55 protein-coding genes (1 of these 55 running past the window's edge) are annotated in these 57,671 nt (G+C 41.1%); 5 read left to right on the top strand and 50 right to left on the bottom strand.

The genetic code is table 11. The features are described 5' to 3' along the window. Positions 1–437: 437 nt before the first annotated feature. On the bottom strand, positions 438–3,098 hold the full coding sequence (locus M3210_RS05365; RefSeq protein WP_251512257.1) for a DEAD/DEAH box helicase family protein: 2,661 nt from the start codon (positions 3,096–3,098) through the stop codon (positions 438–440). Between the two features lie 208 nt (positions 3,099–3,306). Between M3210_RS05365 and M3210_RS05370 the strand changes: the two genes are divergently transcribed. Next, complete coding sequence (locus M3210_RS05370) at positions 3,307–3,762, top strand: SRPBCC family protein (RefSeq protein WP_251512258.1); 456 nt, start codon at positions 3,307–3,309, stop codon at positions 3,760–3,762. 117 nt (positions 3,763–3,879) lie between these two features. Here the strand turns inward: M3210_RS05370 and glpK are convergent, their stop codons facing one another. The 3 genes from glpK to fdhA all read right to left on the bottom strand — a co-directional run bounded on the left by glpK (position 3,880) and on the right by fdhA (position 7,692). Continuing rightward, positions 3,880–5,379: a glycerol kinase GlpK gene (glpK, locus tag M3210_RS05375; protein WP_251512259.1), complete on the bottom strand. Its 1,500-nt coding sequence runs from the start codon at positions 5,377–5,379 to the stop codon at positions 3,880–3,882. A gap of 50 nt (positions 5,380–5,429) precedes the next feature. After that, positions 5,430–6,257: an MIP/aquaporin family protein gene (locus M3210_RS05380; RefSeq protein WP_251512260.1), complete on the bottom strand. Its 828-nt coding sequence runs from the start codon at positions 6,255–6,257 to the stop codon at positions 5,430–5,432. A 178-nt stretch (positions 6,258–6,435) separates the two neighbouring features. Next, complete coding sequence (gene fdhA / locus M3210_RS05385; protein ID WP_251512261.1) at positions 6,436–7,692, bottom strand: formaldehyde dehydrogenase, glutathione-independent; 1,257 nt, start codon at positions 7,690–7,692, stop codon at positions 6,436–6,438. Positions 7,693–7,944: 252 nt separating this feature from the next. On the opposite strand from fdhA, the gene M3210_RS05390 reads away from it, so the two are divergent. Beyond that, entirely contained in the window at positions 7,945–8,571 is a 627-nt protein-coding gene (locus M3210_RS05390) for a GyrI-like domain-containing protein (RefSeq protein WP_251512262.1), read from the top strand. A 53-nt stretch (positions 8,572–8,624) separates the two neighbouring features. Here the strand turns inward: M3210_RS05390 and rraA are convergent, their stop codons facing one another. The 27 genes from rraA to M3210_RS05525 form a co-directional block, all read right to left on the bottom strand. Then, positions 8,625–9,107 (bottom strand): ribonuclease E activity regulator RraA, encoded by a 483-nt coding sequence (rraA, locus tag M3210_RS05395; RefSeq protein WP_251512263.1) that lies wholly within the window; start codon positions 9,105–9,107, stop codon positions 8,625–8,627. Between the two features lie 108 nt (positions 9,108–9,215). After that, on the bottom strand, positions 9,216–10,970 hold the full coding sequence (gene ade, locus M3210_RS05400) for an adenine deaminase (protein ID WP_251512264.1): 1,755 nt from the start codon (positions 10,968–10,970) through the stop codon (positions 9,216–9,218). Positions 10,971–11,161: 191 nt separating this feature from the next. After that, positions 11,162–12,535 carry an NCS2 family permease gene (locus M3210_RS05405; protein WP_251512265.1) on the bottom strand — a complete coding sequence of 458 codons (1,374 nt, stop codon included), beginning with the start codon at positions 12,533–12,535 and terminating at the stop codon, positions 11,162–11,164. A gap of 391 nt (positions 12,536–12,926) precedes the next feature. Continuing rightward, positions 12,927–13,241 carry an XdhC family protein gene (locus M3210_RS05410; protein ID WP_251512266.1) on the bottom strand — a complete coding sequence of 105 codons (315 nt, stop codon included), beginning with the start codon at positions 13,239–13,241 and terminating at the stop codon, positions 12,927–12,929. Further along, the gene (locus tag M3210_RS05415) at positions 13,238–14,068 is read right to left on the bottom strand and encodes an XdhC family protein (RefSeq protein ID WP_251512267.1); all 831 of its coding nucleotides are present in this window, start codon (positions 14,066–14,068) and stop codon (positions 13,238–13,240) included. Before M3210_RS05415 ends, M3210_RS05410 begins: the two co-directional genes overlap by 4 nt. 9 nt (positions 14,069–14,077) lie before the next feature. Then, positions 14,078–16,411 (bottom strand): xanthine dehydrogenase family protein molybdopterin-binding subunit, encoded by a 2,334-nt coding sequence (locus tag M3210_RS05420; protein WP_251512268.1) that lies wholly within the window; start codon positions 16,409–16,411, stop codon positions 14,078–14,080. After that, positions 16,408–17,286, bottom strand: coding sequence for an FAD binding domain-containing protein (locus M3210_RS05425; protein ID WP_251512269.1), 879 nt, complete (start codon positions 17,284–17,286; stop codon positions 16,408–16,410). Before M3210_RS05425 ends, M3210_RS05420 begins: the two co-directional genes overlap by 4 nt. Before the next feature lie 44 nt (positions 17,287–17,330). Next, entirely contained in the window at positions 17,331–17,942 is a 612-nt protein-coding gene (locus M3210_RS05430; RefSeq protein ID WP_251512270.1) for a nucleotidyltransferase family protein, read from the bottom strand. After that, positions 17,939–18,427, bottom strand: coding sequence for a (2Fe-2S)-binding protein (locus M3210_RS05435; protein ID WP_251512271.1), 489 nt, complete (start codon positions 18,425–18,427; stop codon positions 17,939–17,941). The genes M3210_RS05430 and M3210_RS05435 overlap by 4 nt, the downstream gene beginning before the upstream one ends. A gap of 72 nt (positions 18,428–18,499) precedes the next feature. Beyond that, complete coding sequence (locus M3210_RS05440; protein ID WP_251512272.1) at positions 18,500–19,840, bottom strand: 5'-deoxyadenosine deaminase; 1,341 nt, start codon at positions 19,838–19,840, stop codon at positions 18,500–18,502. 25 nt (positions 19,841–19,865) lie between these two features. Further along, the gene (locus M3210_RS05445) at positions 19,866–21,008 is read right to left on the bottom strand and encodes a M20 family metallopeptidase (protein WP_251512273.1); all 1,143 of its coding nucleotides are present in this window, start codon (positions 21,006–21,008) and stop codon (positions 19,866–19,868) included. Then, positions 21,009–21,626 (bottom strand): DUF1989 domain-containing protein, encoded by a 618-nt coding sequence (locus M3210_RS05450; protein WP_251512274.1) that lies wholly within the window; start codon positions 21,624–21,626, stop codon positions 21,009–21,011. Positions 21,627–21,638: 12 nt separating this feature from the next. Further along, entirely contained in the window at positions 21,639–22,322 is a 684-nt protein-coding gene (locus tag M3210_RS05455; protein ID WP_251512275.1) for a cyclase family protein, read from the bottom strand. A 10-nt stretch (positions 22,323–22,332) separates the two neighbouring features. Then, positions 22,333–24,144 (bottom strand): adenine deaminase, encoded by a 1,812-nt coding sequence (gene ade / locus M3210_RS05460; protein WP_251512276.1) that lies wholly within the window; start codon positions 24,142–24,144, stop codon positions 22,333–22,335. Positions 24,145–24,165: 21 nt separating this feature from the next. Then, on the bottom strand, positions 24,166–24,429 hold the full coding sequence (locus M3210_RS05465; RefSeq protein WP_251512277.1) for a EutN/CcmL family microcompartment protein: 264 nt from the start codon (positions 24,427–24,429) through the stop codon (positions 24,166–24,168). Positions 24,430–24,433: 4 nt separating this feature from the next. Continuing rightward, entirely contained in the window at positions 24,434–25,186 is a 753-nt protein-coding gene (locus M3210_RS05470; RefSeq protein WP_251512278.1) for a hypothetical protein, read from the bottom strand. Between the two features lie 2 nt (positions 25,187–25,188). Further along, the gene (locus M3210_RS05475; RefSeq protein ID WP_251512279.1) at positions 25,189–25,467 is read right to left on the bottom strand and encodes a BMC domain-containing protein; all 279 of its coding nucleotides are present in this window, start codon (positions 25,465–25,467) and stop codon (positions 25,189–25,191) included. 33 nt (positions 25,468–25,500) lie between these two features. After that, positions 25,501–25,917 (bottom strand): BMC domain-containing protein, encoded by a 417-nt coding sequence (locus M3210_RS20370; RefSeq protein ID WP_285853597.1) that lies wholly within the window; start codon positions 25,915–25,917, stop codon positions 25,501–25,503. An 8-nt stretch (positions 25,918–25,925) separates the two neighbouring features. After that, the gene (locus tag M3210_RS05485) at positions 25,926–26,870 is read right to left on the bottom strand and encodes a hypothetical protein (protein WP_251512280.1); all 945 of its coding nucleotides are present in this window, start codon (positions 26,868–26,870) and stop codon (positions 25,926–25,928) included. A 55-nt stretch (positions 26,871–26,925) separates the two neighbouring features. Continuing rightward, complete coding sequence (locus M3210_RS05490) at positions 26,926–27,189, bottom strand: BMC domain-containing protein (protein ID WP_251512281.1); 264 nt, start codon at positions 27,187–27,189, stop codon at positions 26,926–26,928. A gap of 30 nt (positions 27,190–27,219) precedes the next feature. After that, positions 27,220–28,566 carry a UbiD family decarboxylase gene (locus M3210_RS05495; RefSeq protein WP_251512282.1) on the bottom strand — a complete coding sequence of 449 codons (1,347 nt, stop codon included), beginning with the start codon at positions 28,564–28,566 and terminating at the stop codon, positions 27,220–27,222. Continuing rightward, the gene (locus M3210_RS05500; protein ID WP_251512283.1) at positions 28,563–29,132 is read right to left on the bottom strand and encodes a UbiX family flavin prenyltransferase; all 570 of its coding nucleotides are present in this window, start codon (positions 29,130–29,132) and stop codon (positions 28,563–28,565) included. The genes M3210_RS05495 and M3210_RS05500 overlap by 4 nt, the downstream gene beginning before the upstream one ends. A gap of 9 nt (positions 29,133–29,141) precedes the next feature. After that, entirely contained in the window at positions 29,142–29,735 is a 594-nt protein-coding gene (locus M3210_RS05505; protein WP_251512284.1) for a cysteine hydrolase family protein, read from the bottom strand. Between the two features lie 16 nt (positions 29,736–29,751). Beyond that, positions 29,752–31,233, bottom strand: a complete 1,482-nt coding sequence (allB, locus tag M3210_RS05510) for an allantoinase AllB (RefSeq protein ID WP_251512285.1) — start codon at positions 31,231–31,233, stop codon at positions 29,752–29,754. A 378-nt stretch (positions 31,234–31,611) separates the two neighbouring features. After that, on the bottom strand, positions 31,612–33,138 hold the full coding sequence (locus M3210_RS05515) for an NCS2 family permease (RefSeq protein WP_251512286.1): 1,527 nt from the start codon (positions 33,136–33,138) through the stop codon (positions 31,612–31,614). Positions 33,139–33,568: 430 nt separating this feature from the next. Further along, positions 33,569–33,943 carry a Na-translocating system protein MpsC family protein gene (locus M3210_RS05520; protein WP_251512287.1) on the bottom strand — a complete coding sequence of 125 codons (375 nt, stop codon included), beginning with the start codon at positions 33,941–33,943 and terminating at the stop codon, positions 33,569–33,571. A 434-nt stretch (positions 33,944–34,377) separates the two neighbouring features. Then, a complete protein-coding gene (locus tag M3210_RS05525) occupies positions 34,378–35,553 on the bottom strand; it encodes a M20 metallopeptidase family protein (RefSeq protein ID WP_251512288.1) in 1,176 nt (391 codons plus the stop codon). A 184-nt stretch (positions 35,554–35,737) separates the two neighbouring features. Here M3210_RS05525 and M3210_RS05530 point away from each other — a divergent pair, with 184 nt between their 5' ends. Next, positions 35,738–37,153: a YfcC family protein gene (locus tag M3210_RS05530; protein WP_251512289.1), complete on the top strand. Its 1,416-nt coding sequence runs from the start codon at positions 35,738–35,740 to the stop codon at positions 37,151–37,153. 70 nt (positions 37,154–37,223) lie between these two features. On the opposite strand, the gene M3210_RS05535 is transcribed toward M3210_RS05530, so the two are convergent. Further along, positions 37,224–37,457 (bottom strand): NINE protein, encoded by a 234-nt coding sequence (locus tag M3210_RS05535; RefSeq protein WP_251512290.1) that lies wholly within the window; start codon positions 37,455–37,457, stop codon positions 37,224–37,226. Between the two features lie 190 nt (positions 37,458–37,647). On the opposite strand from M3210_RS05535, the gene M3210_RS05540 reads away from it, so the two are divergent. Then, entirely contained in the window at positions 37,648–38,526 is an 879-nt protein-coding gene (locus tag M3210_RS05540; RefSeq protein ID WP_251512291.1) for a PucR family transcriptional regulator, read from the top strand. 46 nt (positions 38,527–38,572) lie between these two features. Here the strand turns inward: M3210_RS05540 and M3210_RS05545 are convergent, their stop codons facing one another. From M3210_RS05545 to M3210_RS05585, 9 genes are all read right to left on the bottom strand, one after another. Next, positions 38,573–39,541, bottom strand: coding sequence for a sugar phosphate isomerase/epimerase family protein (locus M3210_RS05545; RefSeq protein ID WP_251512292.1), 969 nt, complete (start codon positions 39,539–39,541; stop codon positions 38,573–38,575). Between the two features lie 39 nt (positions 39,542–39,580). Further along, complete coding sequence (locus M3210_RS05550; RefSeq protein ID WP_251512293.1) at positions 39,581–40,621, bottom strand: Gfo/Idh/MocA family protein; 1,041 nt, start codon at positions 40,619–40,621, stop codon at positions 39,581–39,583. A 55-nt stretch (positions 40,622–40,676) separates the two neighbouring features. After that, positions 40,677–41,699, bottom strand: coding sequence for a Gfo/Idh/MocA family protein (locus M3210_RS05555; protein WP_251512294.1), 1,023 nt, complete (start codon positions 41,697–41,699; stop codon positions 40,677–40,679). Positions 41,700–41,749: 50 nt separating this feature from the next. After that, positions 41,750–42,466, bottom strand: coding sequence for a ThuA domain-containing protein (locus M3210_RS05560; protein WP_251512295.1), 717 nt, complete (start codon positions 42,464–42,466; stop codon positions 41,750–41,752). Positions 42,467–42,488: 22 nt separating this feature from the next. Beyond that, on the bottom strand, positions 42,489–43,310 hold the full coding sequence (locus M3210_RS05565) for a carbohydrate ABC transporter permease (protein WP_251512296.1): 822 nt from the start codon (positions 43,308–43,310) through the stop codon (positions 42,489–42,491). Positions 43,311–43,322: 12 nt separating this feature from the next. After that, the gene (locus M3210_RS05570; protein ID WP_251512297.1) at positions 43,323–44,642 is read right to left on the bottom strand and encodes a carbohydrate ABC transporter permease; all 1,320 of its coding nucleotides are present in this window, start codon (positions 44,640–44,642) and stop codon (positions 43,323–43,325) included. Positions 44,643–44,734: 92 nt separating this feature from the next. After that, a complete protein-coding gene (locus M3210_RS05575) occupies positions 44,735–46,090 on the bottom strand; it encodes an ABC transporter substrate-binding protein (protein WP_251512298.1) in 1,356 nt (451 codons plus the stop codon). A 169-nt stretch (positions 46,091–46,259) separates the two neighbouring features. After that, positions 46,260–47,015 carry an SDR family oxidoreductase gene (locus tag M3210_RS05580; protein WP_251512299.1) on the bottom strand — a complete coding sequence of 252 codons (756 nt, stop codon included), beginning with the start codon at positions 47,013–47,015 and terminating at the stop codon, positions 46,260–46,262. 19 nt (positions 47,016–47,034) lie between these two features. Continuing rightward, positions 47,035–48,018, bottom strand: a complete 984-nt coding sequence (locus tag M3210_RS05585) for a LacI family DNA-binding transcriptional regulator (RefSeq protein WP_251512300.1) — start codon at positions 48,016–48,018, stop codon at positions 47,035–47,037. Between the two features lie 356 nt (positions 48,019–48,374). Between M3210_RS05585 and M3210_RS05590 the strand changes: the two genes are divergently transcribed. After that, positions 48,375–49,472: an ABC transporter ATP-binding protein gene (locus M3210_RS05590; protein WP_251512301.1), complete on the top strand. Its 1,098-nt coding sequence runs from the start codon at positions 48,375–48,377 to the stop codon at positions 49,470–49,472. A gap of 76 nt (positions 49,473–49,548) precedes the next feature. Here M3210_RS05590 and M3210_RS05595 read toward each other — a convergent pair whose 3' ends face one another. The 9 genes from M3210_RS05595 to M3210_RS05635 form a co-directional block, all read right to left on the bottom strand. Beyond that, positions 49,549–50,841, bottom strand: a complete 1,293-nt coding sequence (locus M3210_RS05595) for a YhfT family protein (protein WP_251512302.1) — start codon at positions 50,839–50,841, stop codon at positions 49,549–49,551. An 11-nt stretch (positions 50,842–50,852) separates the two neighbouring features. After that, positions 50,853–51,212, bottom strand: a complete 360-nt coding sequence (locus tag M3210_RS05600; protein WP_251512303.1) for a DUF2620 domain-containing protein — start codon at positions 51,210–51,212, stop codon at positions 50,853–50,855. A 12-nt stretch (positions 51,213–51,224) separates the two neighbouring features. Beyond that, complete coding sequence (locus M3210_RS05605; protein ID WP_251512304.1) at positions 51,225–51,590, bottom strand: PRD domain-containing protein; 366 nt, start codon at positions 51,588–51,590, stop codon at positions 51,225–51,227. Positions 51,591–51,683: 93 nt separating this feature from the next. Continuing rightward, positions 51,684–52,835: a YhfX family PLP-dependent enzyme gene (locus tag M3210_RS05610; protein ID WP_251512305.1), complete on the bottom strand. Its 1,152-nt coding sequence runs from the start codon at positions 52,833–52,835 to the stop codon at positions 51,684–51,686. Positions 52,836–52,846: 11 nt separating this feature from the next. Beyond that, complete coding sequence (locus M3210_RS05615) at positions 52,847–54,061, bottom strand: phosphopentomutase (RefSeq protein WP_251512306.1); 1,215 nt, start codon at positions 54,059–54,061, stop codon at positions 52,847–52,849. A 30-nt stretch (positions 54,062–54,091) separates the two neighbouring features. Continuing rightward, a complete protein-coding gene (locus M3210_RS05620) occupies positions 54,092–55,204 on the bottom strand; it encodes an aminotransferase class V-fold PLP-dependent enzyme (RefSeq protein ID WP_251512307.1) in 1,113 nt (370 codons plus the stop codon). A 9-nt stretch (positions 55,205–55,213) separates the two neighbouring features. After that, positions 55,214–56,089, bottom strand: a complete 876-nt coding sequence (locus M3210_RS05625; RefSeq protein ID WP_251512308.1) for a phosphotriesterase family protein — start codon at positions 56,087–56,089, stop codon at positions 55,214–55,216. A gap of 117 nt (positions 56,090–56,206) precedes the next feature. Beyond that, positions 56,207–57,133, bottom strand: a complete 927-nt coding sequence (gene yhfZ / locus M3210_RS05630; protein ID WP_251512309.1) for a GntR family transcriptional regulator YhfZ — start codon at positions 57,131–57,133, stop codon at positions 56,207–56,209. Positions 57,134–57,443: 310 nt separating this feature from the next. Beyond that, positions 57,444–57,671, bottom strand: partial view of a threonine/serine dehydratase family protein gene (locus M3210_RS05635; RefSeq protein WP_251512310.1) — the end only. The gene runs 699 nt beyond the window's last position; 228 of the gene's 927 nt are visible here — the last part of the coding sequence; the start codon falls outside the window, past its right edge; its stop codon occupies positions 57,444–57,446.

Here is a 57,671-nt window from a genome sequence, read left to right on the forward strand (position 1 = left end):
TTCTACGGTCTCTGGTTGGTAGTTTTCTAGAATCTGTTTCGCTAGTTCAGCTGATTTCTGATCTCGCTTTGACTTAGTCAATAGAATAACCTCCCAATCTTATATGTTTATTCTAACAATAAAAAAATAAACTGCGAAGCAAGAGCCGTACGCTCTCTCACTTACACAGTTTATTTTACACTCCCCCATTCGGGCTCTTAGAAACTCTATAAAGACACGAAGGAATGATTCCACACTCCATTCGGGCTCTTAGAAACTCTATAATGACTCGAAAGAATGATTCCACACTCCATTCGAGCTCTTAGAACACTTATAAAGACCCGAATGAGATATTCTATACTCCATCCAGGTTCTTAGAACCTCTATAATGTCACAAACGAATGAAATCCTATCAGTTCAATCTCCAATAAATAAAAGGACAGGAAAATTCCTGTCCTCTATTTCCATACACTTAACCGCTCCGAACGTTTGACAAATTTAGCGGACATGGCACGCATTCTGGCCTTTAATAATAGTTTTCGTCCTTCAGGTGTTCTTGTATAAATAAGTTCTGCTTTACCAATCTTCTTCTGCCATTGAGCTAGGAACGTTTCCGCGTAGTCTTTCCTTCTCCCAATTTCTTCTGGTAAAGCATGATAATCATGTTTGACCCAAAGAGTTTTACCAGACTGTCGATGCAGTATGTATCTAGGGTTTTCAATTGGATCTAGTAATTCTTGTAAAGCTTGTAAAAATAACTTTTGTTCGTATTTTGTCCCTCTTTCCAGATGACAATAGACTTCACCTAATGGAGCTTGTTCCGTATATATTCGATTTTCAGAAGGCGGCGTTTGAAGCAATCCAATTTCATAAAGTGTGTGATAGATTGCTTCTCCAACCGACTTCATCCTTTTCTCTATCGAAGAATTAAACAGAAATATCCGCAATGCTTTCCACCAAAACGGCGAAGATGCGAGCACACCGAAAATGAGTCCCATACTTAGATAGACTACTCCTTCATTCGATTCAACCGTGGAAAAACGAATTTTTTCAGCAAGGGCATTAAAGGTATAAGCGATTGTTATAATAGACGTCAATACAAGCGATTTCAATGTATTACGGAGAATAAACGGTCTCGGAATAAAGACTTTATCAACTTGAAGTTCCTCGCGTTTCTGTGAACCTTCCGAAACTGCCCTTTTCCAGCGTGTAAACAACCTACTTCGATCAATAGCACGCCTAGTCATTTCTTGATTGATTTCCTCAATCGTCGCTTTAGTATAATCGTTTTGCGGAATACGCAACCTATCTATTCCGGAGACAATTAATGGCAATTCTTCATCCACCCCTGTTAATGAACGAAAGCGTCGTCTCAAGGATTTCAAGTCATATCCTCCATCCTCAAGAGCAGAATCGACACAGACTAGGTGCCATATATTTGCTGCCTTTTCCGGATTGCCCTTTTCAATTCGGATAGCGCGACCACGCATCTGGTTTGTCAGCATGAATGTACCGACATATGAAGCTAGGATCAGCGTATTGACGCTCGGTGCATCCCATCCTTCTCCAAGCAATGCGGTTGTTCCGACTAATACATCAATTTCACCCGCAGCAAAGATTTCTGTGATGACTTGGACCATCCGCTGCCGGGAAGCTCTCTGCCAAGAGATTTTCACATACCGTTCATCGTGAACCAATACTTCTGCTTCAAACTTTAACTGACTTTTCTCTAATAGAGGAAGTGAACTTTTTGGTATGATGACGATGGAACCTGTCAATACACCTAGTTTGCACTGTTCACCTAGCTCTCTTCTTGCACTTTCAAAAACCGGTATAACACCAAGCCGAACGAGAGGGCTAATGTCTTCCTTACTTTTTGGTAAATCATCACCATAAATGTAATCTGCTAATATAACCAACCTTAAAGAATCACCGAGGGATTTCTTTTCCAATAAAATTATTTTATTGATGCTGTCGAGCTTCGAAGTACTATGTAGTAGTGTCCGCTCCATCGCTTTTGTAGCAATTAATTGTACCCTTCTTCGTTCGATGGCGCCAATTGCTGATAGCTTTTTGCGAATACTTTTTATCGGTTCTTCTTTCGGATCCACCCATTTATCTTTATAAAGCAAACTGGTTAACAATTCCTGCGTCCATTCCAAATCAAATTCCGGTAAATGTTCCGCTTTTTCATCGACAAGCTGGAACGGTTTCTCCCAAGCATTACTTCCTATTTCCTTCAAGTACAATATCATACTGATAAAGTAAGCATGGTTCGCCAACTTCTCTTCCACAAATTCTTCCGATTGAATCCACGGATGAGATTGGATCAATTGTTGGAAATCTTCATTATGTAATAAATCATTTTTGAACTGCTCTACTTCTCTATGATAAAACTCAATTGGACCTTGCTCCTGTTTAGTAGGCTTAGACATCCAAATATAGTCCTGATGCGGACAAAGGTCACCTTCCTTCACGAGGGCGGCAACTTCAATCTCTTCATCTATCGGTCCGCACAACTCTATATACCTGTCCCATTCGGACTTGTCCACATCGTAAGGGGGTGTTGCGGTCAATGCTACTGTACTTAGATTTGTCAGCTTTTTACGTACATCCGTCAACGTCCTCCACCAGCTTGTCCGCAAATGATGGGCTTCATCAAGAATCAGCGTTTGAAAGTTGCATTCAAAAAATTTATCACGAGCGACTTCCTTTTCACTAACCTCTACTTCTTCCGCTTCCTCATCATCAATCTGCTCGGTGTCATCATGCCCATTCTCATCAAACAGCGCATGTAATCCTTGATACGTGGTTACTGTCAAAAATGTTGGATTTCTCAAGTCCATCGAAATCCAATCAGGTACTTCATTCACTTGTAAAAACAATGACACAAACCGATCGACCCATTGATTGCGGATAGCCAATGTAGGAGCAACGATTAACGTCGGCTTATTTAAACGCAACATGACCTCCAATCCAAGGACTGTTTTCCCCGATCCAGGAGGGGCAATTAAATGAAGATGATTATTTTCCAAATGCTCATCTAAGTTTTTCAATACCTCAGCTTGATAACTGCGCCAAGGATAACAAAATTCAACACTTTTTGGGAAAGCTTCCATAAAATCACCTAATGTAGTTTAGTTGTATGACTAAGCATATCTTGGATGAAATATCCGTTTAACGATTATAGTATCATAGTTTGATAGGGGATATATTAGTTCATTTTACTCAAAATATATTCATCATATGTTTTGACGCAGACAATTGCTTCAAATATACTGAAGCCAACACGAATCGATCGATACCGAATCTAGAAAGGAAATCAAAATGAAACTCTACACTTTAACATCAAAACAGCATCTACCTGTTTCCCGTGAAGAAGCCTGGAATTTCCTTTCGAACCCGGCTCAATTAGAAAATATCACCGCTGATAATATGTCGCTCACACCACTCGAGCCACTGCCGCAAGCGATGTATGAAGGTATGATTATCCATTATCAAATCAGACCATTCCTTGGCATCAAATTGAATTGGGTTACGGAAATCACTCATATTGATGAAGGGCAAATGTTCGTTGACGAGCAACGTTTTGGTCCTTTCCGCTTCTGGCATCACGAGCACCGACTCGTTGAAAAAGGAAATGGCACGGAAATGCAAGATATCGTGCATTATGCAATGCCGTTTTCTCTACTCGGTTGTATTGCACACGTTGTATTCGTACGGAGCATGTTGGAAAATATGTTTAAATACCGTAAATCCGTGATGAAAGATATATTTAGTTAGTGAATTAGTCCTTGTATTTCTCCAATAGACATGGTAATTAGAAAAAGCTAGAACTGTAAAGTCCTAGCTTTTATCTATGATAATAGAAGTCATTTCCTATGAATCTATCCCTCTACCTCAGACCTTAAAGGCTCTCGTAGCTTCCACTGCTTTTTGCCATCCTGTATATAACCCTTCTCTTTGCTGTTCATCCATTTCAGGCTCGAAGGTTTTTTCTACCACCCACTGTTTGGCGATCTCTTCTTTGTCTTTCCAATACCCGACAGCCAAGCCAGCAAGATATGCCGCTCCAAGGGCTGTCGTTTCTTGGACGACTGGACGCTCTACTGGGACATTAAGGATATCACTTTGGAATTGCATGAGAAAATCGTTTTTAACCGCACCACCATCAACCCGTAATGCTTTTAGTTCTATATTTGAGTCTTGAATCATCGCATCGAGCACATCCCGCGTCTGATAAGCGAGGGATTCCAACGTTGCGCGAATAAAATGTTCCTTCGACGTTCCACGTGTAAGACCGAATAGTGCTCCGCGAGCATCACTATCCCAATACGGCGTCCCTAAACCAACAAAAGCTGGAACCATATAGACTCCATCCGTCGATTCTACTTTTGTTGCAAAACTTTCACTTTCCGGTGAAGTTTCGATGATCTTTAGACCATCCCTGAGCCATTGAACGGCAGAGCCTGCAACGAACACACTTCCTTCAAGGGCATATTCCACTTTGCCATCAATTCCCCAGGCGAGCGTTGTGAGCAACCCGTGTTTGGAACTTACTCCTTTTTCTCCCGTGTTCATCAGCATGAAGCAACCAGTTCCATACGTATTTTTCCCCATACCTTCTTCAAAACAGGTTTGACCGAATAAAGCTGCCTGTTGGTCACCCGCAATTCCAGCTATCGGAACTTCATGTCCGAAAAAGTGATAATCAACCGTGTTTGCATAAACTTCAGAAGAAGAACGAACTTCTGGCAGCATCGTTTTTGGAACGCCGAGAATGTCCAGCAACTCATCATCCCACTTGAGGTCATATATGTTGAACATCAATGTCCGGGAAGCATTGGAGTAGTCCGTCACATGTGTTTTCTGGCCCGATAATTTATAGACAAGCCAGGTATCGATGGTGCCGAATAATAAATCGCCGTTTTCCGCTTTTTCCCTTGCACCGTCCACATTATCCAGAATCCATTTCACCTTCGTTCCGGAAAAATACGGATCAAGCAACAGACCGGTTTTGTCACGGAAAAGGTCATTGTAACCTTGTTCACGAAGTTCATTACAAATTTCTTGTGTTTGCCGCGACTGCCAGACGATGGCATTGTAAATCGGCTTACCTGTATTATTGTCCCAAACAACCGCCGTTTCCCGCTGATTTGTTATCCCGATTCCAGCGACTTGATCCGGTTCAATGTCTGCTTTCCGGAGCACATTCGCAATACAAGAAAGAATCGATGTCCATATTTCATTCGCATCATGTTCAACCCAGCCAGGTTTCGGATAAAATTGCTCGAACTCCTTTTGAGCAACCTCCACAATTTCTCCATTATGATTAAATAATATGGCACGGGAACTTGTTGTACCTTGATCGAGAGCGAGTATATATTTTTCTTTTTCCATAAGATGCATTCCTCCGATTTAGCATATTTATTTCTTATCCAAATTTCATACTATACAGCCTTTGATTTTATCTCTTCCTTCTGCAGATCTTTTCTCATTTCCATATTCACTGCGCCAACAATGATAATCAGGACAAGTACACTCATAATCCAGAAGAGTGTAGAGAACTCTCCCAAAAATAATGCTTGATAAAAAACTGTGCCATATACTCCGCCAAATAATGGACCAGCGATTGGTATCCATGCATATCCCCAATCAGAGCTGCCTTTACCTGGTATCGGCAAGAGTGCATGGGCAATTCTTGGTCCCAAGTCACGCGCCGGATTGATTGCATACCCGGTTGCACCACCTAGGGAGACACCAATCGCAACAATCAATAGTCCAACGATTAACGGATTCAATCCTTCTGTAAATTGATTGGCTCCGATAAACATAAGTCCAAGAAGCAATACAAACGTGCCAATCATCTCACTTAGAAAATTTGAAAATGGACTTCTGACAGCTGGTGAAGTCGAAAATACTGCAAGCTTTGCACCAGCATCCTCTGTTTTACTCCAGTGTGGCAAGTAATTCAGATAAGCAATCGTTGCACCAAGAATCGCACCGATCATTTGCGCAGTAATATAAAGCGGAACCTTTTCCCATGGAAATTCCCCGACTGCAGCGAAACCGAGTGTTACAGCTGGGTTGATATGGGCACCTGAAATATTACCAACTGCATAAACGCCCATCGCCACCGCCAATCCCCAACCGACTGTGATGACAATCCATCCGGAATTTTCTGCTTTGGTGTTTTTCAACACCACTCCACCAACGACTCCTGCACCAAGTGTAATAAGAATCATCGTACCAATCAGTTCACCTAAAAATTCGGACATGGTTACACTCCTTTCCATAAACCATTGCTTATTTGTAGGGACGGACATTTGTAAGCGCTTCAAATTCATTGAAGTATATTACAAAAATGCCCACACTCTAAATATATTACTTAGAAAGTAAGTTAGAATGTGGGCTTGTATAATTAGTTGCTATATTTATTTTTCAATAGGTAGTTTTTTAACCGATAGCATCAGCCGTATCCAGTTTCAGATGTTTACGGACCGTGCCATGAGGATCGATGACAAACTTTCTTGCTGCTCCTCCATCGAACTTCTGATACCCTTCAGGAGCATCATCAATGGAAATAACAGTAGCATTAACCACTTTCGAGATTTGTGCACGGTCACTGAAGATTGCTTTCATGAGGTCACGGTTATATCTCATAACAGGAGTTTGTCCAGTTACGAAATGATGTGCCTTCGCGAATCCTAGACCGAAACGGATTTTCAACGTTCCTTCTTTCGCATCAGTGTCTACCGCACCTGGGTCTCCTGTTACGTACAATCCAGGAATACCTAGACGGCCGCCAGCTCTCGTAATATCCATGATGGAGTTCAGTACTGTTGCAGGAGCTTCACCAGCATCACGGCCATGTCCGCTAGCTTCAAAGCCAACCGCGTCGATTGCACAGTCTACTTCTGGAACTCCAAGAATCTGTTCAATTTGTTCGCCGAGATCATCATGTTCTCTCAAGTTGACCGTTTCGCATCCAAAGCTTCTAGCTTGTGCGAGACGCTCTTCGTTCAAATCTCCAACAATTACAACCGACGCACCAAGCAATTGTGCAGAATGTGCCGCCGCAAGTCCAACTGGACCAGCACCAGCTACATAAACGGTGGACCCCATTTTAACTCCTGCACTGACCGCTCCATGGTATCCTGTCGGGAAAATATCAGAAAGCATGGTTAAATCAAGAATTTTATCCATCGCTTGATCTTTATCAGGGAATTTCAATAGCTGGAAATCAGCATATGGGACAAGTACATACTCGGATTGTCCGCCGACCCATCCTCCCATATCCACATATCCGTATGCAGAACCAGGACGATCTGGGTTAACATTCAAGCAAATATGTGTATCTTGCTGACGACAATTGTCACAACGTCCACAAGCAATATTGAACGGAACCGATACAATATCACCTTTTTTGATGAATTCTACGTCACTACCAACTTCGACTACTTCACCAGTAATCTCATGCCCCAGCACCAAACCACTCGGAGCAGTCGTTCTACCACGGACCATATGCTGGTCACTTCCACAGATGTTAGTAGCAATCACTTTAAGTATAACCCCATGATTTACCTTTCTACCAACATTGAGAGGGTTGACCCCTGGTCCATCACGGAGAACGAGATCCGGATATCCAATATCCTTTAATTCTACTTCTCCTGGCTTTGAATACACTACCGCTTTGTTCGACAATAGACTCACTCCTTAAATTTTTTAATAATAAGGATGACTATCATGTATGCGCTTACCCACGTATAAGTATAGCATATTAAAATAAAAATTCAAATAGTTTAGATAAAAATGAATTTGCATAATATTACTTAAAACGACATAAAAACAAATAATTATCTATGAAAAGGGTCGCTTTGATGATATTTCTCGGATACATCAGAACACAACTACTTAAAAGAGGTATAATAGAAATAGATTTATAAGAGAAAAGAGTTGATGCAAATGAGTAAGTACGAATGGAGAAAGCATGCAAAGGAACTCTATTTACCGAAACAAAAACCTAATCTAATAGCTGTCCCAGAAATGAAATTTTTCACGATAAAAGGAAAGGGCAATCCGAATAGCGAGTCTTTCAAACAGGACATCGAAACCCTTTACGGCTTATCCTATGCCATCCGCATGATGCCGAAGAAAGGGCTGACACCAGAAGGTTATTTTGAATATACCTTTTTCCCTTTGGAAGGTCACTGGGATTTGGATGAGGAAGGCAGGAAGCTCGACTATCTTAATAAAGACCATCTCGTTTACAAATTGATGATCAGACAACCAGACTTTGTAACAGACGAGCTATTCGACTACGCAGTGAATACAGTGAAAAACAAAAAAGCACCTCACAATATAGACGATGTGAAATTTGAATCCATTACAGAAGGGTTATGTGTCCAAGCGATGCATATCGGGAGCTTCGATGATGAGCCGAAAACCTTTGAGGTGATGGAACAGTTTTGTATGGACAATAACTTGGATAGAGCAGAGAAAACCCATAAAGAAATTTACATTTCGGATTTCAGGAGAACTGCAACGGAGAAATTGAAGACCGTGTTGAGGTTTAAAGTCACGAAAAATTAAAAAGAGGAAACCAAACGCTCAGCATCAGCACGGAGCGTTTGGTAATTTTCAATTTATACAAGCTTTTCCAACGCCACAATCACACCGTCTTCATCGGCATAGACATAATCTCCTGGTTTCCAATGGACATTACCAAAGGTAAAACTCACATCCCGCTCCCCAATACCGTTCTTCTTACTTTTCAATGGATTTGTTCCGAGCGCTAAAACCCCAACATCCATTGATGCAATATCAGCTGAATCACGGATACAGCCGTTGATGATCACACCTGCGAGTTTTCGCGATACGGCGATACCTGCAAGACGGTCCCCCATCAGCGCACAGTTTGTTGAGCCGCCGCCATTCACAACAATTACCGAACCTTCTGGAACAGATTCCAACGCTTCTTCAAACAGCACATTATCTTCAAACACCTGTACCGTTTCAATTTTTCCGAAAAATCGCCGCTTTTTCCCATATGAACGTAAATCTAATTGACAAACTTGTACCTCGCTTGCATAGTCATCACAAATATCTGCTGTTTTAAAATTTGTCATATTCGCTCCCCCTCTTTTATTCAGAATAGTTTCTTTTATTATGATAGAAATATTAGAATTTGAAAAGAAAAAACTTGGCATCCACCAGATATATGGTGAATGCCAAGCTTACTTGCTACTATAAATTTTTCCTGCCTCAACGGGAATATGCTTAAATTCTTTTACATCAAATAACCCTTTATCCGTCAGTTTTATTTCTGGAATGACGGGGAGAGCCATGAATGACAGCAATATGAAAGGATTAAAGTCGCCCGAAAATCCAATGTGGGCAAGTGCTTGATTCAATCGCTGCATGTCGCTATATACTTTTTCAAAACTTCGATTGGAAACTAATCCAGCAATAGGTAATGACAATGAAGCAATCAGCTTGCCTTCATGAACAACAACGATCCCTCCATTGATCCCCTTAATACTATTTATCGCTAACATTATATCCTGATCATTCGTACCTGTAGCGATGATATTATGTGAATCATGGGCAATCGTTGTTGCAATTGCCCCGGAAGTCAGGCCTAATCCATGTATGATACCTAGACCAATGTTGCCCGTTTGGTGATGACGTTCAACTACAGCAAGCTTCAGATAGTCTTTTTCAAGCGAAGGCTGAAAAAGACCATTTCTTATATCCACAGCATCGATTTTATGTTCCGTCACAATACTGTTTGGGATGACGGAAATAATATTTGCTTTCTGATTTTCGCCAATCTCCAACCGCAGATCGTCCGTTGAGATTTCATGTATCTGAATGCTATTCATAATTTTTTCAGCTGGAGTGAGCGTATTTTTTATTTTTGGCATAGTTTTTCCATTCATCGCCACCGATTCCCCGTTTACAAAAACCTCATGAATTGTAACGTCTTCCAAGCTATCCAACAACAAGAAATCTGCATCATATCCAGGAGCAATAGCCCCTTTCGTCTTTAAGCCAAAATATTCCGCAGCATTCAATGTCGCCATCTGAAAAGCCGTAATCGGATGAATACCATGCTCAATCGAAATCTTTACATTATGATCGATGCTTCCTTCTTCAATCAAATCATCCAAATGTTTATCATCTGTCACAAACAAGCAGCGTCGGGCATTATTCTCATTCACTGCTTGCAACAGTGTTTTTAGATCACGGGATGCGGACCCTTCACGAAGCATGACATACATGCCTCGACGTAATCTGTCTCTCACCTGTTCCGCTGTTGTACATTCATGATCGCTACGGATACCCGCTGTCATGTAAACATTTATTCCATTTTCATCAACCCCAGCGGCATGACCATCAATTACTCTATTGTTACTTGCTGCATCCAGCAATTTGTCGAGCATCGCATCATTTCCTTGAAAAACTGCGGGGAAGTCCATCACTTCACCTAGGCTGATCACCCGTTCCTCGTTGTAAAAAGGAAGTAAGTCTTCATCTGTCAACACGGCCCCTGCATTCTCGAATGGGGTGGCGGGAACACAGGAAGGGAGACCGATAAATACATTTAATGGAATATTTTCAGATGCATCGAGCATAAACTTAATACCGTCGACACCGCTGACGTTTGCAATTTCATGCGGATCAGCAATGACTGATGTTACACCATGCGGTAATACAACATTCGCAAATTCCGCAGGTGTAACCATCGCGGATTCAATATGAACATGTCCATCAATGAAACCCGGTGTTACAAACTTTCCTTTCGCATCAATGACTTTCTCCCCTGCAAAACTCCCAATTCCAGCAAATACACCATCGACAATAGCGATATCTGCTTCAACAATTTCATGGCTGAAGACATCCAGTATTCTACCGTTTTTAATAACTGTGTCAGCAGGAGTTTTCTTGGCAGCTACTGCGATTCTCTTTTTTAATTTGTTTTTATCCACTATTCACCCTCCTTCCAACACAATCATTTTTTAGTAAGTATTCAAAATGGAGGATGAAAAGGACCGAGCAGTTCGAGGCGGCTTAGCTTTGAGCACCGGAATGTACGTTTGTAGGTACATGAGGAGCGGAAAAGCAAGCCAACGAAGAAATGCGAAGAGTCATTTTCACCGGACATTTTGAACATCCTATTTTAGTGGCCGCCGACCATAAAGTGAATGATGAATGCAATCGTGATAAAATAAACAATCCAGTGTATTTCCTTAAATCTGCCAGTCATCATTTTCAATGCAGTATAGCTGATGAAACCAAATGCCAACCCTGTTGCAATACTATATGTTAAAGGCATCATAATGATTGTTAAAAAGACAGGGATAACATCAGTATAGTCATCAAATTTAATATTCGTGATTTCTGTCAGCATCAATGCACCGACAATGACCAGAATCGGCGCAGTGGCAACACTTGGGATAAAGCCTACGAGTGGTGCGAATAACAGGGCAAATAAGAATAGAACCCCTACCGTAAGTGCGGTTAATCCAGTTCTTCCCCCTTCAGAAATACCAGTCGCATTCTCCACATATGCATTAAGTGCTGTACTTCCGAGTGAAGCACTCGCCATCGTACCAACCGCATCTGCTTGAAGTGCTTTATCTAAATCTTGGATTTTACCATTTTCATCTGTCAGGCCAGCTTTCTTAGTAAGACCGATTAATGTAGCTAGGTTATCAAATAGTTCAACAATCGTAAAGGAGAATATAACAGATAGCACCCCATAGCCAACGGCTGCCATAATATCCATCTGCAAAAATGTTTCAGCTACGCTAGGGAGTTGGAAAGAGATAACATCACTCGCAGCTTTTGGAACCTCAGCAACACCAGCAATCATCGCGATGATGGTTGTGATGATGATCGTCAGCAATAGTCCGCCTTTAATTTTCTTCGCCATAAAGAACCCGGCAATCACGATACCTATCGCAGCAATTAATGGACCTGCTGCTGTAATATCACCCAATCCAATGACTGTCGCCTCATTAGCGACAATTAAACCGGCGTTTTGGAAACCAATAAATGCAATGAATAGACCAATACCAACCCCGATTGCCGACTTCAATGGGGTCGGCACACCCTCCACAATCTTCTGCCGTATTCCCGTAACGGTAAGGATTAAGAAAACGAGACCGGAAATGAATACAGCACCAAGTGCCGTTTGCCAAGTCAGCCCTAAACCAATAACAACGGTATACGCGAAAAATGCATTCAGACCCATACCAGGTGCTATAGCGACGGGATAGTTTACCCAAAACGCAAATAAGAACGTACAGAACACACTCGCGTAAATCGTTGCCGCAAAAGCTGCTTCATGCGGAATTCCTGCATCTGCCAGTATCATCGGATTTACAATAATAATATAACTCATTGCCAAGAAAGATGTTAAGCCTGCGATCAATTCTGTTCTTACATCTGTACCCCGTTCAGACAGTTTAAATAATCTTTCCAGTAAATTATTCTGATTCGGTGGGACATTATTTTTACCTCGGACTACTTCTTCCGCCTGTTTTGACATACTCCACACCCCTTTATTAACTTTATTTGTTACTCACCAATGGCGGGTTCCTGACACCGAAATTTTTTTATTCTCCTTCACCCCCCCTACAAGACATTTTTGCTTCGAACAGGTTTTTCTCGCATTTTTTTATACAGAAAAAGCCACAGTAAACTCCTGAAATTCAAGATGATTACTGCGGCTCATTTCTTTTCCGTAAACAGAACAAGAATGTTGATACCGCTCTCAATATAAGGCATAAAGCGAAATACACTTCATTGCCCAGCAAGCTATACTTTTGGCATTTTTTGTCTTTTTACACAGGATTATTGGATATCCTTTGCTTATATATATTCCATCCAATAATCAATTATTCTACGATTAAAGAAGCTGGCATTGGATTTTTTACTGATTAAATCGGTTCAATAAACACATCCATGATGCCGCCACAAATTCCGCCATCTTCATACATGATGCCTTTTGTTAAATCAACCTGATGCTGGCAAGCCCTGCCTTTCTCTATCACCATAAAAGACTTTTCAATCACTTCTCCTTCTCCGCAGCCACCGCCTATCGTTCCATAGATATCTCCATTGGAAAAGATAAGCATCTTCGCTCCAGTACTCCTAGGCGTGGATCCTTTCGTTCGAATGACCGTAGCAACCGCAGCCTTCTTACCTGCTTTTTGTACAGACATGACTTTATCGAAGAACTCCATGTTGTTCATTTTCTTACTCTCTCCCGGAATTTTAATTGTGAATAGCTAGAGATTTTTTCCTTTAATGAGTTGCCCGTTGCAGTATGTTTTACTTTTAGTATTTCCGCCAAAATGCTGATTGCAATTTCCGCAGGCGTTTGCGCACCAACATCCAATCCTACAGGTGAGTAGATGTTTGTAAAATTATGGTCCGTGAATTCTGTCTTCAACTGTTCAAACACACCAGAAATCCTTCGCCTGCTGCCGATCATTCCGATATACTTAGTTCGCTCCTCGGGTTCCATTTCCTCCTCACGTCTCAACAGTTCCTGCAGACTGACCACATCAAATTGATGTCCCCGTGTCAACAGAAGAATATACGTTTCAGATGTAATCGGTACGTGACGGAAAAAGTCAATATATGGTGCACAAACTACCTTGTCGACATAAGGAAAACGTTCCCTGTTTGCAAACTGCTCTCGATCGTCAATGACCGTCACATAGAAACCAAGCATCTTCCCCATTTCCGCGACAGGTTCAGATACATGACCAGCTCCAGCCACAATCAGATGAGGCGGAGCTTGAAAGACCTCTATGAAGCATTCAACTTTTGTTTCCTTATATTGAATCTCAATTGTTTTTGTTCTGCGAACCTCCAGTAAAGGCAAACTGCACTTAATGATTTCGGATTGTAACTCGGAGGGAAGTTGATATTCATCATATAATGTGCCATCCTTTTCTAAGAGCAACGACGTACCAAGTAATGCTTTATCAGTATGACGAGTAATCGTAATGAGAGCAACATCCTTCTGTTCTTGGATAGCTTCTGAAAATCTTTCGTATAGTTGACGACTCATCAAGGCACATCACCTCGCAGTCAGCGTTTGTTTTTTGGTAGCTTGCATTGCCTGGTAAACCCGCTCTGGTGTTGCCGGTAGTTGATAAATCCTTGCTCCTGTAGCGTCATAAATTGCGGCCATGATCGCCGGGATAATCGGAATCATCACTACTTCAGCAATTCCTTTCGCACCGAAAGGACCACTATTCTCATTAGATTCCACAGGAATGGTTTCAATGACAGGTGTTTCTCTGATCGTCGGGATTACATAATCTGTGAAGCTTTTTGTTTTGTTGTAGCCGTTTTCCATCAATACGTCTTCATACAACGTATAGCCAATTCCCATGACAGCTCCGCCTTCACATTGCCCTTCCAGTCCTTGTGGATTCAAGACTTTTCCACAATCGGGAATCGCAACGACCCGAAGAACCTCGGTTTCACCGGTTAATGTATCAACCTCTACCATAACAACATGCGTCATATAACCGTAAAAATGGTGAGGGGCCCCACCGGAATTTTTCAATTCTTCTTTTTCTCTTGGAAGGTAGAAATGACCCTCCACCACCATTGGTTGGTGTTTTTCATAAAGATGTTCATAAATTGCTTTATAATTTACAGCACGTTTTTCCTCTCCAGCTACATGTAACTTATTTTCCGAAAGCTCGATTTGGTCTGCTGAAACTTGTAGGATTTCTGCCGCAGCTTCAGCCATTAAGCCGATCATTTTCGGAGCTGCAGTAGCAATTGCACGACCACCTGTGTATGTTGAACGCGATGCAGAAATTGTTCCGCTGTCCAGAGCCTCTGTCGTATCTCCCTGTATAACGTCGATATCTTCTATATCACATTTTAAAAGCTCTGCTGCAACTTGTGCGTACACTGTCCCATTTCCTGTTCCGATTTCCTCGATGGCAACCGCAACTTTAAATCGTCCATCTTCCAATAGCTCGATGGTAGCTGCACCATAGTCGGGGGTACCAAGACCCATACCGATGGCATGAAAAGATGTGGCAACAGCAACACCACGTTTCTTCCACGGTTCACTAGCTTGAGCTTTATATACGTCCCTGTTTTTCCATAACTCACTTTGTTCCGCCTTCTCTAACGTTTCCACTGTACCGACACTTGAGGTGACGACATGCCCAAGACTGGATTTTTCTCCTTGACAGTAAGCGTTCTTCTTCCTGATTTCAATCGGATCGAGACCAGTTTTTTCCGCAAGCAGGTCAATATGTGTCTCAATCCCAACACAAACCTGGTTGACCCCAAAACCGCGAAAAGCGCCCGCAATTCCGTTATTCGTAAAAACACAAAAACCTTCCATATCCACATTTGGAATTTTATAAGGGCCAGCACCATGTTCGATTGCAAGGGCGACAACCGCACCACCTAATGAGGCATATGCCCCGGTATCCGCAACAGCCCGCAATTTATGAGCGATTAACGTACCATCTTTTTTCGCTCCGGTTTTCACCGTTACTTTAAAAGGGTGGCGTTTAATCCCAGAGGCAACCGATTCCTCACGTGATAAATGAAGTTTCACCGGTCTGCCTCCCGTGTTCATCGCAAGTAATGCTAAATAAATTTGTACGGTTATTTCATCTTTCCCACCAAAGCCTCCACCATTGGGACTGGAATAAATATGAATTCGCTCTGGATTCAGTGCAAGAGATCGTGCAATTTGCAGCTTATCCCGGTGACCATATTGGGATGGACAATGAATCGACAGGGACCCGTCTTCCTCCAACACGCCCCAGCCACCTTCCGTCTCTAAAAATGCGTGCATTTGCCGAGGGGAATAGAATGTATTCTCAAAAATATAATCCGCCTCTTCAAACCCTTTCTCGATATCACCATTTTGGATCGTAATATGACTATGGATATTTCCATCTGGGTGAAGCTGTGGAGCACCTTGTACCATAGCACTTTCCGGATCTGTCACAGCTTCCAGAGGATCATAGTCTACATGGATTAACTCAAGAATTTCCTTGGCAGCTTCCTCCGTTTCCGCTGCAACCAACGCGACGGCATCACCCAAACATCTCACTACGTCTTCACACAGCACCGGTTGATCAGGTGTTACAATACCAAATCCATTGAAACCTGGTATATCTTTATGTGTTAACACGCAGATTACCTCTGGATGTTCCAGTGCTTTTGCTATATCAATCGACTTGATTTTTGCAAATGGATACTTTGCCCGAAGTACCTTCCCCCAAACCATATTCGGGAATTTTAGATCTGTTTTATATTTCTGCTCTCCGGTCACTTTTTCTGGTCCGTCAATTCTTTTTACTCGTTTCCCTACCCATTTTAATTGTTCTTCCTTCATCGTTTGTACTTCTTTTATTTCGTTACTCATCTTTCATCCCACCTCTGCATCAAACGGTGTAGACCTCTTTCAAGCAACGCACTTGCCATACTCCGCCGGTATTTAGCGCTTCCTCTGACATCTGATATTGGCATCACTTCTTTCCAAGCTGCTCCGGCAATATTTTGGATTGCTGTCTCATCCAATGGACCAAGGGTAAGCATTCTTTCGCATTTTTTAGAGCGAATGATTGTTGGTCCTACAGAGCCAAATGCAATTTTTCCAGAGAGACACTCTCGCGGGTTCTCCCCCATTTTCAAATTGATGGCCACATTAACAATCGAGATGGATTGGGCTTTTCTTGGACCTAACTTTTCAAAAATACCAATTTCATTTTCTCCCTGAGGCTGAATGATGATATTGGTAATCATCTCATCTTGCTTTAAAACCGTTCTCCCTGGTCCCGTAAAAAATTCATGGATAGGAACGACTTTCTTATCATGAAATGAGCTTATTTCTATTTTTGCATCAAGTACATAAAGTGCAGGAATCATGTCACCTGCTGGTGATGCAGTAGCAAGATTTCCCCCGAGCGTCCCCATATTTTGAAGTTGAACCGCCCCCACCTCTCTAGATGCTCCAACGAGTACATCCGCTTTTTCCTGAAGCAACTCTGATTTAACTATATCTGTATGGGTAGTTAACGGGCCGATATGAATCCCATTTTCTGCTTCGGAGATAAAACGCAGCTCATCCAATCGCTTTAGATTAATCCATATTTCCGGACGAAAGTAACCATCCTTCATGCGGACGACCGCATCTGTCCCTCCGGCAAGTAGACGAGAAGATTTCTCTTCTTCATGCAGAAAGTAAAGGCATTCCTCAACCGTCGACGGCGAATACATATCCATCTCTGAAACTCTCATCTCAACCCTCCTTGAAAAAAGTAAATATCATTCGAATTTCTTAACTATGTTTTCCACTGTTGGTCCAGTGAAGTCCCTACAAGATAATCATCAAGGTTGTTCAAATTCAATAAGACATGTGGCTCGTTAACGGGGATATGCTCGATTGCATCATGATATTTTTGGATGACATTCCGTAATCCTTTACTTTCTTCATTCACCTTCATTAAGTCACGCTTTACGCTAACGGAAAACAAAACAGGATGACCACGTTTTTCTTGATAAACGGGAATGAGGACTTTTCTTTTTGTCTGATGGAAAGCACGTATAAGGATTCTCAGTGTCTCACTGGATACAGGTTGATCCACTGCAGATACGAGAATTCCATCTATATCATCAGCTACACATGAAACACCTTTCTGGATAGATGTACTTTTTCCGTTGGGGTAGTTTTCATTTAATACTGTAATTACATCGTAGGCTGAAATCCTTTTCTGTAACTCTTCCGCTCTATAGCCAAGTACAACAATAATTTCAGCTAGGCCAACTTCGAGCAATTGTTCAATCTGGTACTCGATTAACGTCTTTCCTTTCCAAGGAAGCAGGGCTTTTAATTCCCCCATCCGGCTGGAAAACCCAGCTGCAAGCAGAATTGCTGATACTTTCCTTGCCGTCATCCTGGCGCTCCTCCTGCTGCCAACTGTCTCCTGGCAGCAGTTTGTACTGCCTTAATGATTTTCGTATATCCTGTACAACGACAAAGATTACCGCCTAGGGCTGTCTTCACTTCATCATCTGTTGGGATATGATCGATGCTGTTTATAAAAGCTTTCGCAGAAACGATAATTCCCGGAGTGCAATATCCACATTGTGTCGCACCTTCATCGACAAAAGCCTGCTGCATGACATCCATGCCCCCGACTTGGCCGATACCTTCCACGGTTGTAATATTTGTATTCTCGGTTTGGCCGACAAGCATAAGGCAGGAACAAACGACTTCACCATCAACTTCAACTGAGCACGAACCACATTCACCTTTCCCACAGCATTCCTTTGCACCAATTAAATCCAATTCATCTCTGAGTACATCCAACAGAGTTGAAGCAGGCGGACTCTTTATGGAAACCTCCTCACCATTAACTTTTAATTGAATTTCTTTCAAGCAGTTCACCCCCTACTTTCACACTGGATTAAATTACTAAATATTACAAAAACTCATTAACTGATTCTTCCTTTATACTTTCATAATGGAAGGTACTCGCTTTAATAACCTTTTTATTGATTTGTCTGCTTCATACAAGACAATATCTTTATCCACTGTTTTCACTTCGCCTTTTTCCATAACAACTTTACCATTGATAATCGTTGTATCCACATCTGCCCTTGTAGCAGAATAAACGATTCGGGAAATCGGGTCGACATCAGATGAAGGGTACGTATGAAATTTATACAAATCCAAAATCGCGAGATCAGCTTTCTTACCAACTTCAATACTGCCTATTTCATTTTCCATCCCAACTGCTCTGGCCCCACCAATCGTTGCCATCCGGAACACCGTCCGCGCGTCCATATGCGTAGGTCCGAGATGTGGCTTTTGAATCAATGAAGCAAGCCGCATTTCATTAAACATATCCAGATTATTATTACATGGTGCTCCGTCCGCCCCTAAACTTACATTCACATCTCTGTCGAGCATATCCGGCACTTCCGCAATTCCCGATGCCAATTTCAAGTTGGATCCAGGACAATGGCTCATCTTCACGCCACGTTCTTTAATAATCCTTTTTTCTTCGTCATCCAACCACACACAATGTGCGAGAATCAGATTTTCATTTGCAAGGCCAATCTGATCCAAATAAACAACATTTCTCATTCCTCGTTGCATCTCGACTATTTGAATTTCTCCTCTATTTTCGGAAGCATGGGTATGGACTTTTACCTGATAATGCTTCGATAGATCTCGGACGGCAGTTAATAGCTCTTCCGTACAAGAAACGACGAAACGTGGACAGAAAGCGTATTGAATTCGGCCATTATCGTACTGATGCCATTTTTCAAGAAGGTCGACACTTTGCTGAATCGATTTCGTCGTATCTTCTACAAGTAAATCAGGAACGTTATCTCCCATATCCATCATGACTTTCCCAGACAGACAACGGATCCCGCTTTCCGCCATAGCCTGAAAAGCAGCATCAGTATGATTTACCGTTTCCATATCGACAATGGTCGTTGTACCACTTTGAATCAATTCTCCAAGCCCAAGCATGGCGGAATAATAGCTGGATTCCTCATCATGGGCAGCTTCGAGCGGCCAAATTTTCTTCTGCAGCCAGTCCATTAATTCCAGATCATCAGCTTGGCCACGGAATAGCGTTTGACACAGATGGATATGGGTTTGGATGAATCCGGGAATTACTGTTTTATTCTTAGCATCAATAATTTGATCCGCGGCATAACCTAAATCACCACCGACTTGAATGATTCTGTCATTTTCTATATACAAGTCGCCTTCAAGAATTTCTTCCCCAGCATTCATCGTAATGATTTGTGCATTTTTAATTAACACACTCGCCATGGAATTCCCCCAGTTTATTTTAGTTTCACTCCTTACTTGAAATCGGTTGACCGGCAAGACGTAATGCCAGTTCCTTGTAAAAAACGATGGAACGCATATATGCATAGATATCAACATATTCGTTCGGCTGATGGGCAAGCTTCTCATCACCTGGCCCATAAATCAGAGTTGGAATAAGGCTCGCTGGGTTTAATACCGCAGCATCTGTGTAATAGGAAACTCCGTGTACGGAATCCTCTTCTTTCAACTGTAACGCTGTCGTAATGAGCTTATGTGACTTTTCGGTTAGAATCGATGGACGGTCCAATAACTTCATTACAGAAAAATCCGGAGCGTCTTCACTAGAAAAGATTTCTTTTAGGTTTCGTTTGATTTCATTCAGCAACTGTTCATGTGATTGCGGAGGGATGGACCGGATATCGATTTTCATACTAGCTCGGTCCGGAATCACATTCGTTTGAACTCCACCTTGTAACATCGTTATCGCCATACTGCTTTCTCCAAGCGGTTCACTGGATATTTTCCACTTCCGCTTTAATGATTCAATCATTTCCATCACGGGCTTCATCCATTCCACAGCATTGATCCCCCGATCAGGCATGGCTCCATGAGCCGTCTTGCCATGCAGGATGATTTCCAGCCACAATGCACCTTTATGGCCAACGACAACTTTCTCATTCGTCGGCTCCCCGATAATTAATGCCTCTACATTCTCTAAACCTTCATCTTGCAAATATTCCCGAGCACCACAGCTGTCCACCTCTTCTCCAGCCGTTGCAAGAAAAACGATATCTTTCTCCAGTTTGATTTGCTCATTAAATAAAGTTTCTACAGCAAGGAACATGGCGGAGAGGCCGCTTTTCATATCTGAAGCTCCACGGCCATATAACTTGTCACCTTCGATTTCCCCAGAATAAGGAGAATATATCCATGGTATTTCTCCCGGTAAAACAGTGTCCATATGTCCGCAAAACAGAATCTTCCCCTTGCCTTCACCTTTTAATTCGATTTGGAAATTACTTCTATTCGGCTCAATTTCCGTGATGGTATAGGGGATTCCTGTTTTTTCACATCGCTCTGCTAAAAACTTTGCAACTTCATGCTCGTTTCCAGGTGGATTGCAACTATCAATTTGAATCATTTCCTGTAAGAACTTTACAGCTTTCATTTATATTGCCTCCACAATTTGCATTTTGAGAGGAGTCACTTTCCATCCATTGACAGGGGCCATATCTTGAGAACAAGTCGAACAGGCAATGACGACTTCTTCCAATGCTTTAAATCGTACATAATCACCCGGTTTCGATAGTGGTTCATGAATCTCATAATCTCCCACGTCATCCAATACGTTGTTCATGAAAATATTTATTGGATCAGGGATCGGCTCATGATCAAGTCCATAATCTTTCAACGCATTTTTTAGATTGTCATGACAGTTCGGATGGTTTTCGTCTCCGAAATCGATTTTATAGCGGTAATAGTCACATGCGGGAAAAAAGAAATCATGTTTTCCGACTGTATCCGCAGTAAAAGTCATCAGTGGACGACGGCGATTACTATAGAGTCCATCGCCGATTTTCAACCGGATACTGCTCAGTGATGCGCGCATATGGACAGGTGACACAAACTCTTTCGGATCATTTCTATTGAAGCAGACGAAATCTCCGACTTGTTTTCCTTCCACATCAATAATGATTATTTCTTCTCCAGGCTTTAATAAAGCACTTCTCCCCTCATAAGGAGGGATAAATATCTCTTCTTTGATTCTCTGTTGTGAAGAAACCATTTTTAAACCTCCTTATTCTATGAAGACCGCAACTGCCCGAATCGGTGACCCAGTTCCCTTCCGAATTTTCAGTGGCAAGCCGAAGTATAGGAACCGTTTGCCAGCAACCTCATTTAAGTTTGCCAGATTTTCCGTATTGGAGATTCCGTATTCCCTGCAGACAAGATGACCGGAGAATTTCGGATCTTTTGGATTATCAATGGCTGGCGCATCAATTCCAATATTGACAACGCCTCGTTCCGCAAGCCATCGCGCTCCATAATAATCAAGCCCAGTGTAGCGGGTTAGCCATTCATCTGTTCCATAACTTCGGTTATAGTGCCCTGTATAGAGCAGAACAATATCACCTTTTTCCAAGACTTGCTGTGATTGTTTCAATGCCATCTCCAACTCACGAGGTGTAATATAGTCGTCTGGGGAAATATGTGATACATCTAAGCAAACAGCTGGGCCATAGAAATATTCAAGAGGCATTTCATCAATAAATTTCCCATTCGGGTCATATTCGTATGTTGCATCCGTATGAGTTGCACCGTGCTCATTGATTAATAGATTATTTGTTGCAAACTCAAAACCTACTTTTTTCATACTTTCTTCATGAGTAAGATTCGGAAATATCAATGTAGGCTGATGTAATGGGAAAACCGGCATACCCTGATAAATTTCCTGTGAGAGATCAACTAATCTAACTGCCATACTAAACCTCCTATTTTACAACAGGGGATAGAATTTCGAACTTATCGACATCAATTAACCCCATATCCGTGATTTTCCATTCCGGGCTCGTGACAAGCGACCAGAAAGATAGGTGCATAAATGGCACATGAATACTACAACCTAATTCGTCCTTAGCAAGTCGCGTAAGCTCTGCTATCTTTTCACTGACCTCTTTACCGCTTAGCTCATCCGTAATCAAACCGCCTACCCTGAGCGGCAGATCACCAACAACTTTGCCATCTTTAATCATGGCAATACCGCCATCCATCGCAATGACGCGATTTACTGCAGTAACCATATCTTCATAATTCGTCCCGGTCACAATTATATTATGGGTATCATGGGCAACACTTTCGGCAATCGCGCCGCTTTGCAGTTTAAATCCGTTCAAAAACCCCTTTCCAATATTACCTGTTCTTCCATGTCTTTCCACAACTAGAACTGGCAGGACATCCTGCTGCAAGCATGGTTGGACTACTCCGTTAGATACATTTAAATCAAATTCATCGGCACCTGTCAGATTTTGATCCGGAATAGCGACAATTGCACGTACACGGGCACGGCTGCCTCTCGCTTGGATATGCAAGTCTTCCAACCGTACAGGGCCTCGCTTAACAGATTTCTTCACACTTTCAGGATACGTATATGTTCCTAGATCTATCGTCAGTTCGCCTTTTTCAGCTGCCAAGACTCCGTTCAAATACACTTGATGAATCGTCATCTCGTTCAAATCATCAATTACCGCAATATTTGCCCGTTTTCCTGGAGCTAAAAGACCGACATCCTTGAATCCAAAATGTGTTGCAGGATTGATGGTAGCCATTTGGATTGCTTCCACCGGGTCAATGCCTTGAGCAATCGTACGTCTGACAATATCGTTCATATGTCCATCTTTCAATAAATCTTCCGGAACCATATCATCCGATACAAGAATCGCACGTCTGGAATCCATTCCTTCTTCCGTGATAGCTCGGATACACTCCGCCATATTCCTTTGGGAAGAGCCTTCGCGCATGAACACACTAATTCCATAACGCAGCTTTTCCACCATCTCTTCCTTGGTCGTCGTCTCATGACAGGAAACATGGGTGCCGCCGCTAATAATATGGGCTGCCAATTCTTTTCCAAATAATCCAGGAGCATTCCCTTCGACCGTTTTTCCAATACTGTTCGCATAGGAAACAGCTGCAACTAAATCATCTATCAATTCCGGTGCATTTTCATAAACCGGCTGGATATTACTAAAGCTCTGAATCTCACCAATGCCCTGAACATATGGATCGTTAAGCAGTTCTGCCATATGTTTACTATTGACCTCAAAACCTGCTGTTTCAAGTCCCGGAGCATCCGGTACTGCCGCAGGAACAGTAAAATAAATTTGATTCGGCAATGTTTTCGCTTCCTTAATCATTTCTTGCATGCCATGGACTCCAAGCACGTTGCCAATTTCATGCGGGTCAGCGACAATTGTAGTCGTCCCTGTTGGAATCGATAACCGGGAAAATTCTGTACATGTCAACATCGCACTTTCAAAATGCATATGTGAATCAATAAATCCAGGAGATATAAACTTCCCCCTCACATCAACAACCTTCGTCCGGCTGCCGATTAATCCGCTCGCATCACCAACCATCAAAATATGTTCACCTTTTATCGCAACGTCGGCTTCATAAATTTCTCTCGTAATCGTGTTGATGACAAAACCATCTTTTAAAACGAGGTCGGCAAATTGATTGGAATCAAGCAACACGTCGATAAGCTTTCTCCATTGGATAGCTTGTTTGATGTTTTCTGCCTGCATACGTGATCACCACCCCTAATATCATTCTAAATTGTCGATGATACCGACAATCGCAGCATCTACCGGAGAATTTTTATTTTTGACCGCTCGTGAAGCCATACTGCCTTTCACATAAATTACCCTTTCGCCAATACCTGCACCGACGGTATCCACTGTTATGATTGGCTGAGAGTCGAGGGGATTTCCATCTAATCCGATAGATTGCGTGATTAATAACTTGGTACCCACTAAATTTTCATCTTTTCTCGTTGCAGTCACTCGACCGACTACAATTCCCATCTCCATCCCATCATCTCCCTTCCTTCTCACCAATTTCCATATGGTATTCCCGGGCAGCATCACGTGCCAGCGGTGTAATGATCGTTCCTTTATCCACTTCAATATAGCGTATTCCATCTTTTGCATAGTTCAAAATGGTATTTGCTGTTATTACTGGATTTACTCCTTTTTCAGTTCTATTCAAGAAATGTGGGAGCAAATCTTCCTCTTTTTCTATGAGTCGGATTCCTAATCCTCTGACTTTCTGTAATTGTTTTTTCATCTCTCTTTTCAAATAAGCATTTCCATGATGCAAATCGGCTTCCTGCCAAACAGGATGATACGGGTCGGCACCTTGGGAAAATGCAGTGACACTTCTTCCCTTCATCAGTGCCCATAACAATAACCTGATCGAAGTCCGGGCATCATTAAAAGAAATGAGATCCGAAACGGCCGAAAATGGCAGGTTCGGTATATAAAAATGTTCAAATTGTTCTTTATGTTTTTCGGCATTCTGCAATGTTATCCAATCATCTATCCTTGTCTGACGGGCGAGCTCCGTCACATCATAGAGTTCAAGAAGATGTTCAGCCGGACAGATTCGAACTCTGATTCCATGCTGATGAAAATCTATTAACTCCTTAAAATCCCTTTGCAGTTCGTTCATATGATGGAAAAGCAGCACTAGCATGGTTGAACGATGAGCTTGTTCCGTTCGTACATTTCTTATAAATAGTTCACGCAAAGTTGCGTCAACTACCGAACTTCGCTGCCTGCTGTGCAAACTTATTCACCTTTCAGTAATGCACGCTCAACTTCACTATGTGGCCGCGGAATGACATGAACGCTGATCAGTTCTCCAACCCTGCTTGCTGCGTCTGCACCGGCATCTGTCGCAGCCTTCACTGCACCTACATCTCCACGGACCATGACGGTCACCAGTCCAAACCCAATCTTTTCATAGCCGCAAATCTCAACATTTGCCGCCTTTACCATCGCATCTGCCGCCTCTATTGCACCTACAAGCCCTTTTGTTTCAACTAATCCTAAAGCTTCTCCACCCATTTGGAAAACCTCCTCTTATTGTAAAAAACGTTTTTAATCTTTATTCTCATCTTTTTTATTTTTTTTAGTTCTTGGGGATGAAGTTGAATCTGATTGATTTTTTGTTCCATCATTAGCTTTCTTCTTTGTTACTCGTTTCGGCTTCACCGGTTCTGGCTCATTTTTCAACATGAATTTGCTCAACAGCTTGGCATTCACGTCATGATGTGTTCTTGCAATCACTTCTGTTGAAACGATGACTCCTACCTTTTCTGCTTGTTTTTTACCTGCCTCAACTGCTGAGGTGACTGCTGCCACATCTCCAGAAAGATGTACGGTTACACCAACATAGCCTTTTACACCAATTATTTTTTCCAGTCCGATAATTTCCACATCCGCAGCCTTTACAGCGGCATCAGCGGCTGATACCGCAGTCGTATAACCTACAGTCTCTATTAAACCTAAGGCCATCAATTACTTCATCCTCCTCTCCTATCCAAACTTATTAATTTGGCAGCCTCTCTTTTCAACACATCTATTACACTGGAAACAATGTCATACTTACCAGATAACAATAAATAATTTTGTTGGATCTCAAAGTTAAAATCCTTCCCATCATGACGTTTCAACAAGGTATCCATCAGTACAATGCTTGTGTAATAGGGTATCCCTTCCAGGACAGCAATACTTTCCACAGATTTGCCAATATCTAAATGGCCAGCAAGCCATCTATCAGGGGATGACAAGGTATAGGCTTCGAAAGCTTTGAGGGAACGGCGATTCAGTTGTTGATATAGATCAAACATGACTTGCTCTAATCTACCTGTATTTTCATCATAAAGTTCCGCCGTGAATGCTGATATAGCATCTTTCGTCCAAGACACACTGAATTTCATGCCTTGATTGTTACGGATCACTTCATTGATCATCAGCAGCTGACTCGGCAAACACTCTGTCATACTCACTACACCAACCGCCTCATTATTAAGCATTCGACCGAAGCTGCTTCTTAGTCCTGTCACCAACTGCGGGAAAAACCATACAGTACCACCATTTCTCGTCTTTCCGATGATTTTTGATGCATTCGATGAATCATTGCCTGTAAAGGAGTTTTGGTTCGGTACCTTACCTTGTGCAAGTGCCAGGGAACGCAAGGCAGATATTGATTCTTCATTGAACTGTCTCGGCTGGAGCGATGGCCGATTTTGTTTCTCTTTAGGTTTTGAGGCCATGGTGGGAGATTTCGGATTCTTTTGTTTGAAACCAAGCCGCTCCTCTTTATGCATCCGCTGGTAATTCGGCCGCTTAATATGTGCAAGAGCAGGATTTTCAGTTATTTTATTCGGTTGCTCGACCTTTCTGGAGACAATTGTTTTATTTCCTTGTAAAATCTCCTGGACGACTTGTTTCATGACATCGGACAATTAACTTCACCTCACATTCCAATTAATCTGGAGTGGCCGGCATCCTTTTAGCAGTTCAGAGAATCTTCTTCAATTCCGAATGTGGACGTGGGATGACATTAAAAGAAATTAATTCTCCACCTGCTAATTCTGGAGCCAACCTGCCTACTTCTACTGCAGCACTCACATCGGCAACATCACCTTCAATAACTACGGTGATTAAACCGGATCCTACTCTTTTCATATCGACTAAAGTGATGTTGGCCGCTTTTGCCATCGAATCCAATGCTTCTACTGCTGCTGTAAGTCCTCTTGTTTCAACTAATCCAATTGCACTCAAACTGTCTCTCCCCCTTTATGCACGAACTGACTATAGATAATCCTGCAAATTAATATGGTCGTATGGCTCTGGGACAGATGTTCTTCTGAATAATTCTTTCTCAGACAGAGGGTACGTCGCGTCTATCCCCATCTTCGCAGACACGCCTCGTAAATTATGGGACGATTCCAAGGGTGAACCTTTTGCACCTGGTATGATGAAGACATCTTGATCTGCTTGACACCTTGTAGCAATCGCCCATTCGACATCTTCAGGATTAAATACATCCACATCATCATCCACAACAACGACATGCTTCAAATCTTTATCACTGGCAAAGGCTGCAAGCGCTGCTTGTTTTGCATCACCTTCCGACCTCTTTTCAATCTGAATGACGGCATGCAACCGTGCAGCTGCGGCCTTTGTAACATGAACGGCTTTCACATTGCGGACGACTTGTCTTACCGTGCTGAATAGAGTCATCTCTCTGACGAGGCACATAGATAATTTTTCTTCAGAACTTGATGGAAAAATCGTTTGCATGATTGGATTATTCCGGTACGTCACTGCTGTCATCTCCACAATTGGTTCACGTCCATGTCCCCCGTAATATCCGCCGAGTTCACCGAATGCTCCCTCCTGATCTCGTTCATGTGGAAGAATTCTTCCCTCCATCACAATTTCCGCTTCTGCAAGAACCTCAAGATCCACCGTTTTCGCTTTGACAACATCAAGTGGATTACCAAGCAGGGCACCTGCAACATTCAATTTATCTGCATGAAAGAGGTGGGTACTAAACTGGGAGGCAAGTATGACAGCTGGAACAACCCCGAACATAACAGCGACTTCCAACGGTTCCCCTCTCTCCTCCAAGTAAGCATACTGTTCAGCAAGCTCTGGGGAGGTGATCACAATATTCGTCCGATTGCCACCAATAAACTTCATTCGACGAATTGAGGTGTATCGCTTTTTCCCATCGAGATCCTTTACAACTAAAATTCCGGAAACATAATATGGCCCATCATCCTCTGCATGAAATGTCGGAATCGGAAAGAGTTCACCTAAATTAAATGGAGGCGTTATCACATTTTCTTGTACCGGAGCCTGTGTAACAAGATTGGTGGGGAGTGGATTGATGATGGAATTGACCATGTTTGGCAGTAATTCCGATTCCTCCAACCCCATACTATCCGCCATCAATTTCCGGCTGCCTCCGAGTCCTCCGACTACCGGGACGGAATAACCTTTCACCTTCTCAAACCACAAAGGCCGTTCCCCCTTTAATGCACGGAGAACTGCACCTAGTTCATACTCTGGGCTTACTTCCCGTTTCACACGGGAGAGGTGTCCGCGCTTCTCCCAATCAGCAAGTAAATCTCTCATATTTAGGGGATTCATTCTTTCTCCCCCCATCTTTCCATTAATTCATGTTCAATCCGAAGTTCGTCCAATATCCGGGCAACGACAAAATTGACCAACTCCCAAATTTCTGTCGGCTGATGATAAAAACCAGGACTTGCCGGTAAAATCGATACACCTGCTTCCGCCAAGGTCATCATATTCCTCAAATGTATGACGTTGAACGGAGCTTCCCTCGGCACGACTACGAAATTCCTTCTTTCTTTCATCACCACACCGGCTGCCCGGCTTACAAGAGAATCACCGACTCCATTGGCGATGGCACCAAGTGTATTCATCGAACAAGGTACAATGACCATGCCATCGGTTTGGAATGAGCCACTTGCAATCGCAGCAAATAAGTTTTTATTATGATAAATAATTGCATACTCCTTCAAATCCTCTATATCTACGCCACATTCAAATTGCATCACCTTTACTCCCATTTCGGTTGCAACTAAATGGACTTCAATTCCCATTTGATGAAGCGCGCGGATCAATGTGTAAGCATAGATTGATCCGCTTGCTCCTGTAATGCCGACGACGATTCTCATCTTACGGCTCATAAAGTCACCTTATATCGTTTGCTGACTTTGGGAGAATTTTTGCTTCGCAGCTTTCATATATTCATCGGTCGTCAAAATCTCTCCGAATAAATCCATATCGCGGAGACCCGCAATATGCATATCTTCATCTTTGGATGCAGTTGCATCGGATAAAGCGATGACGTTATAGCCGTGATAGAGAGCATCAGAAGCCGTACTTCTCACACATACATTCGTCCATACCCCTGTAAGCACAACCGTATCAATCGACTCTTCCCTCAAAAATAAATCGAAGTCGGTATAGCTGAATGCACTATGTCTGCGCTTCTGTACGACATAATCACCTTTATCCTCTTCCGGCTGAAGTTCTGGAATAAACTGTGAGCCCCATGTACCTTTAATCGCATGTACTGGTCTTACTCTGAAATCCGCATCATTTTTTCGGTGTGCTTCTTGAACATGGATAACCTGAATATTATTCTCATGGCAAAAATCAATTGCTTCCCTAATTTTAGGGACAATTTTTTCTCCATCTGGGCACCGTAGCGTTGCATTTTCACCAATAAAATCATTCAGCATATCGATAATCACTAGCGCATGTTTTTTACCTTTCAATTCTGCCAAGTCAACCCACCCTTTCCTAATTACTTACTAACGCTTTCTCTATTCTATGCTTCTCTTCCAGCTCTTTTGCAGATTCTTCATAAACCTCATATTTAATCTCGCGATCTAATCTCTGGATACTTTGACGTTTCACATATTCACCGTAACCCGCTTTTCCGACGATGCCGCCATTGTCTTCATCATAAATAACTTTGCCACGGACAATCGTTTGGATCGGTTTTCCTTTTAATTTCATACCATGGAGCGGATTGTATTTTGCCATGGATTCCGTCTTTTGTTCGTCAATCGTATACTCACGTTCGAGATCGATTACAGTGAAGTCCGCGTCACTGCCAAGTTCAATTGCACCCTTTTTCGGATAAATTCCATAATGGATTGCAGCATTTCTGCTCGTCACCTCTACAAAGCGGGAGAGGGACAAACGGCCTTTATTGAAACCTTCACTAACAAGGATTGGTACCATTGTCTCGACTCCAGGAATGCCCGGGAAACTGTTCCAAATCGTTGAATCTGCTGCAGCTTTTTCTGTTGCAATTTCATAAGGGGCATGGTCTGTTCCGACGAAATCAATCGTACCGTCAGCAAGCGCCTGCCAGTGAACGATATTATCTTCTTTTTCACGGAGAGGTGGTGCAATTTTCGCAAAGGTACCCCGCTCCGACATGGAATCTTGCGCATTCAGTACAAGATAATGCGGACACGTTTCTGCAGTCACTTTAACGCCACGTAATTTCGCCTCGCGAACGAGTTGCACCCCTTCCTTCGTACTCATATGAACGATATGGACACGTGCACCCGTTGCTTCCGCATAGCTGATGACGAGCTGGATTGCCACTTTTTCCGCCAGTGACATTCTTGCTTCCGCCCAAGCTGGACCATCCAATCTGCCTTCACTTTTCAATTTTTCTGTGTAGAACGTACAAATGTCATAATTCTCAGCGTGTACCCCAATCGGTAATCCTGTTGGTGCAATTTTACGGAAAATCTCCAACATTTCCCCATCAGTAACTTTTGGAAATGTCGGCACAGACGGTGTCATATAAACTTTAAATGCAACGACACCTTCTTCAATTTGCGGATAAATATTATCGAGCCAGCCTTCCCGTACATCTTCACCAGTCATGCCGCCCCAGAAACAGTAATCAATATAAGCCTGATCTCTTAGCGGCTCAATTTTTTTATAAAAACTTTCCCTATCTCTTACAGAAGGTTTACTACAGCACGGCATGTCAATATGGGTCGTTACTCCCCCTGCAGCAGCAGACCTAGTGCCTGTCGTAAATGTCTCGCGGTGGGTAAAACCAGGATCCATAAAATGTGTATGTGGGTCGATACATCCAGGTACGACGAGATTTTCTTTTATATCAATGGTTTCCTTCGCCTTCAGCGTACTCACATCGTTCGTGAAGCCTACTATCTTTCCATCATTTACGAGTATATTTGTTTTTACTTTTCGGTCTCCTTGAGGTATAAGTGCATTCGTTAAAATTAAATCCATTAAATTCTCCCCTTTTTACTAGAATAGTAGTTTAAATAAATATCAAAACTTCCAATTAGTTCTAGTTTCCGACATCCCTCCCTTCTCTAATATTTTTTCAATATAAAAAACCGCAGACCTAAAACAATCCCAAAAGGAATTATTTTAAATCTGCGGTTCAACAACTTCCGTATAACAGAAATTTCATGAAACCGCTTTATTAGGTGCTGGAACAATAACGACCTGCGCTAATGTTCCTAAGCAATAAAGGCAGTCTTATATTTGATGATTTCTTATTTTCGTTGGTTAATCATTAGAATAATAAACCTTTTCCATAATGTCAAGCCGTATTCTGATTTTTGGTACTAATACATATATTTTAACTCTTGCAACAACATGTCAATTCGCTTTTCTATCAATTATTTTTTCTTGATCAGTCATCTGTCCCTGTTGTACAAGCCTTGATTTCGACATAATCAAGAAGTATATCCCAATCAGAACATAACCGACGCTATATTCAAAAGATGCATTAAAGGCAACTGCAGAGGCATGAATAATACCAAAGAACGATAATACCGCACCCGCGAATGAAAAGAGAGATGCCTTCTTAAAATCATGATCAATCACACATACTACAATGGCACCTAAAATGATAGCCGATATTAAAGCCCCCTGCCCCAATGGAACAATTGCTGGTGAGATATTGCTGACCACTTCCCCTGCCTCGTTATTAAATCTTGTCATCAAGTAGTTGGAGAAATACGGAATCATGGCAATTGCAATTGCCGGATAATATTTACTATGTGAGGTCTGATAAGCCGTTGCAATCAAGGAAACCCCGACAAACACCATAATCGGTGCGATGGCAGCAAGCGGGATAATCGAAGAAACAACAGCGATCAAACCGAACATCGCTGCAAACATATACACAATTCCATTCAATATACTATAACCTCTTCCCGCACCCATCCATTTGGAGCCTGTAGATGCAAGATAGACAGTCGTTGGAAATGCTCCGCCAAATATTGGTCCGATCATTGTTCCAACGCCATCAGCAATCATACTTTCCTTAATATCATATTTATCTCCAAGTGCTCCAACAGCTTCTACATTGTTCATCGTTTCGATTGCATTATAAATAGTTATTGGAAGCACTACAGCAAAAATAGATACCGCAGTTCCGAACAGGAGTCCCATTCCCTCAATGGTAGCTAATGTCGGCAAGAATGGGAAAAAGCCAAATTGAGAAAGTCCCTCAGATATTCCGTCCAACTTTTCATATCCAAAGAGATAAGCTAACACCGTACCAATAATTACTGCAAATAATGAAGCTGGAATCTTGAACGGCATCGCAATCTTGCCAATGATCCCAACGATAATGATGGCTAATACAACAAGGCCGACAACAGGAATTTGCAGCGTATTGAACATCATTTCACCAGCGATAAACGTTAGAGCCAACCCCGCTAACGCACCAAGCATAGCTGCCCTTGGTATATTCCGGTGTAACCATTTACCGATAAACCCCATACTCGCTTCAATAATTCCCGCTATGAAACAGGCAGCTACAGAGATTTTCCATGCGGTCTCCGGATCATTCGTAAACGCCAATGCCGGTGCCATCACCCCGAATAAAAATACAAACATCGCAGGCGTACTGATCCCGTAAGACAATGCTGTGACGTCGGTACGCTGTTCTTTGACAGCTAGTTTTTTGGCCATATGGGCGTAATACAAATTACCAAATAATACAGCTACCGCCGCTCCCGGAATCACACGGCCAAATACTATATCTGCAGGGTAGCCCATTCCAAGCATTGCCACAGAAATGATGACAAAGTTTGCAAGATTGTTTTGAAATAATGCAAAGAAAGCATCGATATCTTCTTTCTTAAACAATGGGTAATGAAAAGTATTATTATTCATTTCTCCCAACTCCCTATTCTTTGTTTAAAACATAGCAGTGCTTACAATAAAATCATCTGCTCCCCCTTTGAATTATTTTCAAATGTTCACTAGACCGCCCCCTCCTCAAATACTATCTTTCCAAATGTTTTTTCTATCTCGGTATGCCATCTGTCAAAGAGCCCAAAAAAACCGCAGACTTAGATTTAATCTAAATCTGCGGTTCAAGCAGCCTCCGTAAAACAGAGACTACATGTAACCGCTTCAAAAACAACTAGGAACAATAGACGAAAATACGTGTAATGCTCCTCGAAGATTATTGAAGTTAGATGAATAGGTTGTTTAATCATATGAAGATGTCCCATTGAACATGCCAACATTCTTTGGTTGAGATTTTATAATAAGAGGAGTAAATATTAGGAAAAACTTGAGTATAAACCGTTCACAGCTTCTAGCTCTCCAGTGTAAAGCTTTCTTTATCAAAGATAATCACACTACATGCATGGTTAGTTTCGGAATCATAATCTTTTAGGACGGCTACTACAGGATGTCCAGTCACTTCTTCGATTTCTTGTTTCAATTTAACTTTAAATTCAGCGATGAGGGCTGCATCTGCATACATTGTTAGTTCTTTATAATTTTTATTTAACACGTGAAAGGCAGCGACTCTTTTCTGTTGGGCAAAAATGATGATTCTATCATCAAAGATTTGAATCCGTTGACTCACTACACCTGTCGCATAAAACTCCTGATTGATCTTATTATAGATTTGAGCAATCGTTTTCTTTAGTAAGCGACTTTCAGCTTTGGTTAAAATAGTGTTCATAGTATCAGCCTCCTACCTGTCATTTTTTGTAATTTCATTTTGAAGATGTTTTGTATGTAAGTATTAAAATTAAGGTTATACGTAAGAAGTGTTGTTGTTGCTTTTCAATAATAGTGGCGTTATACTTTCTAGCATTATTGCTTGTACCATTTCGTAAGAGTCATTTGATTGAAGCCCAGTATTACCCACCATAGTACCATAGCAACCCCACGTTGTAAACAAGTTTTCTATATATTCTACAGATTTTGAATATTGTTTTAGTTTGTCGGTACCTGGTTTCTCTTGCGATATTTCCGTAAAGTTAAACTGATTTTGTCGTGGAGCTATCCAATAAAATTCGACATACTTCACATTAGTTCAACAGCACAAAAAACCTGATCCATAAGCTGCAAGAAAAATCAGCTTCATGGTTCAGGTTTTCTTCGATATCTACCTTATCCCAACAGTTTCATCACCGTATAAACGAACATATTAACAGAGTTTGTTAACGCATCTTCATCTATATTGAACCGTGAATGATGATGCGGGTAATCCGTTTCCTTACCTTTATTTCCGATGCCAGTGAAAAAGTAAACACCCGGTGCTTTTGTCAGATATCCGGAGAAATCTTCAGCACCCATATTTGGCTTCATAGGAACAACGGCCTCCTGGCCAAACAAGCTTTGTGCCGACTCCTCTATGATAGCGGCTAGTTTTTCATCATTAACGACTGGATCAGGCCCTTCTCGATATTCAAAAGAATAGGCGGCTCCATGGGCTTCTGTTATCCCTTTGATGATTTGCTCCATTCTTGTCTTAGCCAGGTCCCTATTTTCTTCAGTAAAAAGGCGGACAGTCCCAGCAATTTCTACTGAACCAGGCAAGACATTCATCGCTGTCCCACCGTGTATCTTTGTAACGGAGACGACTAAACTTTCAATTGGGTCTGCATTTCGGGATACGATCTGCTGCAAATTCGTCACCACTTGTGATGCAATCGTTATGGCATCTACCGCTTGATGTGGTAAACCTGCATGACCAGCGTTACCTTCTACAGTAATATAAAATGTATCGGCCGCTGCCATTACAGGGCCAGCTGCAATACCAATTTTTCCTGTTTCCAATGGGGACCATAGGTGACTCCCGATAACCAAGTCCACTCCATCCATCACACCTGCTTCAACCATTTCTAAAGCACCACCAGGGAAAACCTCTTCCGCATGTTGAAATAGGAAACGCACTTCTCCACATATTTCATTCTTTTTCGAAGCGAGTATTTTGGCAACACCTAACAACACTGCAGCATGCCCATCATGCCCACAAGCATGCATTTTTCCAGGATGTTTCGACGCATATGGCAATACGTTTTCTTCCTGAACTGGTAATGCATCAATATCTGCACGTAATGCGATTGTCTTACCTTCACCAGTTCCAACTAAACGTGCCATTACACTTGTTTTAGTAGGACGGGTTACTTCCAAACCATCAAAATTGTTTAGCGTATCGTATATAAATTGTGAAGTCTCCACTTCTTCATAAGCTACTTCCGGATGTTGATGAAAATGACGTCTCCATTCGATAACTTCCTCTTGTATTTCTGCAGTCATATTTTTTATTTCTGCTATGTTCATTTCGTTTCCTCCTTTGAAGATCATTTTAGTACGGTAATAAGTAGAGTCCATTCTATAATGAAATAGTATACCATTAATTTTGCTGAAAAATTAAAAGATACACCCAATAGCTAAAATTATTATTGTTTTTTTCAGACTTTAATGGTAAATTCAATAGAAATAAACGAATAAAAGGTGATTATTCATGAAAAAGACGGAAAAACATCATATTGAACCTCAGAAAAAATCCTGGGTACCTCATATTTTTGTACTTCTATTTGTACTCATATTTTTAGCCTCCTTAGCTACTTACATTGTACCAGCTGGATCATATGAGCGTGTAACGAACGAAGAAGGAATGGAAGTAATTGATCCCGAATCTTTCGAGTATATCGACCGTACTCCAGTTGATTTATTTGGCTTTATGCTCGCCATACCAAATGGACTTATTGAAACAGCGGAAATTGTTTTCGGGATCATTATTATCGGTGGGATGTTTGCTGTTATCGAGAGGACTGGAATCATCAACCTCGGTGTCGGAAAACTCGCAAACACCTTTGCCAATCGGGGTTTAATTGTTATTCCCATATTAATGATACCTTTCGCACTTATAACTGCATTTACAAGTCAAATCGAATTATCATTAATTTATTTACCTGCCATTTTACCTCTCATCTTACGACTAGGTTTTGATAAAGTTACAGCAGCTGCAACAGTACTCATAGCTACGGTTGCTGGGTTTACTCTCGGAATCACTTCACCCGCAAACGTCGGGGTTGCCCAGCAAGTATCCCAGCTTCCATTATACTCCGGTATGAACTACCGTATTATCATGCTGATCACTATACTGACCATTGGAATTTTCTATGTCATGCGCTATGCGAAGAAAGTCCGTGATAATCCTGAGTTAAGTGTTACATACGATGAATACGAACGGATACAAAATAATGTAGTGGAAGATAATGGCGAACAAAAAGCGACGAAGCGACAAATCGCCGCTTCGTTCATTTTACTAATTGCATTTGGTGTTTTAATTTATGGACTCCTCGTACATGGCTGGTATTTCCGTGAATTGGCAGGTTTGTACATTCTGACAGGTGTTGCTGTTGGGATTGTTGGAGGTCTCAACGGAACACAGATTGCGGAATCTTTCGTCGAAGGATTTAAAAATATTATTCTCGGCGCCCTTGTCGTTGGGATTGCCCGTGGTATTGCCGTTGTTCTCAACGACGGGAACATAATGGATACCCTTATCTATGCTGCCGGGAACGTAGTAGCGTCGATGCCGAGTGAGATTACAGCAGTCATTATGTTTGTTGTGCAAGGAATCATCAACTTCTTCATTCCATCTGGAAGCGGACAAGCCATGGTCACCATGCCAATTATGTCGGGACTTGCGGATTTATCTGGTGTAACGCGACAAGTGGCTGTACTTGCCTTCTTGTTTGGAGATGGATTTGCCAACATCTTCTACCCGACTTCTGGATATTTCATGGCTGCATTAGCAATTGCTGGCATCGCATGGGAGAAATGGGTGAAGTTCATTTGGAAACTTCTCCTCATATGGTATAGTCTCGCCATCGTCTTCCTGCTTATCGCTCAATGGATGAACTATACATGACTTGAATGTCAAACATCCTTTAAACCACAAAAAACTCGCACAACCGTGCGAGTTTTTTTGTATTCCTTTCTTACCTTGGATTCCTACACATTCCCGGTAAAAGAAAGATATCAATAAACAACCATAAAAATAGAAAACCTAACGGAACATATCCAATTAATATCCAGGTCGTTCCCCAACCGATCAAGCCTAACAATAATTGCATGATACCAGTTGCCACTCTGCCTGTATAAAACCGGTGAATCCCAAACGTCCCTAGGAAAACCAATAATACATAAGCAAGTGCTATATTTTTTTGATACATTTTGTCGCCTCCTGACATAGTCCATCTCTTTATGGTATAAGTATTTCCCTAATTTTATCATGAACACTCCAAAACCTAATGATTAATCATCAATCCTTTCCTTATAGTATGTTAAAATAAATGAAATACCAAAAATTTTAAAATAATTATAGCTCGATATAGAGTGAATCACCGAAAGGAAGGTGCAACTATGAAAGACAAACTAAAAAAACACTTTCCATCTTTGCAATACTATGAATCAATTCCAAGAAATCTCAATCAACAACTTACATGGTTCATGGCAGATAATGGACATGTCATTGGAATCGATCCTATAGAATTAAACGACAAGGAATTGGCACTTTTACATATGTTCCTCCAGCCATTGGAAGATGAATTCCCTCCCATGACGGAAGAAGAAAAATACTGGTCAACACTCATTGAATCAGAAAGCGAAGTCCATGATCTTGAGACGCCATTTCGCTTTATTTATTTTCAATTTCCTAAAAAGCAAATCCAACCTACGACCTTTAAGGATGCAATCAATCAATTATTTGAACGAGATGTCGTTATTCTATGGAAGAGTAAAACAGAAGGAATCATTGTAGATTTCAAGGAAGATGATGGAGAAGAGCTTATTTCATTAAGCGAAATTATTGACGTTTTAATGAGTGACCTTTACATCAACATTCGTTTTTTTGTAGGTCCTTATCAAACCAGCTTGCGTCACACGAAGCATCATGTTGAACGCCTCGTCTCCCAAGCGGAAACCGTATTTTCTTACTCGGAAAATAATGTCGTTGCTTACGTCGAAGCAATCCCTTTTATGCTGATTGAGCAATTGACACCTACTTTAAAAGAAGATTTGAATCAGTTAGTATCGCAAGAATTTAAAGATGATCCCGAGTTCCTGAACATGATGGAAGTATTTCTGAAAAGCGATCTCAATGTATCTGTTGCAGCGAAGAAGTTGTACATGCATCGTAATAGCCTGCAATATCGGATTGAAAAGTTCCACGAAAAGACAGGTTTGGATATCCGTAAGTTCCATCACGCATTGACAGCCTATTTGGCATTGCTTATTAAATAATAGAAATATGGAGCTGGAGGATAACATATCTTCCAGCTCCATTGTACTATGCCCACCACATATCTGCAGGTTTTTCTACTATATTCACCTGTTTCAAATTCTTGACTGCTTGCGCAAATCCTTCCTCAATCGACATGATCGGATCTTCATGTTCTACACTGATGACATAATCATAACCATAGGTCCGTAATGCACTGACTATATTAGTCCATTCCTGAATACTATGGCCATAACCAACCGAACGGAACGTCCACGCCCGTGTCTGTACTGAGGAATAAGGCTGCATATCAGTAAGTCCGTACATGTTCACATTATCTTGATCGATATAAGTGTCCTTCGCATGGAAATGATGAATCGCATTTTCTTTACCAAGTATTTTTATTGCAGCAACAGGGTCAATCCCTTGCCACCACATGTGACTCGGATCGAAATTCGCACCAACAGCGTCATTCGTTGCTTCACGCAATTTCAACATCGTATATGGGGTATGGACAAGGAAACCGGCATGTAATTCAATACCTACCTTAACTCCATGGTCCTCAGCAAACTGTCCTGCTTCTTTCCAATACGGAATAAGTTTCTCTTCCCATTGCCACTCTAAGATATCACTGTATTCAGTCGGCCAAGGAGTGACTGGCCAGTTTGGATATTTTGAATCCTCATTCGACCCAGGAGTGCCTGAAAACGTATTAACTACTGGTACTCCCATCAACTCTGCCAATCTTACTGTCTTCACAAAAGTATCATGTGCTGATTGTGCTTGCTTTTCATCAGGTGAAATAGGATTATCATGACAACTGAACGCACTAATTGTAAGGCCACGGGAATGGATTTTCTCTAGATATTCTTTGCGCTTGTCTTCACTTTCCAGCAATTCATCGAGATTGCAATGTGCGTTTCCTGGATTTCCACCAGTCCCAATCTCCACTGCCTGTAAACCTGCATCTCTTACATAATCCAGCATGTCATCCAATGACTTATCCGCAAATAGAACAGTGAATACACCTAGTTTCATATGTAATCCCTCCAAGTGATAATATTTATATTCTCAGGTTCAATTAAGCTTGACGCTAGTCCCCGTTTCACTGCTTTCATAAATCGCTTCAATCACCTTCGTCACCATTAAAGCCTGCTCCGGTTTGACGACTAATTCCACATTTCCTAAACAACTATCCACAAAATTTTCAGCTTGGTGATAACCAGCCGCTTCCTCGTTGAGTTCAGCCTTCGCTTCACTTGTTACAAAAGTTCCGAAATTCGGCTTGTAAAGTTCAAACGGAAAAACATTTATCCCCCCTGCTGAACCCGAAATGCTTAAGTGATTTGTATCTTCCTTAATATTGGCTGCCCATGAGCATTCAAACAGCATCGAAGCTCCATCAGCAAATTTAATATAAGCTGAAACATGATCATCCACATTAAATGTCTCTGGATTGAATGAACCCCATTCATTGATCTGTCCAGGGGTTTTACTTAACCGATTATATGTCGATCCCATGACTTCCACTGGCTCCGATTTATCGAGCAGCCACAGAGCTAAATCAAGGAAATGACAACCATAGTCAATCAGACTACCGCCACCTTGAAGCTCTTTATTCGTAAACACACCCCAACCAGGAACCTTCCGTCTACGAAGAGCTTGCACCCTTGTGACCAATGGATCACCGATTTCATTCGCCTTCACCGCTTCTTTTGCTATCTTACCGGCATCTGTAAAACGATAATGATAAGCGATGGCTAATAGCTTTTTCGTCTTCCTTGCGGCGGCAATCATTCTCTCGCATTCTTCCACGGATACCGCCATCGGCTTTTCACATAACACATGGACTCCAGCTTCCAATGCAGCAATTGCAGCTTCTGCGTGGAACTTATTTGGTGTACAAATCGTAACTGCATCGACTGCCGCAAATAAATCTTGGTAGTTCTCGAATACCTGTGGAATATTGTAACGCCGAGAAACTTCCTTCGCTCGCTCCACGTCGATATCATGAACCGCAATCAACTCCACCTTTTCTTGGAGCTTCTGATAGGCAGGGATATGGCGACCCTGTGCAATTCCCCCAACTCCGATAATGCCCATTTTCAATTTTGTCATAAGAAACCCTTCTTTACTAAATTGACTTTTTCACTATTCTTTAAGGACAGAACGTTTATCCAACAATACTTTTCTTCTCTGCGGATTCAAGCGCAGCAAGAATTACTTCCAATGACTTTTTACCTTCTTCTCCGTTAATCAGCGGCTCCGTGTCATTTAGTATGGAATCGATAAAATGGTCAATCACATGTGTTGTTGTCTGACCGCCTTCCTCATTAGACTGGATGCCGCTTAACTTGTACTTAACAACCTCTCCGTTTGTATACTCTACAATTAGCGAGTAATCCGGATCATCTTCTAATCTTAGAATCGCTTTTTCACCATAGATCACTGTGGAGTTATCTTCTTTCGCATTAAATGCCCAGCTCGCTGTCAACGTTCCGATAACACCACGCGCAGATTTTAGGATGACAACCGCTTGATCGTCCACATCAGTATTTTCTTTCGCCGCTGTTTCCACAAAAGCAGCAACTTCAACGAATTCATCATTTAATACATAGCGGATTAAATCGGCCTTATGTACACCAAGATCTCCCATCGCCCCAATAAAGGCTTGTTCTTTATTGAAGAACCAACTGTTCGCACCGTCAGCACTCCAGTTTTCCGGACCACCATGGCCAAAAGTCGTTCGGAAACTGTAAATTTTACCGGCGTCTCCATTTTCAATCAGCTCTTTTGCTTTTTGATGTGAGGAGACAAACCGCTGATTATGTGCTATCATCAGTTTCTTACCATTTTTCTTTGCCGCTTCTATCATCTGGTCAGCTTCTTCTCTTGACGTTGCCATCGGCTTTTCGCATAATACATGACAGCCTGCATTTAGGGCTGCAATGGAAACTGGTGCATGCAGGTAGTTCGGAAGACAAACACTTACTGCATCAATATTTTCTGTTGCAAGCAGTTCTTCATAATCTGTATAAGCAACAGCTCCGTATTGTTCCGCCGCTGCTTGTGCCCGTTCCTCAACAATGTCACACACAGCTACAATATCCACATTAGGATTGTTGGCATGTTCCACTAAATGGCGATGTTTTGCAATGCTGCCACAACCAATGACAGCAATCCGTAACTTTGTCATAGATATCCACTCCTCATTTCAGTGTATAATCCTATATTATTCTTTAGTAATTATCTTGATAAATCTTCCAACGGCTCTGCATTTCCACGGACCGGTTTTGGCGTATTGTTATTCGCAGCCCAGTTTGCTGCATTTTTAATGACTTGCTGAATATCTTTCTGATGATAGGTTGGATACGTTTCATGTCCAGGACGGAAATAAAAAATCTTACCTCGACCCCGTTTGAATGTTGCTCCGCTGCGGAAAACTTCTCCGCCTGCAAACCAGCTGACAAATATTAGTTCATCCGGTGTTGGAATATCAAAATGTTCACCGTACATTTCTTCTTTTTCAAGTTCGATATATTCACCTAGTCCTTCTGTAATCGGATGTGTTGGATCGACTACCCAAACCCTTTCCTTCTCATCAGCTTCCCGCCATTTTAAGTCACAGGAAGTACCCATCAGTTTTTTGAAAACCTTTGAGAAATGACCGGAATGCAGAACGATTAAGCCCATCCCGTCGTGGACACGCTGTACCACTTTTTCAACAACGGTGTCATCCACTTCGTCATGTGCCACATGTCCCCACCAAATTAAAACATCAGTTTCTTGTAGAACAGTGTCAGTAAGACCATGTTCAGGCTCATCCAGTGTAGCAGTTTGCACTTGGTGTCCAGCATCCCCTAAAAATGCTGCAATCGTACCATGAATACCTTCCGGGTAAATTTCCGCTACAACCGGGTTGGTTTTTTCATGGCGATTTTCATTCCATACAGTAATTTTCATCGTAATCACTCCATTATATTGGTTACTCTTTTACAGATCCTGAGGTCAATCCAGATACAATTCGACGCTGGAAAATCAATACAAGAATGACGATTGGAATCGTCACAATGACTGTCGCGGCGGTAATGTCTCCCCACGGAATTGAATACTGGCTTTGATACATAGAAATACCGACTGGTATCGTCCTCCATCTGTCATCACTATTAATGGTCAGCGCGAATAAGTATTCATTCCAAGCCGCAATAAAAACTAGAATTCCCGTTGTAAACACTCCTGGTGCCGCCAGCGGAAAAATAACCTTTCGAAACGTTTGAAAAGGTGTAGCTCCGTCCAACTTTGCTGATTCGTCCAACTCAAACGGAATTCTCTTAAAAAAAGTAGATAAAATCCATATTGCTAAGGGCAATGTAATCGTTATATACGGAAGCACTAATCCTGGATAACTATCACGAAGTCCAAGATCCGTAACTAAATTAAAGATTGGTGAAATAATTGCAATTTGTGGGAACATGGATGATGCGAGAACAAGCCCGAGAATCAATCCTTTCCCTTTAATAGGCAGTCTTGTCACTGCATATGCAGTAAAAGAAGCAAATGTCAGTGCCAATACCGTCGTCACGCCCGACACGACAAAGCTGTTCAACATATACCTGAGCAACGGACGGTTTGTTAGTGCAGCCTCATAAGAATCCAGTGTCGGATTCGTCGTAAACCATTTATAAGATGAGAAAATCTCCCCCACTGGCTTTATCGATGTCAAAAACACCCAGAAAAATGGAAACATGACGATAAATACAAAGATAATCAAAAAGAAATAAAAACCAAATCCAGTTCGTTTATTCATCTGCTACCCTCCTCATTTCGCTCCTCTATCAAAGAGATCAGAACCGATGATTTTCACATACGCAAAACTGATAATGGCTACACAAATGAAGACAATTACTGAAAGTGTGGATCCTTCACCAAAGTTCTGTTGCGCAAACAACGTTTTATATGCGTATACGGAAATGGATTCTGTAGCATTTGCTGGACCTCCACCTGTCAACACATAGATCAAGTCGAACACACGGAAAGCATCCAACGTTCTAAACAGTAATGCTACTAAGATAGCAGGCTTCAGCAACGGTAATGTAATTTTCCAAAATTGTTGCCACTTATTGGCTCCATCCACATTTGCCGCTTCATATAATGAATTCGGTATCGTCTGTAAACCTGCCAATAGCAGAAGCGCCATATACGGTGTTGTTTTCCAAACATCTGCTAGAATAATAGAAAACATACCACCAGATGAAGTGGATAACAGCCAAGAAGCACCAGGGATGATATTTAAGACACTTAGATAATGTGCGACAATACCTGATTGCCCATCATATAGAAAGCCCCACATCATTGCGGCAACTGCCGTCGGAATCGCCCAAGGTACAAGAATGGAGGTACGAACAAGCCCCCTACCCTTAAAAGCTCGGTTGATTAGTAGAGCAACTCCTAGTCCTATTGCCAACTCAAGCGATACGGACACAACCGTAAAAAATGTAGTATTCCACAACGAACCCCACATCCGTGCATCCTTCAAATAGTCTACATAATTGGAAAATCCAACAAAATTCGACTCAAGAATGTTTCCGGATGTTGTATGTAATAAATCTGCCGTTTGCTGGAATTTTTCGTTACCGCTGGATTCAGCAATAGCTGACAATTCTTCTGAATAGGACAATAAGTCTTGTCGATAATCTTCCGCAAAATCATTGTCAATTTTGGCATATTTCAATTCTGAATCCCGTACAGGAGTAAAACTCATCAACAGTTCATCAATCTGCTCCACCTTTGAATTGATTTCTTCGTCACTGATCAACTCTGAGTGATGCTCTTCCACTCCTTCGTGAATCGTACGAATACTTTGTTGGATGTCTGCATCGTCTGTTTCATTGCTTAGATTATTCAACTGACTATTAATATAAAAGTAATTATCGACATAGCGTTCTAAATCAATATTGGAACTTAACATACGCTGGGATCGCGTCGGATCGTTCAACCGATAATCAAACAAGCTATTGTAAAAAGATTGAGCTACCGGCCACAACACAACAGCAAAAATCAGAATAAGCGATGGGAGGACCATAGCATATCCGAGCTGTTTTTCACTTAATTGGAATGAACGCCGATCTCTCTTTTTCATAGGATACCCCCTCGCTTGAGAACAATAGATTAATAGAAAAGCAAGATGAGAGTAATGCCCATCTTGCTTTTGTTTTTCAATGCACTACAGACTTACTCCTGCATCGCCTCTTCAATCTTCGTCTGCATATTCTTAGCAGCCTCTTCCGCTGTTTGATCTCCTGTCAACGCTTTGGAGATTTCAATTTGCATAATATCAGATACTTCTGGATAAATCGGTGAAACTGGTCTTGGTACAGCATTTTCGAGAGTGGCAACAAACTCAGGATTTGCAAACAATGGACGTGCATTCTTCACTTCTTCATCCTCATACAGTTCTTGAAGTGTTGGAGCTGAACCACCCTCGATTGCTGTGATTTTTTGCCCCTCTGGTCCTGTCATAAATTTCAGGAATTCCCAAGCTTCTTCCGGATGTTCTGTGTAGCGGTTGATCATGCCCATCCAACCACCTAATGACGAAGCTACCCCCGCATCGCCCGCTGGTAGTGTTGCAATTTCTACATTTCCAACGACTTTAGATCTTGACTCATCTTCAGAAGACGCTTGCATATATGGCCAGTTACGTGCAAAGACCGATTTTCCTTCAATAAACGCATTCTCAGTCTCTACTTCTTGGAAATTAAGAATATTGTCAGGTACAAAATCAGAATTTACGATTTCCTGCATTTTTTCAATTGCTTTAACGGTTTCTGGACTATCGACAACTACATTATTATCTTCATCAATAATTTGGCCACCGTAGGAAGCAATGTACTCAATTGCTCCTGTGATCAACCCTTCATATTGAGCTGCTTGCATAATATAACCAAATTCCGTGCCTTCTTCACCTTGCAATTCCGCTGCCATTTCAATCAATTCATCCCATGTTTCCGGAGGACTGTCTACGATATCTGATCGATAATAAAATACTCCTGCGTCAGTGAACTTCGGCATGGCCCATTGCTTACCGTTATAATTTCCAGCAGCAACTGTTCCTGGGAAATAAGCATCCATATCTATGCCGTCTCTTTCAATGAAGCGGTCCAATTCTAATATATAGTTAGCTTGTGCAAATTCAGCCGGCCAAATGACGTCCGCATCGAACACATCAATTTCAGAACTTTGCGAGCTGAACATCGTCACGTATTGATCGTGGGATTCCCCAGTATCTGCTGGCATCTCACGGAATTCTATCTTAATGTGAGGATGTTTTTCTTCAAATGCTTGAACCAACTTTTCGCTTGCACCCGTTGTATCCAAACCACGAGCATAAACTAAAGTGACTTGTTCTTGATCACCTTCAGCTTCCTTTTCAGACTCACTTTCCGTTTCAGTCTCCGCCTCCGTCTGATTATCGTTGTTTGACGTATCGTCGGCAGCTTGTCCATCCTCTTCATCGCCACATGCAACAAGTACTACAGCTAGAACAATGATAAGTAAAAATGCTAGAAACTTCCTCGTTAATTTCAATGTGTCCCCTCCTATTGATAAAGCGTTTTCATGATACTGGAAAAGAGTAAAATGTAATCGATTACATGTTTACCCATAATTATAAGATAAAATAGACACTTGTCAATGGTTTTCATTAAAATAATGAAAAGACTCTAAATACATAAAACGGAAATGTTTATATCATTGCCTACTTTCTATAGAATCCACCTTCCGAATTAATAACTTGTCCTGTTATCCATTCCGCTTCTTCACTCGCAAGGAACGCAACCAACCGTGCAGCATCTTCAGGTTGGCCAATTCTCCCCATTAAAAACTTCGGCAGCAACTCCTGTTTCAACTGCTCCGTCATCCAACCCGTATCGGTTGGCCCTGGATTCACTGCATTTACCGTTATCCCAAGCGGTGCCAACTCTGCAGAAAGGGATAGCGTAAATGCTGATATTGCTCCTTTTGTCGCGACATAGGCCAACTCTCCTGTCATAGGTCCTAATGCTTGGCCGGAAGTCATATTAATAATACGCCCATAAGTTTTGTTATTCTGTTGAAAACGTTTGGCAAATTCGGTACTGAGTAAAATAGGGGTACGCATATTGACGGCATAATGATCATCGAGCAGCTTTACATCAAGATTCTTATATCCGTCATTTAAGGAGTAAGCTGCATTATTTACAATAACATTAGGAAGCCCCAGTGTGCGTTCAACTTCATCAAGCAGCTGATAGGGAGCATCTTCATGCGCCAAATCAATTTCCATTCCTGCACAACGGACTCCCGAATCCCTGATTTCTTGAATAAACTGATTGGGCCAGTCTGACTTTGTTTGCCAATAAGTGAAGAAAACATCATATTTTTCTTCTGCCAGTTTTTTACTGATCGCCCTTCCTATTCCTTTTTCATGACTCACTCCAGTAACTAAAGCAATACGTTCAGTCGTTTGGTTCATATCTACACCCCCAAAAACTTTATGTCGATTCACGAATAACGAGTTCGTGCTCTAAAATGACACTTTCCACTGCTTTTCCCTTAATTTTATTAATAAGCATATTCGCGGAAATGGACCCCATTTTATACATAGGCTGTGAAATCGTAGTTAAAGTCGGATGGGTCATATTGGAGAAAACGATCTTATCAAACCCTACCAGGGCGATATCCTCCGGTACACGTATTTGATTGATATTAAGCTCTTTTAAAGCTCCAATCGCCAACACATCAGATACCGCAAACACTGCTGTCGGCCGTACTTCTTGTTTTAATAATCCTTTCATCGCTTGTTGACCATCTTCAAATTTTACGTTTTCCATATTAAGGATCCACTCTGGACGAATCGGCAACTCAAATTCTTCCATCGCTTTTTGAAATCCACGGTAACGTTCACGGGCGTATAAAAATTTTTCATCCGAATTGATGAGAGCAATTTTTTCATGACCCAGCTTGATGAGGTGCCTGACCGCATGATAAGCTGCCAGTTCATTGTCGATGGATACATAACAAATCGTTCCATCTTCATCATATTCACTGCATTGTACGATTGGATAATCTTTGGCAAGGTCAGTCAATGTTTTTTTATTCACCGTGGGGTCCATTGAAATAATTCCTTCAGCCAATCGGTTTTTCACCATATTAAAATAAATGTTTTCCCTTTCAGGGTTGGAATCCGTTTCACAAAGGAGAATATTATATCCCTCTTCAATCGCCGTATCTTCAATTCCATTAATGATTTCTGTATAAAATGGATTAGAAATGCTCGGCAACAAGACAAGGAGTAGTCTGCTTCTAGAAGTCCTTAGATTCCTGCCAAGTGCACTTGGCTCATAATTCAATTCATGAATTGCTTGTTCCACTTTGGTTCGCGTTTTCAACGTTACAACATCCGGATTGTTTAATACCCTTGAAACCGTTGCAACAGATACCCCGGCTTTTTTTGCAACCTTTTGTATGTTTGCCATTAAATCACCCTTTGACTATCTCTAAACAAATGTAATCGATTTCAATATTAATTATTAGTATATATTTTTTCAGTATTAAAGACAATGTGATTATATGACTATCTAGTTTGCCATTTATTCTTGGATAATTAAGCCTTTTGATATATTCATCGTATGATAATTCTTCATGATGGATGGAACATCATCTAATTATAGCAAACCCAGTAGCAAAAATAATAGAAAAATTGGCCTTCTTGTAAATATGCATAAAAACGCTTTCACTCTTTGTGCACGTTTACTATTTAACAAATCAACTAATCTATTATAATTAGAATTAGATAATGAAACGCTTTCAAAATTGATAGGGGGAGTATTCAATGGCAGAATTAGTATTGGAACATATTCAAAAGAAGTATGACAAAGAAGTAGTCGCTGTAAAGGATTTTAATCTACATATTCAAGATAAGGAATTTATTGTATTCGTCGGACCTTCAGGTTGTGGAAAATCTACTACCCTACGGATGATTGCCGGCCTGGAAGAAATTACGGAAGGAAATTTATATATCGATAATAAAAGAATGAATGATGTCCCTCCGAAAGACCGAGACATCGCAATGGTTTTCCAAAACTATGCACTCTACCCGCATATGAGTGTATACGATAATATGGCATTCGGATTGAAGCTCAGAAAAATGAAGAAAGATGAAATTGATCGCCGTGTTCAGGAAGCAGCAAAAATTTTAGGTTTGGAAGAATACTTGGATAGGAAACCGAAAGCACTTTCTGGAGGACAACGTCAGCGTGTTGCATTAGGCCGTGCTATTGTACGTGATCCTAAAGTGTTCTTGATGGACGAACCTCTATCAAACCTTGATGCTAAGCTACGTGTCCAAATGCGTACAGAAATCCAAAAGCTGCACAGACGTCTGCAATCAACAACTATCTATGTGACACACGATCAAACGGAAGCGATGACGATGGCAACCCGCCTCGTTGTAATGAGAGATGGGGAAATCCAGCAAATCGGAGCACCCGCAGAGGTTTATGAGAATCCGAATAATGTATTTGTCGGCGGCTTTATCGGCTCACCTTCCATGAACTTTTTCAATGGAGTAATCCAAGACTCTTACTTTGTAATTGGTGACGTTAAAATTAAAATACCAGAAGGAAAACTGAAAGTACTGAAAGACAATAATTATATCGGTAAGGAAGTCATACTTGGAGTGCGTCCAGAGCACATCCATGATGAACTTGTTTTCATCGAATCCACACCGGAAACAAAGATTTCAACTGTAATTGAAGTTGCGGAATTAAACGGTGCTGAAACGTTCTTATACTCAAAAGTGGGAGATCAAAACTTCGTAGCACGAATTGATTCACGTACTGATGTTATGGCTGGAGATACGATGGACCTAGCATTCGATATGAATAAAGCTCATTTCTTTGATGCGGATACTGAGGAAAGAATTAAGTAATACACACTATGGGAAAGCCATTCAAGGCTTTCCCATTTTCATTCTACATTCAGAAAAAATAAATAATCACCCTGGCCTACTGCGGAATAGTCATGAGCCCAAACGCAACTAAAATGTTTGCAATTATACCAACAGCAATCGCCCCTACCGGTCCAACCGCCATCCTTACTATTGGACGACCTGCTACTTCATTTAACAGATAGAAACCTGCAATGAAGAAAAAGCCGAAACCTGGCGCAATCATATTAGAAGCATTTGCACCACCAATTAATAATGCAACTTCAAGCAGCCTTGTCATTGCATTCCGGATGTTTTCCCCAGAATTACGAACTCCAGGATATTTATCTAGGAATCTAGCAATATAACTTAATAGCATTACCTCCGCGAAAATAATTGCTGCCCCAATAATAAGTGCCAGCCAAACATTTGGAGAGAAGAATCCGACTACAAAAATCAAGGTAAATCCAACAGGACTGTAAACACCAGTAGCAATTGCTGTACTCGCAACTAGGGGAATAAAACCAATCGCTCTCGCCGCTGCAGCGATTCCCGCATCCGCCGTTTGGCCTTCAGATAATAGATTCAACGAGATTGGATCACCAGCCATTAACATAAGGTTTGTAGCACCGGCAATCAGACCACCGATAACCATGAAAAAGACTACATTCTTTTTAATTGATCTTACTTTATCACTAAAGAGAGAAGCTAAATCGACAGATGACCCTTCTGACGCTTTCTCTTTGATTGCATATACAAATAAGAAAATCATTCCAACAATTAATGCCATACCTTCTTGGTTGATGGAGACTACATTATCACCAATTGTAATTAAACCTTGCTCGTTCACAAATACTGCCAGTTGCCTAACGAGTGCTGCTACGACGAAGGTTAGAACACCTTTCTTAATCCCGAATTGCATTGCTACTGCGAGTGCTGGAAAAGTCATAAATGTAACGACAACAGGGGTTCCAACTTCACCTAATGGCTCTAAGAAATTAACCGGCAAGTAATCAAATAATTTTACAAATCCCTCTAACCCTGCAATAAGTCCCCAACCATATAGTCCTCCAATTAATGCGGCAACAGGGGTACCCCATTTATTTTTAGGAGTCAAAAGTCCGATGATATCTGTTCCTAATAAAATACTATGAATCAAAATAATACTAGCGGATATAGTGAACGGTATACCAAATCCAATTACTAATCCAAAACTCATTGCAAAGGCAGTTAATCCAAGTTCTCTTCTATTAAGTCTACCTTCAATATGTTCGGAAACAATCGGACGTAATCCATCGTTAAAAACAGCAATATTTCTATTGGCTAAAATGGCGGCAACCATCCCAATTAAAACGACAAATAATGTCTCCATGGAAAATCCTCCTATCTATTTTCTTTAATGGCATTAATAATCATAGGCACTGCAGCATCCACATGATCTCCTGTAAATCCGAAAGCTTTTTTTCCACTTTTTACCGCTTCCATTACACTTTCATTCTTAGGCTTTTTTCCTGGCATCGATACGGTTTCACATTTGTCTCTACCAATTATCGCAATCGCCATTGCCAAAGCTCCCCCGCCTCCGGTATGACATGCTCCAAGATAATAATCCGCTTGGTTTGTTTTCATTATCATAGCTGCTTCCAAATCAGATTTGATGACCGTTTCAATTGATGAATCTAATTCTTTAATCAGGTTCTCAATTTCCTTCTTCTCAACTTGACCACCAATTACAATTTTCATTTTATTTCCTCCTCATAAATTTATATTTAATACATTTGTGAAATGCATATATAGAAATTGTTTTTCTCCTTCAGGTAGAGAGTCATCCAATAGTTCTTCGACCATTCGTACTTGTTCCACGGCAAAATCATAATGAATGGAACCTTTAACTTCTCGCTTAATTTCTAAACTTGGCGAAGGGAATTCTTCCCCTTTTTTTCTTCTTTCCAACGCCATTGGTAAATGAGTGAAAAGCATTTCCGCTTGCTCGATATCTGTTTTATCGATTGCCTCCATTAATTGTTCGAAAGCTTGTAAAGAAACATCATATGATTTTTGGCTAATCACTTCTTGCTCCAACAAGATTTGTAATCTCTCTTTATACGATTCTAAATTCATTGCTTTTCCTCCTCTAGTCATGACGCCTTTTAAAATCCACTCCAATTAATCAGTTTCCAAAAATAAGACAGCGCTTTCAAAACTCTATAAACTTCATCTAATCTGATTCCCCATAGCATCATAGATTCCAATTAACTCAGGTTTTGAGTTAAGATTTTTTACGATAGCTAATTGGGCATTGGTCACAAATGCTTGGGTTCGAAATGCATAAATAACGGTGTCCCCAACCCTTGCTTTATTTGTATTTAATGTTCCATAATAATCGATATTAGATGGATTATTTTCAATAGCTTCCACCTCTTTAACATTATTTATATTTGTACCTAAAAGAGCGTGCTCCACACGGGATCTAGGATAAAATCCACCACCAAAAACATAAGAGTGCCGATCATAAACGTGAGACACTTCAGAGACATATACCATTGCAGGACACTCCGGTAAATCTTTCGCTGCATGCAAAGGGGTTGAACCTGTAAATGCATGTCCTGGCTCTCCTTGGGTTGCACCTAGCTCCTTCAATAAAGGGAGAGTATCTGTAGATGTTGCACTAGGCATATTCATTTCAATGTTTGAAAAGCCTTTTCGTTTCAATAATTCTTTTGCCTTTAACATGGATTGAACATTCGGTGTTGGTTCCACTTCATCTTCTTTAATCAGCAAACATGGAAAGCTTGTCAAGCCGGCAATTTCTATTCCTTCCAGTTGTATTAGTTCATCGATTTCCCGTAATAATTGTTGATTTGTAAAACCGCCTTTTTGACCGTCATAAATAAAATTATCCAGATCAGCAATGCGTAGAAATACTTTTTGCCTCCTACCCACTTCTAAAGCAATATCACTAATTATCCGAGCATTTTCATAGCTGAAAACAGTAATATAATCCGGATGAAGTGTTAGAATGCTATGGACCATACACTTTGGAATTTGAACAAGATGGCCGACATGACCTATAGGGATCCCATGATTATACAATGTTATTGCCTCCCAAGGATCTACTGCTACAGCTTTCTCAATCCCCGCTTCTACAATTGTCTTTGCGACCAATGGATTCCGACCTAACTGTTTTGTCATAAAGAACAGTTCAATATCCTGTTTTTTGGCTTCTCTGGCCAAAATTGTAGCATTTTGTTTTACTGTATCCAGGTCTACCACATATGTGTTAGGAGAAATATACCCTTGGTGATGAAAATCGATGGATGCCTCAATTAATTTACTGTTTCTCTTCCAAGTAGCTTCTAAAAACATGTTTTCTCCTCCTACGGTTTCGACATTAAAGAGAGAAATGATGTGCCATTTTCAGGTTTATTGAGCTGCAAAAAATCTGCTCCAGTTGCTGCGATATCTGATAATGTCTTTCTTTCATCAAGAAATGCGCTCTTTGCTTTTTTCTGGTAAGCTAATAGAAATGTTTTTTCTCTTGTATGCTGATTATGCCCAATGGTCGGGTCATTCCCATGGTCAGCGCTCATAATCAATAGATCTTGATCGGTCATTTTATTTAACAATGAAGTTAAATAATAGTCTACCAATTCAATTCGATTTGCATAGCGTTTTGGATTCTGAGCATGCCCAGCCAAATCAGTTTCTTGAACAGTTGCAGCTATAAGTCCATGCTTGATATGGTCCATTTCAGATATGATATCTTTCATAACTTGCTCTGTATCTACTCCAGGAAACTTGGAAGCCCCTTTACAATAAATGACATCTTGCATTTTACCAATTAGCGAGACATCTAGCCCTGCATTTACAGCGATCATGGGTAACTGATTTTCTGGTGATATACCGAACCCCAAGTGTCTTACTTGATATCCCTGTTTATAAACATTCGATTTCGGTGAGTTTACTCCAACCAGACCGTCATCTCTTCTTTCAACAACCTTTTGTAGCTGTTCTGAAGTAACATTTTCCCCGCCTAGAGCGATCACCCGGTTAACTTTAACATTTTGTCTAACGCATTTACCGATTTCCAAAACTTCCTCGTATGATATTTCGTCCAATGGTCCAGTGACATTATAAATTTGCCCATAGTCTGTTTCGATATTGTCTGCAACAATCACCCGATCATTTACCAAAAGATAAGGCAACTCTTGTTTCGGTATCGTTACTTTGAATCTTTCCACTTCTAATGCTCGCTTAACATGCTGTAAATTATCTATAAATGGTGCTCGATATGTTTTTTTCGGCTTAGTCCCCATAATCTCGTTATGCCCCTCAAAACTATCGGCGCCCGGGTGCATTGGGTTAAGTTTTCCATAACTAGCTAATGGGCCCTCTTTCTTTGTTAATGCTGGGTGGTTTAAAATATTATTGATTCCTAACTTTTCCATATTTGGTATGTTTATGGATGGGATACTGTCAATGATATGGCAAAAAGTATTAGCTCCGAGGTCTTCAGGATGGTATTCCTCCACATCTTCCATTGTCCCAACGCCAAGACTATCTAAGATTAAAATAATTACCCTACGTTCCACTGCACTCCCCTCCTTTTAGTATATTCTCAACTAATACTGTGAATTACTTTTTATTGTTTTAATGGAGGTATCAATAATGCGTATTACTGTATCAGGACCACTTCGCATTGGATTAATCCGAATCATCCTTTTACCCAGCGTGGGATCAGCAGATAGGAATGTTCCGGATACTTTATAGAACATCGGTACAAATTCATATTTTGATTCAGCACCAATCGGATTTGGCGCCGCTCCTAACTCATTTGCATATTTGAGAACTTCCTCAGCTATCGGCTCCTCAAATTCTACTAGCAACACTTTGGATTGGGCATTTGCAAGGAAAGCCCGTTTAATACCAGGAATAATTCCTTCATTCAATCTATCAACTAATTTCTCATTGACTTCAGCTTGTATGGCCAACATGACAGGTGCGTAAATGAGGCCTCTAAGCGCTTCCAATGCTTCGTAGCCTTGAACTTGACTACCACCTGAATAGTTCAATTCCTCAATCTTTTCAATGTGCTCTGTCTTGCCAACAAGGAGACCAATCCCCTCTGGACCCAACAATTTAAATAAAGAGAATGTAGACAAGTCCGCTCCGGCTTGTGCACCTATATGCTTCACCTTCATTGCCGCATAATTGTCATCAGTAATGATCGTGAGAGATGAATTAGCGGTTTTGATTGTTTTGATGACTTCATCTATTTCATAGTTGTCATCGATTTTTTGTCGTGTATGCTGAACCAAAGCCCCTTTTATGTCTGGATTATCACGGATTGTCTTTATTAATTGTTCATTATCATGGAAGTCAACAGCTACCGGTATAATCGACATGGAATCTATTGTAGTTTTACTCGTTGGGTAAATGGGTGCATCATGTACCAATATCTTCTCATTTGGTTTGAGAAAGCTCATCAAGCCGTATCGTAATGCCCCAGTACCCGCACCGCGAACAAGCTTTGCTTTCTCCACTCCAAAAAATTCTGCTAGTACTTCTTCAACTTTCTTTGTATAACGGGGTTTATTCATCCCTCTTACTACACCTAAATCTCCTAGCGAAAGTATCTCATCTCCCTGAAAATGTTTGGTGACAATATCAACCAAGGAAAATTGCATTCTCTGCGCTTCTTCCATTGAGATACTTTTTAGTGGTTTGGTTTTCATGATTTCACCTCAACCATTCATAAATTCAGTTGGATTTTTAATCAACATTTTCTCAATCGACTCAGTTGAAAGCCCTGTCTGTTCAAGAAGGGGAACGAACGAATCGAGTAAATAAGAGTATCCGAGGCCACCTTGGTACTCTAGATGGGATTTTCTAGTTATATCCATCGATAGTAAAACCTTATCGATATAACCCTTCTGTTGAATCTCCCACAAGATATCTGCACGTACTTGATCCGGCATATAACTTTCCTTGCCAATCGTATCAAACTCTACATACGCCCCTTCTTTTAACATATGAAGAATATAATCTGCATCCCCCGTCAAATCGACATGACCTATTATTACTCGATTTAGATCCACTCCATGTTGTTTAAAAAAGGCAACCTGTTCGTGGCCTAATGTACCTAAAGTAGTATGAGTGGTAATTGGTTTATTCGTTTCCTTGTGAGCAATGACAACCGCCTCAAAAACTTTCTTTTCTGTTTCCGTCCACTTATTATGGCTCGTTCCGATTTCTCCAATAATTTCCGCTTTCGTATTTGTTCCTTTAATCCCTTCCGTTATTTCTATTAACATCCGTTCAGCTAACTCATCTCTCGATTCTCGAAAGACCTGAATAGGATAAAACTTTTCTTGATAAAAACCAGTAGCATGAATAATATTTATCCCACTTTTTTCGGCAACCTTTTCAACATACGGGATGTTCCTTCCCATTCCAAAATTGGTTACGTCAACAATATTACGAACACCTTTATCAAATAATTTTTGATATTCTTTTACTGTTTCTGAGAATACATCAAGTTGGCAGTCTTCACTTTTTTTCACTTCAGAAAGATCAATTGTTGTATGTTCATGCATATAGGTAATCCCAGGTTCCAACACACCTCTCACCCTCTTTCTTCGAATCTATAACTATGAAGTTAGCTATGGTTAGGAAGGAGTAATGCCGTATACCTGTAAAATCATACTCATTCCTCACCTAATGTATAAACACACCCCTTAATATTTCGGCATTTTGACTCCTTTTTCCACTTGTCTCTGGATATCTAGAATATCTTGTAACTGTACGGAACCCCATTTTTCAATGAATTCTTCTTCTCTTTCACCATCAATAACAATGACAGCTTCCGAAGTATCTTCGGATAGTTCTATCGTTCTTGGAACCTTGAAGCCAATCGACGGAAAGGCCTTCATTAATCTCTTATCATCACTGCTCCACACTGCAGCATCAATCTTCTTGGAATCTAACATATCAAACAGTTGCATATAATTTATGTGTACATATTCAACAGACAAGCCATTGAATTCACTATAAGTCAACTCCGTTTGGTCCGTAGATTCAACATCGACCCCTACCCTCATTCCATCGTAAATCGTGTGATCCTCCCGGTTTGCTAAAAATATTTTATGAGAGGAGACATAGCTTTCAACGCCAAAGCGTTTGAATATTTTTAGATTGGGATATTTTAATAGAATATTATCTGCTGTCATTTTGGAAACAATTGCGAAATCACTACGCTTTGTCCGGACTGTTTCTAAACGATTTAATCCCCCTCGCATGTATGATAAGGATATTTTTTTACCTGCTCCTTCAAACGCTTCAAATAAGCCCGTTGCTAATCCTTCATACTTTCGGGAGTATGGTAACGGCATGGATCCTATCAAAGGAGAAATTCCCGCAATCTCTTGCAACAATTGGTCGTCCTTATCAATTAAATAAGTACCTAGATGCCCTCGAGCCTCCAAACGAATTGCTTTTAGCTCTTCTAATAAGCCTAAAGCAATTTGAACCGTTCCTCGTCCTATGGAAAGTTTCACGCTATAATCAGACACTCGAGGGATTTTACTTCCAATCTCCAATTCTAATAACTCTTTTGCTATATGCTTTGCTGCTAAACCGTTTTTTGAATATAATTTTTCCCACATATTTATATACCTCACCAATATACTATTTTTCGTACATTAATAGTATAGAATCATTCTATATTCAAAGCAATTCTAATGCAATATATTCAATCTTGCTTAATCTATTCCCATTATTTATTTTCTTCTCAATACATACTTAATCCCAATATACTATATTTTGTACAACTGTATTGTAAGTGTTTACATTTTAAAACTCAAGTAATTAATTTGGAAAAATTTAAATAAGGGAGTGGATGACCACTCCTTCATTTCCTTGTGAAATATAACAGCTAATTTATCTATCATGCTCTACTCCTGAAGACAAGACTTGTTATCTAACATCCATATTTCCTCCCGTCAGTACACATACGACATTTTTATCCTTCACATGCAGCTTACCATGCATCGCTGCAGCTACTGTAGTCGCACTCGACGGCTCAATCAGCTGTTTCATCCGCTCCAGGACAAGAAGTTGTGCTTCCTTAATGTCATCGTCCGATACTAGCACAATATCATCTATATAGCGCTGAACGACTGGAAATGTCAGATAACCTGGTTT

It is taken from the genome of Oceanobacillus luteolus, from assembly GCF_023715655.1.
Taxonomy (GTDB): Bacteria; Bacillota; Bacilli; order Bacillales; family Amphibacillaceae; genus Oceanobacillus; species Oceanobacillus luteolus.

What these genes read in the sequence shown, in the direction of transcription:
- M3210_RS05425 (WP_251512269.1), bottom strand. Translation starts at nt 17,286, where the DNA reads ATGAGAGTTTCAGAGATGGATATGTATTCGCCGTCGACGGTTGAGGAA.
- M3210_RS05570 (WP_251512297.1), bottom strand. Translation starts at nt 44,642, where the DNA reads ATGAAAAAGAGAGATCGGCGTTCATTCCAATTAAGTGAAAAACAGCTC.
- M3210_RS05550 (WP_251512293.1), bottom strand. Translation starts at nt 40,621, where the DNA reads ATGACAAAATTGAAAATGGGCATTATCGGAGTTGGGGGAATTGCACAG.
- M3210_RS05525 (WP_251512288.1), bottom strand. Translation starts at nt 35,553, where the DNA reads ATGAACATAGCAGAAATAAAAAATATGACTGCAGAAATACAAGAGGAA.
- M3210_RS20370 (WP_285853597.1), bottom strand. Translation starts at nt 25,917, where the DNA reads ATGGCCTTAGGTTTAATAGAGACTGTAGGTTATACGACTGCGGTATCA.
- yhfZ (WP_251512309.1), bottom strand. Translation starts at nt 57,133, where the DNA reads ATGTGGGAAAAATTATATTCAAAAAACGGTTTAGCAGCAAAGCATATA.
- M3210_RS05440 (WP_251512272.1), bottom strand. Translation starts at nt 19,840, where the DNA reads ATGGCGAGTGTGTTAATTAAAAATGCACAAATCATTACGATGAATGCT.
- M3210_RS05415 (WP_251512267.1), bottom strand. Translation starts at nt 14,068, where the DNA reads ATGAGTCGTCAACTATACGAAAGATTTTCAGAAGCTATCCAAGAACAG.
- M3210_RS05365 (WP_251512257.1), bottom strand. Translation starts at nt 3,098, where the DNA reads ATGGAAGCTTTCCCAAAAAGTGTTGAATTTTGTTATCCTTGGCGCAGT.
- M3210_RS05620 (WP_251512307.1), bottom strand. Translation starts at nt 55,204, where the DNA reads ATGAAAACCAAACCACTAAAAAGTATCTCAATGGAAGAAGCGCAGAGA.
- M3210_RS05560 (WP_251512295.1), bottom strand. Translation starts at nt 42,466, where the DNA reads ATGAAAATTACTGTATGGAATGAAAATCGCCATGAAAAAACCAACCCG.
- M3210_RS05600 (WP_251512303.1), bottom strand. Translation starts at nt 51,212, where the DNA reads ATGAAAATTGTAATTGGTGGTCAAGTTGAGAAGAAGGAAATTGAGAAC.
- M3210_RS05605 (WP_251512304.1), bottom strand. Translation starts at nt 51,590, where the DNA reads ATGAATTTAGAATCGTATAAAGAGAGATTACAAATCTTGTTGGAGCAA.
- M3210_RS05390 (WP_251512262.1), top strand. Translation starts at nt 7,945, where the DNA reads ATGAGTAAGTACGAATGGAGAAAGCATGCAAAGGAACTCTATTTACCG.
- M3210_RS05580 (WP_251512299.1), bottom strand. Translation starts at nt 47,015, where the DNA reads ATGAACCAAACGACTGAACGTATTGCTTTAGTTACTGGAGTGAGTCAT.
- M3210_RS05475 (WP_251512279.1), bottom strand. Translation starts at nt 25,467, where the DNA reads ATGGGTGGAGAAGCTTTAGGATTAGTTGAAACAAAAGGGCTTGTAGGT.
- M3210_RS05430 (WP_251512270.1), bottom strand. Translation starts at nt 17,942, where the DNA reads ATGACGGCAAGGAAAGTATCAGCAATTCTGCTTGCAGCTGGGTTTTCC.
- M3210_RS05380 (WP_251512260.1), bottom strand. Translation starts at nt 6,257, where the DNA reads ATGTCCGAATTTTTAGGTGAACTGATTGGTACGATGATTCTTATTACA.
- M3210_RS05530 (WP_251512289.1), top strand. Translation starts at nt 35,738, where the DNA reads ATGAAAAAGACGGAAAAACATCATATTGAACCTCAGAAAAAATCCTGG.
- M3210_RS05535 (WP_251512290.1), bottom strand. Translation starts at nt 37,457, where the DNA reads ATGTATCAAAAAAATATAGCACTTGCTTATGTATTATTGGTTTTCCTA.
- M3210_RS05455 (WP_251512275.1), bottom strand. Translation starts at nt 22,322, where the DNA reads ATGGCAGTTAGATTAGTTGATCTCTCACAGGAAATTTATCAGGGTATG.
- M3210_RS05450 (WP_251512274.1), bottom strand. Translation starts at nt 21,626, where the DNA reads ATGGTTTCTTCACAACAGAGAATCAAAGAAGAGATATTTATCCCTCCT.
- M3210_RS05590 (WP_251512301.1), top strand. Translation starts at nt 48,375, where the DNA reads ATGGCAGAATTAGTATTGGAACATATTCAAAAGAAGTATGACAAAGAA.
- M3210_RS05495 (WP_251512282.1), bottom strand. Translation starts at nt 28,566, where the DNA reads ATGAATCCCCTAAATATGAGAGATTTACTTGCTGATTGGGAGAAGCGC.
- M3210_RS05610 (WP_251512305.1), bottom strand. Translation starts at nt 52,835, where the DNA reads ATGTTTTTAGAAGCTACTTGGAAGAGAAACAGTAAATTAATTGAGGCA.
- M3210_RS05465 (WP_251512277.1), bottom strand. Translation starts at nt 24,429, where the DNA reads ATGGAGATGGGAATTGTAGTCGGTCGAGTGACTGCAACGAGAAAAGAT.
- M3210_RS05500 (WP_251512283.1), bottom strand. Translation starts at nt 29,132, where the DNA reads ATGAGCCGTAAGATGAGAATCGTCGTCGGCATTACAGGAGCAAGCGGA.
- M3210_RS05595 (WP_251512302.1), bottom strand. Translation starts at nt 50,841, where the DNA reads ATGGAGACATTATTTGTCGTTTTAATTGGGATGGTTGCCGCCATTTTA.
- M3210_RS05405 (WP_251512265.1), bottom strand. Translation starts at nt 12,535, where the DNA reads ATGTCAAAACAGGCGGAAGAAGTAGTCCGAGGTAAAAATAATGTCCCA.
- ade (WP_251512276.1), bottom strand. Translation starts at nt 24,144, where the DNA reads ATGCAGGCAGAAAACATCAAACAAGCTATCCAATGGAGAAAGCTTATC.
- M3210_RS05410 (WP_251512266.1), bottom strand. Translation starts at nt 13,241, where the DNA reads ATGAACAACATGGAGTTCTTCGATAAAGTCATGTCTGTACAAAAAGCA.
- M3210_RS05555 (WP_251512294.1), bottom strand. Translation starts at nt 41,699, where the DNA reads ATGACAAAGTTACGGATTGCTGTCATTGGTTGTGGCAGCATTGCAAAA.
- allB (WP_251512285.1), bottom strand. Translation starts at nt 31,233, where the DNA reads ATGGATTTAATTTTAACGAATGCACTTATACCTCAAGGAGACCGAAAA.
- M3210_RS05585 (WP_251512300.1), bottom strand. Translation starts at nt 48,018, where the DNA reads ATGGCAAACATACAAAAGGTTGCAAAAAAAGCCGGGGTATCTGTTGCA.
- M3210_RS05515 (WP_251512286.1), bottom strand. Translation starts at nt 33,138, where the DNA reads ATGAATAATAATACTTTTCATTACCCATTGTTTAAGAAAGAAGATATC.
- M3210_RS05445 (WP_251512273.1), bottom strand. Translation starts at nt 21,008, where the DNA reads ATGAAAGCTGTAAAGTTCTTACAGGAAATGATTCAAATTGATAGTTGC.
- M3210_RS05420 (WP_251512268.1), bottom strand. Translation starts at nt 16,411, where the DNA reads ATGAGTAACGAAATAAAAGAAGTACAAACGATGAAGGAAGAACAATTA.
- M3210_RS05565 (WP_251512296.1), bottom strand. Translation starts at nt 43,310, where the DNA reads ATGAATAAACGAACTGGATTTGGTTTTTATTTCTTTTTGATTATCTTT.
- M3210_RS05370 (WP_251512258.1), top strand. Translation starts at nt 3,307, where the DNA reads ATGAAACTCTACACTTTAACATCAAAACAGCATCTACCTGTTTCCCGT.
- M3210_RS05520 (WP_251512287.1), bottom strand. Translation starts at nt 33,943, where the DNA reads ATGAACACTATTTTAACCAAAGCTGAAAGTCGCTTACTAAAGAAAACG.
- rraA (WP_251512263.1), bottom strand. Translation starts at nt 9,107, where the DNA reads ATGACAAATTTTAAAACAGCAGATATTTGTGATGACTATGCAAGCGAG.
- glpK (WP_251512259.1), bottom strand. Translation starts at nt 5,379, where the DNA reads ATGGAAAAAGAAAAATATATACTCGCTCTCGATCAAGGTACAACAAGT.
- M3210_RS05545 (WP_251512292.1), bottom strand. Translation starts at nt 39,541, where the DNA reads ATGAAACTAGGTGTATTCACTGTTCTATTTGCGGATAAGTCATTGGAT.
- M3210_RS05540 (WP_251512291.1), top strand. Translation starts at nt 37,648, where the DNA reads ATGAAAGACAAACTAAAAAAACACTTTCCATCTTTGCAATACTATGAA.